Source organism: Arthrobacter sp. AB6 (genome assembly GCF_031844545.1).
Lineage (GTDB): Bacteria > Actinomycetota > Actinomycetes > Actinomycetales > Micrococcaceae > Arthrobacter.
Genome location: NZ_JAUZVL010000016.1, coordinates 1 through 56865 on the forward strand (window position 1 = coordinate 1; position 56865 = coordinate 56865).

The following is a 56865-nucleotide window of genomic DNA, read 5'->3' on the forward strand; positions in this document are numbered from 1 at the left end:
CGGCCCCCGCCGGGACCCTCTCGCACTTAACGCCCCCGCCGGGACCCTCTCGCACTTAACGTCCCCTCCCGCCGGGACCCTCTCGCACTTAACGTCCCCTCCCAGGGGGACCCTCCCGCACTTCCCCGGCCCGCCCGCCGTCGACCACCAGGACCAAACCGCGAGAGCACCCCCAAAAAACTCCCCATCAACTGCGACAGCGTCACAGAAAAACCCACATCAACTGCGAGAGCGTGTGAATATTGCCACGATGCCGGCGTCTGGGCTTCTCCCGTCCTGCCCGGTTGGGTGACTCCACTAGAATTGATGAAGATGTACGGACTTCGAAGCGCTTGATTTCGGGTTGCGTAGGAAACGAAACACGGATACGAGCGGCTGCAGTTGCGCCAGTGGTCGGCTCACAACAGGAGGAATCCACATGGCTGAGCATAACGGCGGCAACCGCGGCGGAAATGACCGCGGGGCATTCCGCGGCAATAACAGTTCAGGCGGCGACCCGCGTGGATTCCGTTCCCGCAGCAGCCGCGACAACAGTGATTCCGGCCGTGCCTCCGGCGGCGGTGAGCGTAAGCCGTTTGGGGACCGTGACAAGAAGCCTTTTGGTGACCGTCCGCGCCGTGATGGCGAGGGTGAGCGTCGTGGTTTCGGTGCTGGAGAGCGGAAGCCTTTCGGTGCTGGAGAGCGTAAGCCGTTTGGGGACCGTGACAAGAAGCCTTTTGGTGACCGTCCGCGCCGTGAGGGCGAGGGTGAGCGTAAGCCTTTCGGTGCCGGGGAGCGTAAGCCGTTTGGGGACCGTGACCGCAAGCCTTATGGCGACCGTGAGAACCGGCCCTTTGGCGACCGTCCCCGCCGTGAAGGCGAGGGTGAGCGCCGTGGTTTCGGTGCCGGGGAGCGGAAGCCGTTCGGTGCCGGGGAGCGTAAGCCTTCTGGCGATCGTGACCGGAAGCCGTTTGGGGACCGTGACCGCAAGCCTTATGGCGACCGTGAGAACCGGCCCTTTGGTGACCGTCCGCGCCGTGATGGCGAGGGTGAGCGTCGTAGCTTTGGCGGGGGAGAGAACCGGAAGCCTTTCGGTGAACGGACCGATCGTGGCGACCGGGCCGGCCGTGGTGACCGCCAGGACCGCGCGCCCCGTAGTTTCGATCGCGGCTCCAGCCGGGAAGATGCCGGGCCCCGCAACTTCGGGCGGGACCGCCAGGAAGACCGTCCCGTCCGCGTGCCCAACGCCCGGGACCTCCGGAGTGCCAACCGGCCGGACCGGGAACGTTCCCCTGAAATCGACGAGGACGTCACTGGCAAGGAACTGGACCGCGCGACCCAGCACCAGATCAAGACCCTCGAAGCAAAAAGTGCGGAGTGGGTGGCCCGCCACCTGGTCATGGCCGGCCGGCTGATCGATGAAGAGCCGGAGCTCGCGTTCCAGCACGCCCTGGCTGCCAGCCGGCGCGGTGGCAGGCTCGCTGCCGTCCGCGAAGCCGTCGGACTGACGGCGTACGCAGCCGGCCACTACGGTGAAGCCCTGCGCGAATTCCGCACCTACCGTCGCATCAGCGGCTCAAACGTCCACCTTCCGGTCATGGCCGACTGCGAACGAGGGTTGGGACGCCCTGACCGTGCGCTGGACGTGGCCCGTTCCGAGGAAGCCCAGGACCTGGACGCTCCCGGCAAAGCCGAACTCGCCATCGTTGCCGCCGGTGCCCGGACCGACCTTGGACAGCTGGACGCTGCCGTAGCCGAACTGGAAATCCCGCAACTGGACATCAACCGCGCCTTCTCCTACAGCCCCCGGCTTTTCCGCGCCTACGCCGACGCCCTCGCCGGCGTGGGCCGCGACGCTGAAGCCGAGAAATGGCGGAAGCAGGCCGTTGTGGCCGAGAACGCACTGGGCCAGGGCGTGGACGAGGAACCGGACATTATTGACCTTGGCTGGGACGAAGAGGAAGAGGCCAGGGAGGACGCCGAACGCCGCCGCCTGCTGGAGCGCGCATCCCAGGCATCGGAAACGGCCGCGAGTGCCGCATCCTCAACCGATGCCGCATCAGCCGCCGGTGCAGCTGTAGCCGGTTCCGCTGCGGAGTCCGCTGAACCGCAGGACGCCGCCATCGAAGACCAGGAGGGTGACTACTTCGCCTCCGACGACGCCGAGTCCGACGAAGACTCGGTGGAGCCGGACGAGCTGGAAACCTCCGGCGAGGCCGCAGACGGAGCCGAAGCCGGACACGACGGCGAACCCGGCGTGGAATACCAGGCCGGGGACCAGCAGGACCGGCGGGAAGACTGACGCATGAGTGACGTTCCCCTGATTTCCCTGTTTGACGCCCTCCTGGCAGATCTGGACGGCGTGGTCTATGCCGGACCGCATGCCATTCCCGGTGCGGTTGAGTCCCTGAAACAGCTCTCCGGCCTCGGCGTGGGGCTGGGCTACGTGACCAACAACGCATCCCGGTCCCCGGCGCAGGTGGCTGCCCACCTCCGGGAACTCGGCGCGCCTGCCGAGGACCACCAGGTGGTCAGTTCCTCCCAGGCCGCCGCAGACCTTCTCGCTTCCCTGCTGGCTCCGGGCTCCAGGGTCCTCATCACCGGAAGCCCGGCTCTGGCCGCGGAGATCGAACTCGTGGGGCTCGTGCCGGTGTACGGCCAGGACGAGGCCCCGGTGGCGGTGGTCCAGGGATTCAACCCCGAGATCGGGTGGAAGGACCTGGCCGAAGCCACCTACGTCGTCAACGCAGGCGCCCTGTGGGTGGCCACCAACACTGACATGTCCATACCGCAGGCCCGCGGCATCGCCCCGGGGAACGGCACGCTGGTGCACGCTGTCGCAGCCGCAACGGGCCAGACCCCGCGTGTGGCCGGCAAGCCCGAAGCGCCGCTCTTCCACTCCGCCGCCAAGCGGCTTGGCGCGGAACGGCCCCTGGTGGTGGGAGACCGGCTGGACACGGACATCCTGGGCGGAAACAACGCAGGCTTCGCCACTGTGGCGGTCCTGACCGGCGTCGACACCCGGCAAACCATCCTGGCCGCCCGCGCCGCCGAGCGTCCGGACTACATCATCAGCTCCCTGGCGGACCTGCACCGGGTCTACCCGGAGGTCACGCACGACGACGGCACCTACGCCTGCGGCGAGGCCACGGCCCGCGTGGCCAACGGGGCGGTGGGCATCATCGGCAGCCAGGACAACCTTGATTCCTGGCGGGCCGCGTGTGCAGCCTGGTGGGCAGCCACCCCGGACGCCGCCGCACCCCAGGCGCCTGAACTCGTCTGGCTGGATCACTAGACTGGTGGAATGACTGAGCTGACCGAACCCCGCCCCGCAGCAGCCCAGCCTTCCCCGGACTGGCCCGGAACCGACGGAGCAGGTGTCACGGACCCGGTAGTGGCGCACGCACTGGCACGGCTTGAAGCCTTGCCCCAGGTCCCGGTGGCGGAGCACGAGACCGTTTACAACGAACTTCACGATGAACTGCTTGCCGCACTGAACAGCGAACCCGCCGACAGCGGGCATGGAAGCAGTGATCCGACGGACGGCGTCGCCTGATGCCGCTGCGCCTCGACCAGGCGTTGGTGGCCCGCGGCCTTGCACGCTCCCGCACCCATGCGGCCGCCCTGATCGCCGAGGGCAAGGTCAGTTCCGCCGGACAGGTCCTCGCCAAGGCATCCCTCCAGGTCGATGAGGGCCGGGACCTCGCCGTTCAGCATGATGAACAAGACGCCTACGCCAGCCGCGCGGGCCACAAGCTGGCCGGCGCCCTTGACGCCTTCCCCGAGGTCTCGGCAGCGGGAAAAAGATGCCTTGACGCCGGAGCCTCCACCGGCGGCTTCACGGACGTGCTGCTGAGGCGGGGAGCCGCGCACGTGGTGGCGGTCGACGTCGGGCATGGCCAGCTGGTGCCCCAGCTCCGCGAGGATCCCCGCGTGGAGGTCCACGAGGGACTGAACGTCCGCTACATGTCCTCCGCGGACATTGGCGGCCCTGCAGCGCTTACCGTGGCTGACCTGTCCTTCATTTCCCTCACCCTGGTGGTGCAGCCGCTGGCCCTCTGCACTGAGCCCGGCGGGGACCTGGTGCTGATGGTGAAGCCGCAGTTTGAAATCGGAAAGGACCGGCTGGGACGGACCGGCGTGGTCACCTCCGAGCGGGAACGGCGCCTGGCGGTGGAGAAGGTTGCCAGGGCAGCGCTCGACGCCGGGCTCGACCTGACGGGCCTTGCGCAGAGTCCGCTGCCGGGCCAGGACGGAAACGTTGAATACTTCCTGTGGATAAAACGCAGGATGAGCCAAGACTTGCCTAAGATCGAAGAGCGGGAGGCAGCGGCCGCTGCCTTGCTCGGACGAATCTGGCCGAACCACTAGAGAGCGGAACCTGATGAGCAGGCGTGTACTGGTCCTCGCCCATACCGGCCGCGAGGACTCACTGAAGGCCGCCTGGGAGGCGTGTGCCCTGCTGCATGCCTCGGGCATCGTGCCGGTCATGCAGGAGTCCGAACTCGGGGACATGGAGCGGTTTTTCGGACACTTGGCCCAGCCCGTGGAGATCCTCCACGACCACGTCCGGCTCCCGGACGTCGAACTCGTCATGGTCCTCGGCGGTGACGGCACCATCCTGCGCGCGGCAGAGCTTGTCCGCGAGGTGGACGTTCCGCTGCTTGGGGTGAACCTCGGCCATGTGGGATTCCTCGCCGAAAGTGAGCGGGCGGACCTGGCCCAGACGGTGGAATGGATTGCCAGCCGTGAGTACACGGTGGAAGAGCGCATGACCATAGATGTCCAGGTGTGGGTGCGCGGCCAGAAGATCTGGCACACGTGGGCGCTGAACGAGGCCGCCATCGAGAAGGCGAACCGTGAGCGCATGCTGGAGGTGGTCACCGAGGTGGATGAGCGTCCGCTGACGTCCTTCGGCTGCGACGGCATCGTGCTGGCCACGCCCACGGGTTCCACAGCGTACGGTTTTTCTGCCGGCGGCCCGGTGGTCTGGCCCGAGGTGGAGGCCCTGGTCATCGTCCCCATCAGCGCCCATGCCCTCTTCGCCAAGCCCCTGGTGGTCTCGCCACACTCCCGGTTGGCGGTTGAAGTCCTGAACCGTACGGATGCCCTGGGCGTCCTGTGGTGTGACGGCAGGCGGTCAGTGGACCTGCCGCCGGGAGCCAGGGTAGAGGTCACGAAGTCCGCCACCCCGGTGCGGCTCGCGCGCACGCACCAGACGCCGTTTTCCGCCCGCTTGGTCCGGAAGTTCCAGTTGCCCATTCACGGCTGGCGGGGCCCGGCTCCCAAGGCTGAGTCCGTTCACACCGGCCCCATCCCCATCATTCGGACGCCCCGCCCCATGCCCCCGCTCCAGGTACCGCAGGCGGGCCAGCCCGATGTCGAAACCGATCCGCCGACCGCAAAGTGAAGCCATGCTTGAAGAACTGAGAATCCGCGATCTGGGCGTCATTGCTGACGCAACGCTGCCGCTGGGGCCAGGCCTGAGCGTGGTGACCGGTGAGACAGGTGCGGGCAAGACCATGGTGGTCACCGCCGTCGGGCTCCTGCTGGGTGCCCGCTCCGACGCCGGGGCGGTGAGGAGCGGTGCCAAGAGTGCCACCGCCGAGGCAGTGCTCAAGCTCGACGCCGGCCATCCCGCCATAGCCAGGGCTTTGGAGGCGGGTGCCGAGGCGGAGGAGTTCGACGGCGGCGCGGAGCTGATCCTGGCCCGCCGCCTCGGCTCGGACGGCCGCAGCCGTGCTTTCCTGGGCGGCAGGGCCGCCCCGGTGGGCGTCCTCGCCGAGATCGGCGAGACCCTCGTGGTGGTCCATGGCCAGTCGGACCAGATCCGGCTTAAGGGAGCCGCCGCCCAGCGGGGAGCCCTGGACAAGTTCGCCGGTGAGGCGCTGTCCGGCCCGCTGGCCGCCTACCAGGACCTGTACAACCGCTGGAAGTCCAGCCAAGCGGAGCTGGACACGCTCCGCAGCGCCGCCCGCGACAGGCTGCGCGAAGCCGAGTCCCTGGAGACCGCCCTGGCGGAGATTGACCAGGTGGATCCGCAGCCGGGGGAGGACGAGCTGCTCAAGGCCGAGGCCGTAAAGCTGGCCAACGTGGAGGAGCTCCGCATCGCAGCGAGCACCGCCCACCAGGCGCTCATCGCCGAGGACTTCGGCGAAGCCGGTGACGCCACCACACTGGTTGACGCCGCCAAGCGGACGCTGGAGCATGTGGCAGAGCACGACGCCGAGCTCGGCTCAGCGGCTGCGCGGCTGGCCGAGGTGGGCTTCCTGCTCAACGACATCGCCACCGAGCTGGCCAGCTACCAGGCCGGCCTGGACACGGAAGGGCCGGAACGGCTCGCGGAAATAGAGGACCGCCGGGCCGCCCTGGCCAAGCTGGTCCGCAAGTACGCCCCGACAATTGACGAGGTCCTCGTCTGGGCGGAGAACGCCCGCATCCGCTACGACGAACTGCAGGACGACTCCACCCGGATCGAAGCCCTGGACGCCGAGGTTGTGAAGGCTGAGGCGGACCTGAAGAAGCAGGCCGCCGCAATCAGCAAGACCAGGGCCAAGGCCGCCAAGGACCTTTCGGCCCGGGTCAGCGCGGAGCTGAAGGCGCTGGCGATGGCCGATGCCACCCTGGTCATCACCATCGACCCGGCCGGCCAGCTAACCCCGTATGGCGCCGACGAGATCAGCTTCCTCCTGCAGCCGCACTCCGGTGCGCCCGCCCGGCCGTTGGGCAAGGGCGCATCCGGCGGTGAACTCTCGCGCGTCATGCTCGCCATTGAGGTGGTGCTGGCCGCCGTGGACCCCGTCCCCACGTTCGTCTTCGACGAGGTGGACGCCGGTGTGGGCGGACGTGCCGCCGTCGAGATCGGCCGCAGGCTGGCCATGCTGGCCCGCCACGTCCAGGTGCTGGTGGTCACGCACCTTCCGCAGGTGGCCGCCTTCGCGGACCAGCACATCACGGTCACCAAAACCTCCGTCAGGGGAGCCGACGGCAAGACAGCCACGGGGTTCACCTCAAGTGATGTCCGCCTCCTTGATGGTTCCGAACGGGTCCGCGAACTGGCGCGCATGCTGGCAGGCCAGGAGGATTCGGAGTCGGCGCAGGCCCACGCACAGGAACTGCTGGACGACGCCAAACTCCTGCCGCAGCGGGCCTGAAACCCGGCCTTGCCGGGGTGCCGGCCAGCGGCCGCCCCTTGCTCCCGGGGCGGCCGGACCGGCAGACTTGGTCATTTGGGAAGTACTCCCAGCGATCCGTGGAAGGCTCAAATGATGATAGGCTCGAATTCCGTGGTGCAGCGATCAAATTCCCGTGTAAATTCCCGGTTCCCGGGCTCGTCCAAGACGACCAAACACATCTTCGTAACCGGTGGTGTGGCGTCCTCGCTCGGTAAGGGACTGACGGCGTCAAGCCTCGGCCACCTGCTGCGGGCGCGTGGCCTGTCTGTAACTATGCAGAAGCTCGATCCGTACCTGAACGTCGATCCGGGCACCATGAACCCCTTCCAGCACGGCGAAGTCTTCGTCACTGACGACGGTGCCGAAACTGACCTGGACATCGGACACTATGAGCGCTTCCTGGACGAAAACCTGGAAGGTTCGGCAAACGTGACCACGGGCCAGGTGTACTCCACGGTCATCGCCAAGGAACGCCGCGGCGAGTACCTCGGCGACACCGTCCAGGTCATCCCGCACATCACCGATGAGATCAAGCGCCGCATGCGCCTGCCGGCCGAGGGCAAGAACGCCCCGGACGTCATCATCACCGAAATCGGCGGCACCGTGGGCGATATCGAATCCCAGCCGTTCCTCGAGTCGGCCCGCCAGGTACGCCAGGACATCGGCCGCACCAACGTGTTCTTCCTCCACGTCTCGCTGGTCCCGTACATCGGGCCGTCCCAGGAACTGAAGACCAAGCCCACCCAGCACTCCGTCGCAGCCCTGCGGTCCATCGGTATCCAGCCTGAGGCGATCGTTATCCGCTCGGACCGCGAAGTTCCGGACGCGATGCGGGAAAAGATCGGCCGCATGTGCGATGTCGACATCGACGCCGTGGTCAACGCTGCCGATGCCCCGAGCATCTACGACATCCCCAAGACGCTCCACACGCAGGGCCTGGACTCGTACATCGTGCGCGCCCTGGACCTGCCCTTCAAGGACGTGGACTGGACCAGCTGGGACAAGCTGCTCGAAGCCGTGCACAACCCCAAGCACGAGGTTGAAATCGCGCTGGTGGGCAAGTACATCGACCTGCCCGACGCCTACCTGTCAGTAACCGAGGCCCTGCGAGCCGGCGGCTTCGCCAACGACACCAAGGTCAAGATCCGCTGGGTCCCCTCGGACGAATGCGAAACCCGCGAGGGCGCCGTCAAGGCGCTCGACGGCGTCGACGCCATCTGTGTTCCCGGCGGCTTCGGCATCCGCGGGCTTGAAGGCAAACTCGGCGCCCTGAAGTTCGCCCGCGAAACCAAACTGCCGGTCCTGGGACTCTGCCTGGGCCTGCAGTGCATGGTCATCGAATACGCCCGCAACGTGGTGGGGCTGGAGGGCGCTTCGTCCAGCGAGTTCGAGCCGGACTCCAAGTACCCGGTCATTGCCACCATGGAAGAGCAGCTGGAGTTCGTGGAAGGCCGCGGCGACCTCGGCGGCACCATGCGCCTGGGCCTCTACGAAGCAAAGCTCGACGCCGGATCCGTCATCGCGGAAACCTACGGCAAGACCACCGTCAGCGAACGCCACCGCCACCGCTACGAGGTCAACAACAAGTACCGCGACCAGATTGCAGCTGAAGGCCTGGTCTTCTCCGGCACGTCCCCGGACGGCAAGCTCGTGGAGTTCGTTGAACTGCCCGTGGACGTCCACCCGTACTACGTGGCCACCCAGGCGCATCCTGAGCTGAGCTCGCGTCCCACGCGGCCGCACCCGCTGTTCGCCGGCCTGGTCAAGGCAGCCCTGAAGCACCAGGAGGGCTCCGACACGGCCGCCACCGCGGATGCCGGCGCCCTGCACTCCGGTACGGTAGCCGCTAAGTAGTTCCAACTGAAAAAGGACGGCGCGATGCCCGGCACACCTGAAAACACCCCTGCTGCACAGCAGGTTTCGGATGCACCGAGCCCGCGCCGTCTTTTGTCTACCGAGAAGGTGTACGAGGGCCGGATCTGGGACGTGGTCAGCGACAGCTTCCAGCTGCAGGAGACCGGCGATGCCCTGACCCGCGACTACATTGACCACCCCGGGGCAGTGGCCGTCCTGCCCATGAACGCCGACGGCGAAATCCTCCTCCTCAGGCAATACCGCCACCCGGTGGGCATGGACCTCTGGGAAATCCCGGCCGGCCTGCTGGACATCGAAGGGGAGGACTTCGTCGTCGGAGCCGCCCGCGAACTGGCCGAGGAAGCGGACCTCGCCGCGGGAACGTGGAACGTCCTGGCCGACTTCTTCAACTCCCCGGGGTCCTCCAGCGAGGCCATCAGGATCTACCTTGCCCGGGACCTCACTGACATACCCCACCACGAACGCCACGAGCGGACCGATGAGGAAGCGGAGATCGAGTTCCACTGGATCGGCCTGGACGACGCCGTGGCGTCGGTGCTGGCCGGCAGGCTCCACAACCCGTCCGCGGTCGTCGGAATCCTGGCGGCGGCCGCGGCCCGCGCCGGCGGGTATGAAGGCCTCCGTCCAGCGGATGCCCCGTGGCCTGCCCACCCCAGCCAGCGCTGATGGTCCCCATTTCCTCCGCCTCGCTGGCCCCGGCAGGTCCGGCCCCGGCAACGCCGGTCCAGGATTCCGCACCACCGCCTGCACCGCCAACCGCCGTTGACCGCGGCATCACCGACTACCTCCAGCACATGGGTGTGGAGCGCGGGCTCGCGGCCAACACCCTGGCTGCCTACCGGCGGGACCTTGCCCGCTACTCCCGCTACCTTTCCGCCGCAGGCTGCCGGCGCCCGGAGGAGGTCACCCGGCGCCACGTGACCGGATTCGTCCAGGCCCTGTCTGACGGTTCCGACGGCGGCACGGCCCTGGGAGTGCGGTCCGCGGCCAGGACCGTGGTTGCCGTACGCGGCCTCCACAAGTTCTGGGCCCTGGAGGGGCATACCCCCTCCGACCCCGCCAGTGAGGTCCACCCGCCAATGCCCGGGAAACGGCTGCCGAAGGCCATCAGCGTGGACGAGGTGACCAGGATCCTCGAGGCGGCGGGAACGGACACGGCAACAGGGCTGCGCGACCGTGCCCTCCTTGAGTTCCTATATTCCACCGGGGCGCGGATCAGTGAGGCCGTGGGCCTGGCCGTTGACGACATTTCCTTGGCGGAGGCCGGATCGGGCCCGGCCATCGTTCGGCTCTTCGGCAAGGGGTCCAAGGAACGGCTGGTACCCCTCGGCTCGTACGGCGCCAGGGCGTTGGACGCCTACCTGGTGCGCGGACGTCCCCTGCTGGCGGCGAAGGGAAAAGGAACACCCGCACTGTTCCTGAATGCCCGCGGCGGCCGCATCAGCCGCCAGAGTGCCTGGACCATCCTCAAGGCAGCAGCCGAAAAGGCGAACATCACCAAGGACGTTTCCCCGCACACCCTCAGGCACTCCTTCGCCACCCACCTGCTCGAAGGCGGCGCCGACGTCCGCGTGGTCCAGGAACTCCTGGGTCATGCCTCGGTGACCACAACCCAGGTGTATACCCTTGTCACTGCCGATACCCTGCGGGAGATTTATGCTGCCGCGCATCCCCGGGCACTGGGCTGAGCGTGGCTGCCGCTGCAGTGGCCCTGTGTTTCCTGCTCCGCGAAGTGGACGGCGTCCCCCAAGTGCTGCTGGGACTAAAGAAAACCGGCTTTGGTCGCGGAAAGATTGTCGGCATCGGCGGGCACGTCGAAGCGGGGGAGACCGCCGCGGAAGCGGTGATCCGCGAGGTGCGGGAGGAAACCGACGTCGGGCTCCGGCTTGAGGACCTTAGGGATGCGGGCGTCGTACGGTTCGTGTTCCCTGCCAAGCCGGAGTGGGACATGGACACCCGCCTGTTCACCGCCGTTTGCTGGGAAGGCGAACCCATCGAAAGCATCGAGATCGCTCCCGCCTGGTTCGATACCGCCGCGCTGCCCGTTGACCGGATGTGGCAGGATGCGGACCACTGGCTGCCGGTGGTGCTGGAGGGCGGCAGGGTCAACATCGTGGTGACCATGGACAACGACAACGAGGCCGTCGCCTCCTCGGAAAGCCTGCTGCCTTAAGCCGCTAGACGCCGACGGCGGGCCGGGCACCGCAGCGCCCTCCCGCCGTCGTCGTTGTTTCCGCAGCAGCAGCGCCTACGGCAGGTGCCGCTCCTCGGGGCCGTTGTACTCGCTCAGCGGCCGGATCAGCGAGTTGGAGTCCAGCTGCTCCATGATGTGCGCCGTCCAGCCCGTGATGCGGCTGGCAACGAACAGGGGAGTGAACGTTGCGGTGTCGAAGCCCATCAGGTGGTAGGTGGGCCCTGCCGGGTAGTCGAGGTTGGGCTTGATGGCCTTGGCTTCGTCCATGGCGGTTTCAAGCCCCTGGTAAAGGCCCAGGATCTCGGGCCGCCCGTAGTGGGCGATCATCTTGTCCAGCGCAGCCTTCATGGTGGGCACCCTGGAGTCGCCGTGCTTGTACACGCGGTGGCCGAAGCCCATCACTTTCTTCTTCTGGGCCAGCGCATTCTCCATCCACGCCTTGGCCCGGGCTGCTGCCTCCTCAAGGGACTCCTCGGGCCGGATCCCGATCTCGTCGAAGGTGTGCATGACGGCCTCGTTGGCTCCGCCGTGCAGTGGTCCCTTCAGCGCACCGATGGCTCCGGTGACCGCCGAGTGCAGGTCCGAGAGGGTGGACGTGATGACCCGAGCCGTGAACGTCGAGGCGTTGAAGCTGTGCTCGGCGTACAGGATCATGGAAACGTTGAAGGCCTCCACCACCTCCGGTACCTGCTCCTCGCCAAACGCCATCCAGAGGAAGTTGGCCGAGTAGCCAAGGTCGTCGCGGGGCTCCACTGGGTCGATGCGCTGGCCCGCGGCGTGCCTGCGGCGCTGGTCGTACGCCACCACGGCCGGCATGGCGGCGAAGAGGTCCACCGCTTTGGCCATGTTGGCCTCCCGCGACGAGTCTTCCGCTAGCGGATGCCTCGCCCCCATCACCGACGCGGCTGTCCGGCAGACATCCATGGGATGCGAGCTGGTGGGCAGGGTATCGACTACCTGCTTGACCACTGGGTCCAGGGCGCGCCCGGCCCGCTCCCGCGCGGTGAATTCAGCTAGCTGGTCTTGGCTGGGCAGTTCCCCGTTCCAGAGGAGGTACGCAACTTCCTCGAAGCTGCACCGGGAGGCGAGCTCCTGGACCGGGTAGCCGCGGTACAGCAGTGAGTTGGTGTCCGGGTTGACCTTCGAGACGGATGTGTAATCCACTACGACGCCGGCGAGACCTTTTTTGATGTCCTGTTCAGCCATGCTGAAACTCCCTTGTTCCTGTCGCCTTTCGGATGCCGGCAGCGGCCGGCGGTGGTGGTTTTTAGTGCTTCCCGGGGACCTGGAAATTGAAGACCCCGGTGTCGAAGCGGTTGTAGGCCTCGTAGTCAACGAGGTCGTACAGCCGCGCACGGGTCAGCATGCTGCCCACCTGTGCCTCCTGTGTTCCCTCAGCCTTGATCGAGTCCAGCGTACGCTCAGCAGCGCCCATGGCACTACGGAGCAGGGTCACCGGATAGATCACCATGTTCACGCCCACCCCGGCGAGCTGGTCCACGGTGAAGAGTTCGCTCTTTCCGAACTCCGTCATGTTTGCCAGGATTGGCACGTCCACGGCGTCGCGGATGGCCTGGAACTCGTCCAGGGTGGCCATCGCTTCGGGGAAAATGGCGTCCGCACCGGCATCCACGAGAGCCCGGGCGCGGTCCTGGGCCGCTGCGAGCCCATCCGTGGCGCGGATGTCGGTACGGGCCATGATCAGGAAGTTCGGGTCCCGTCGCGCATCCGCGGCTGCCCGGATGCGTTTCGTGGCAGTCTCCAGGTCCACCACGTTCTTGCCGTCCAGGTGGCCGCAGCGCTTGGGGTTGAACTGGTCCTCGATGTGCAGCCCGGCCAGGCCGGCATTCTCGATTTCCTGGACGGTGCGGGCCACGTTCATGGGTTCACCGAAGCCGGTGTCCGCATCCACGATCGCGGGCAGGTCCGTCATGCGGGCGATCTGTCCGGCGCGGGTGGCGACTTCGGTGAGGGTGGTCAGGCCGATGTCCGGCAGGCCGAGATCGTTGGCCAGCACGGCGCCGGAGATGTAGACCCCGGCGAAGCCCTTTTCCTCGATCAGCCGTGCCGAAAGCGGGTTGAAGGCGCCCGGGAACTGCTGGATGGTCCCGGAGGCCAGGAGTTCCCGGAACCGGACCCGCTTCTGCTCCGGAGTGGTCTTGGAGTACAGCATCAGAAAAGGCCCTTGGGTGCGGCGCCCAGGTCGATAACCCCCGGCGCGGCAGTGATGTTCAGTTGGTCCAGTTCGCCGGCGGCGAGTTCCGGGAGGCGTTCGACGGCGGCCAGGAACCTTTCGATTTCCGGTTCCTCCACTAGCCCGGCGGCGAGGGTGCGGAACTTGTTGACGTACTGCTCCCGGCCGAAGGGCCGGGCACCGAGCGGGTGGGCATCGGCCACCGCGATCTCGTCCGTGATGACTGTGCCGTCCGCGAGGGTGATCTCCACGGAACCGCCGAAGGCCTTTTCGGCAATGTCCAGGGAATGGTAGCGCCGCGTCCACTCGGGATCTTCCTCGGTGCACACTTTCTGCCACAGGTCCACCGTGTCCGGGCGTGCGGCGCGTTCGGGGGCATAGGAGTCCACGTGGTGCCACGCGCCATCCTGCAGCGCCACTGTGAAGATGTACGGGATGGAGTGGTCCAGTGTTTCCCTCGAGGCGGTGGGGGAGTATTTCTGCGGATCGTTCGCGCCGGAGCCGATCACATAGTGCGTGTGGTGGCTCGTCTTGATCAGCACGGACTTCACGTTCGCGGGGTCGGTGGCCTCGGGGTGCTCACGGTTCAGCTTCCGCGCGAGGTCGATCCAGGCCTGGGCCTGGTACTCGGCGGAATGTTCCTTGGTGTACGTGTCCAGGATGGCGCGCTTGGCCTCCCCGGCTTCCGGCAGCGGGACCAGGTAGGAAGCGTCCGGGCCGTCAAGCATCCAGGCGATCACCCCGTCCTCGCCCTCGTAGATGGGTACCGGCGAGGTCTGACCGCGCATGGCACGGTCCGCGGCCTCCACTGCCATCTTGCCGGCGAACGCCGGTGCGTGCGCCTTCCAGGTGGAGATCTCGCCCTTCCGCGACTGCCGCGTGGCCGTGGTGGTGTGCAGGGCCTGGCCCACGGACTGGAAGATGGTTTCGACGTCGAGCCGCAGCAGGGTACCGATGCCCGCCGCAGCCGACGGGCCCAAGTGCGCCACGTGGTCGATCTTGTGCTTGTGCAGGCAGATGGCCTTGACCAGGTTCACCTGGATCTCGTACCCGGTGGCGATGCCCCTCACGAGGTCGTGTCCGCTGGCCCCGGTGTGCTGGGCAACGGCAAGGATCGGGGGAATGTTATCTCCGGGGTGTGAGTAGTCGGCAGCCAGGAAGGTGTCGTGGTAATCCAGTTCGCGCACCGCCACCCCGTTGGCCCACGCCGCCCACTCGGGAGAGACGCGCTCGCCGATACCGAAGACCTTCGCGCCCTTCCCGCCGGTGCTGGGGCCATGCGCCAGCGCCTGGGCCCGGGCCGCCACGATCGGAGCACGGTTCAAGGACGCGATGGCCACCGAGGCGTTGTCGATCACCCGGTTGATCACCATGTCTGTCACCTCGTCGGTGACTGCCACCGGATCGGTGGCTACCTTGGCGATCTTGTAGGCGAGCTGCTCCTCGCGGGGCAGGTTTTCCTCGCTCTTGTATACGCGGACGTGGTGTTCCTTAACCATGATGCTCCTTGTCGTGGGGCCTGTGCGTGTTTTTGACGTGTGAAAGGCTTCTGTGCAGGTGGAGGGTGGTGGCTGCCTCGGCCAGCCGGGGATTGCCAGCGGCTATGGCCTCGGCGATTGCTGCGTGCTCGGCGGCAGCGGAAGTGAGCCGTGGCGCATCGTCGGCGGCGAGCCTGCGGACCCGGACAAGGTGCACGCGCAGGCCGCGCATGGCCTGGGCCAGGTAGGAGTTGGAAGCAGCAGCATCGATGGCCGCGTCGAGGCGCCCCGAGAGGTCGTAATACGCGTGCCGGCCCGGATCGCTGCCATCGATGAGGGCGGGTGCCTCAAGGAATTCCTTCTGCAACTGCAGGAACACGGCAGAGTCGCCGCGTTCGGCGGCGAGCGCCGCGGCTTTGCACTCCAGGGTTTCGCGCAGCTCGAAGAGTTCGTCGATGTCGTCCAGTGAGACGTCGGTGACGACGACGCCGCGGCTGCCCGCCGTCGTCGTCAGCCCTTCCGCCGTGAGCCGGCTCAGCGCCTCCCGCAAGGGAGTGCGCGAGACACCCAGGCGTTCCGACTGCTCCACCTCCGCCAGTACCGTGCCCGGCAGGAGGCGCCATTCGGTGATGTCATCGCGCAGCGCTTCATAGGCCCTGTCGCTGGCGCGCATCCTTGCCTCCTTCGGTGGTTTGACCTCTTCAGTGTATACAAAGCGTGGGCAAAAACCAGCCCGAGGCGGCAACAACTGCAAAAACTCTCGCTGCGTGTATACATTGCTATTGTCTCCGTTCAACGGCCCGGCTAGCATGGCGTCATCACAATGTCGTGGACGGGATGTGCGCTTTTATGGTCACCAACAGCTATCGGGACACTTACGACCACAGCCTCAGGGAGCCAGGGGAGTTCTGGCTCAGCGCGGCCGCAAGGATATCCTGGTCAACGCAGCCCCGGCGCGCCCTGGACTCCATTAGGGCTCCGCTGTACGGCTGGTTTCCCGACGGCGTCCTGAATACCTCCTACAACGCCCTGGACCGCCATGTGGAGGCCGGCCGGGGGGACCAGGATGCCCTGATCTTCGATTCGGCCATGCTCGGCAGCCAGCGCCGGTTCAGCTATGCGGAACTCACCGGCCTTGTGGCGCGCTTTGCCGGGGTCCTTCGCAACAGCGGCGTGGGCAAGGGCGACCGCGTGGTGATCTACATGCCAATGATCCCCGAGGCCGCCATCGCCATGCTTGCCACGGCCCGGCTCGGGGCAGTGCATTCAGTGGTGTTTGGCGGATTCGCCCCAAAGGAGCTTGCATCCCGCATTCGGGATGCCGCCCCTGCCGTGGTGGTCACTGCCTCGGGCGGAATCGAGCCGTCACGCCGCATTGAATACCTCCCCGCCGTCGCGGATGCCCTCACCCTGGCCGGCGTGCCGGATCTCCCCGTTATCGTCACGGCACGGGAGGGTTTCACCGCCACGGCAGCGGAGCACGGCTGGCTGGACTGGGATTCCGAAATGGCCGCCGCCCAACCGGCCGGGCCGGTGGACGTCGCTGCTACGGATCCGCTGTACATCCTGTACACCTCCGGTACCACCGGGACGCCCAAGGGCGTGGTCCGGGACAACGGCGGACACGCGGTCGCCCTCAGTTGGACGCTCGAGAACATCTACGGCATCGGTCCGGGAGACGTTATGTGGACCGCCTCGGATGTCGGCTGGGTGGTGGGGCACTCCTATATCGTCTACGGCCCGCTGCTGGCCGGCGCCACAACAGTCCTCTATGAGGGGAAACCGGTCGGAACCCCGGATGCCGGCGCCTTTTGGCGGGTGGTCCGGGACCACGGCGTCAACGTCCTGTTCACGGCGCCCACGGCACTGCGGGCCATCCGGAAGGCGGACCCGGATGCAGCCCTGCTGGGCGCCTACGACATTTCCAGCCTGCGCACCCTCTTCACGGCAGGGGAACGGCTGGACACGGACACGTTCCACTGGGCCTCGCGGACGGTGCGTGTCCCCGTGGTGGACCACTGGTGGCAAACGGAGACGGGCTGGGCCATCTGTGCCAATCCCCGCGGGCTGGAAGAGCTGCCGATCAAACCGGGTTCGCCCAGTGTTCCCATGCCGGGGTTCAAACTTCGCATCGTGGACGGCTTCGGGGAGGAGGTGGGGCCCGGAAGCGAAGGCAACATCGTGCTGGGCCTGCCGCTGCCGCCCGGGACGCTGGCAACGCTTTGGGGCGACGACGAACGCTATGTCTCCTCCTACCTGCGGGCTTTCGACGGCTGTTATGCCACCGGTGACTCGGGCTACCGGGACGAAGACGGCTACGTGTTCGTCATGGGGCGCACCGACGACATCATTAACGTGGCGGGACACAGGCTCTCCACCGGTGCCATGGAACAGGTCATTGGCCAGCACCCGGCCGTGGCCGAGTGCGCGGTGATCGGCCTCGCGGATCCGCTGAAGGGCCAGCGCCCCAGCGGCTACGTTGTGCTGAAGTCCGGGGTGGAGGTCTCGCAGGACGTCTTGGAAAAGGACCTGGTGGCGCTGGTGCGCCGGGACATCGGGGCCGTCGCGGACTTCAAGCACGTCACCGTGGTGGAGGCCCTGCCCAAGACCCGGTCAGGAAAGATCCTCCGCAAGACCATGCGCCAGATAGCCGACGGCGAGGAGTACACGGTGCCGTCCACCATCGAGGACGCCGGGGTGATAGACCAGCTCATCGGGACCCTCCGCCCCACGCCGGGGTGAGGCCCGGGTCCAGTTCAGCGCGCGTTCCAGCGGTACTCGTTCTCCGGCCTGCCCGGGGTGCCGTACCGGGCAGTCCTGGAGACCGTACCTGCATCGGCCAGGTACTCCAGGTAGCGCCGCGCGGTGACGCGGGACATGCCGAGGGCGTCCATGACCTCCGTGGCCGAGACGGCATCGCGCTGCTGTTTGACGAAGTCCCGCACCGAGTCCAGCGTGGAAACCGAGAGGCCCTTGGGCAGGGGGAGTTCGGACGGCGCCCGCAAACTGGCGAACGCCTGGTCCACTTCGCTTTGGGACGCGCCGGTCTTCCCGGATCCTGCGTCATGGCCTGCGAGCTGCTGCCGGAACTGCCGGTAACTCTCCAGCTTGTCAGCGAAAGTGGCAAACGTGAACGGCTTGATCAGGTACTGGACCACGCCAATGGCCACCGCGCTCCGGACGATCGCCAGTTCCCGCACGGCCGTGATGGCGATGATGTCCGCCAGGATGCCGGCCGCCCGCATGCGCCGCGCAATGTCCAGCCCGTGGAGGTCCGGGAGGTTCATGTCCAGGAGGACCAGCTCCACCGGGTTGCCTGCGGCGGAGAATTCGCCGAGCAGGCGGAGGGCAGACTGGCCGTCAGGAGCGCTTCCGGCCAGTTCAAAGCCCGGCAACCGCCCGATGTAGGCCGCGTGTGCGGCTGATGCGATGGCCTCGTCCTCAACGATGAGGACCCGGATGTTGCTCACGGTGTGTGCTCCTTCTGCGGGGACACCGCTGCGGGAAGAAATACTTCGAACTTCGCTCCGCGCCGTCCGTTGATGGTCAGCGTACCGCCCAGACGGTGTACTGCCTGCCGGACCAGCGCCAGCCCGATGCCCCGTCCGCCGGGTCCGGAAGGCTTGGTGCTGAAGCCGTGCCGGAAGATGTTGTCCGCGGCCTGGGCGTCCAGCGCCGCACCGGAGTCGTGGACGGCAATGTCCAGCCCCTCCTCGTCCGACTCCACGGTCAGCTGCACCCGCCGCGGCGGAGGAGCGTCTGATGCCGCATCAATCGCGTTGTCCAGCAGGTTGCCCAGGATGGTGACCAGGTCCTGCACCGCGACTCCCGCCACAGTACCGGAACCCAGCGCGGCAACGTCGAGCTGGACGCCGCGTTCGTGGGCTTCAGCCACCTTGCCCATGACCAGGGCACCCAGTACGGGCTCATCCACCGAGCCGACCATGTCATCGGTCAGCTGCTGGCTCAGTTCCAGGTCCCGGGTGGCAAAGTCCAAGGCTTCCTGGGTCCGGCCCAGCTCCAGGAGCGAGACCATGGTATGGAGCCTGTTGGCGTGCTCATGGGTCTGTGCGCGGAGCGCTCCGGAAAGGGTGCGCATGGTTTCCAGTTCGTTGCCCAGCGCCTCAATCTCGGTCCGGTCCCGCAGCGTGGCCACCGTGCCGTAGACGGCTGACCTGCCGCGGTTCCCCGGAGCCCCGGGCGCCTTGGCCGGTCCCTGGTTAACCACCAGGACCCGCGAACCGGTAAGGACAATTTCGTCCTTGGCAGTCCGCCCCGACTCGAACAGTTCCCGGAGCTCCTCCTCGAGCGGCAGTTCCGCCAGTGACGGGGGCCGGGTGGGGTCCTCGCTGCCGGATCCCTCAAGGCCCAGCAACTCGGCCGCGTGGTCGTTGTACATCACCACGCGGCCCTTGGCATCGATGAGGATCAGCCCTTCCCGGACCGAGTGCAGGACGGACTCGTAGTATGCGAACAACTGCGAGAGCTGCTCCGGCCCCCAGCCGCGGGTGACCCGGCGAAGATACCGGCCCAGCAGCCAGGAGGCCAGCGAGCCTCCCAGCAGCAGGGCAAGGCCAATCGCCAGCAGGGCAGGCAGGCGTCCCGCGAACGCAACATCCACCGTCCGTACCGTGACACCCGCCGCCACCAGCGCCTTCACGCCGCCCGCCTCATCCTTGACCGGGACGATCGTCCGCACTGACGGGCCCAGCGTCCCCGCCGTCACTTCCGTGTATTGCTCACCCCGCAAGGCGGCGTCGATTGAGCCGATGTAAGGCCGGCCGATTTCCTCCTCCCGCGGGTGCGTCCAGCGCGTCCGGTCCGGAGCCATGATGGTCACGAAGTCGACGTCGGCTGCGGACATTACGTCGCTGGCATAGGGCTGCAGGACGGCGGAGGGGTCCGGGCCGGCGGCCGCCTCCAGCACCAGCGGACTGGCTGCGATCGAAGCGGCGATCCCCGCCATGCGCGTGCCGGCCTCGTCATAGGCGCGGTCACGGGCATCAACGTAGGTGGCTGAACCAACGATGGCGATGAACACCACCACAATCAGCAGGTTCGCCACGAAGAGCCGGCGGGCGATACTCCAGGGGTGGATCATCCGTACCTCCACGCGCCTTCCACGACCAATATGAACGCAACGGTGAGCTGGGTCACGGCGTACCCAATGATGGATATCACACCGGAGGACGTGTTGAGCCCAGATACTGTGCCGCAGCGTCTATCAGATTATCCATATAAGGAGACACATCATGGCTTCTCAACGAGGAGAGTCGCTTGACACCGTGAAGACGCGGCGCAAGGGCATCGACAAATCGCACTACCTCTACATCGCCGTCATCGCCGCCGTGATCCTCGGCGCCGTGGTGGGCCTGATGTTTCCGGAGGTCGGCAAGTCCCTCAAGCCGCTCGGCGACGGGTTCATCAAACTCATCAAGATGATGATCGCCCCGGTCATCTTCTGCACCATCGTCCTGGGCATCGGCTCGATCGCGAAGGCTGCCACGGTAGGCAAGGTAGGCGGCATGGCGCTGGGCTACTTCGTCCTGATGTCCACGTTCGCGCTCGCCATCGGCCTGGTGGTGGGCAACCTGATCCACCCGGGTGAGGGCCTGAAACTCGCTCCCTACGACCCCAACAAGAAGGCGGAAGTAGACAGCACCGTTGCCTTCCTCCTTGGCATCATTCCGGGAGATATTCCCGTCCTGCCCACCCTCTTTGCTGCCATCCTCGTAGGGTTCGCCCTCCAGAAGATGGGCCCGCAGGGGGCTCCCATCCTCAAGGCCATCAGCCACGGTCAGGTCCTCGTGTTCCGCATCCTGATCATGATCATGTGGCTCGCCCCCGTGGGTGCCTTCGGTGCCATCGCCGCCGTCGTGGGAGCTACCGGCTTCCAGGCCATCGTCAGCATGTTCACCCTGATGGCTGCCTTCTACATCACCTGCGCACTGTTCATCGTGATCATCCTGGGCGGCCTGCTCAAGGTTGTCACCGGCGTCAACATCTTCAAGCTGATGAAGTACCTGGGCCGCGAATACCTGCTCATCTTCTCCACGTCTTCCTCCGAAGCCGCCCTGCCCCGCCTGATCGCCAAGATGGAACACCTCGGTGTCTCCAAGCCCGTTGTTGGCGTCACGGTGCCCACCGGCTACTCCTTCAACCTTGACGGCACGGCCATCTACCTGACCATGGCCTCCCTGTTCGTTGCCAACGCCATGGGCACGCCGCTGGACCTGGGCGCCCAGATCTCCCTGCTGATCTTCATGATCATTGCCTCCAAGGGTGCAGCCGGTGTCACCGGTGCCGGCCTCGCCACGCTGGCTGCCGGCCTCCAGGCCCACAAGCCCGAGCTGCTGGGCGGCGTAGGCATGATCGTGGGCATCGACCGGTTCATGTCCGAGGCCCGCGCCCTGACCAACTTCACCGGGAATGCCGTAGCCACCGTCCTGATTGGCACGTGGGTCAAGGAGATCGACGGCGTACAGGTCAACCAGGTGCTCTCGGGTGAACTGCCCTTCGACGAGCAGACCATGATTGCCGGGCATGCCGCCCCGGTCGTCGAGGAAACCGGGGCGCGCGTTCCCGCCACCGTCTAGCACGAACCAGATACCAGTCCGGATCGGCGCAGCAGCCTCCGCAGCCATGGCAGCGGGGGCTGCCGCGTGTCCTGAACCAAACCAACCTTCGACCTCAGCTAGAGGGTCAAGGCTCAACATGGGCCGAAAGTCAAGTTCCCTCGAATGCCGTGTCGGTCGCTGTAACCTTGGGAAGAAGAAGGAACGGCGCTGGCAGTCAGCGGCAGGAAATCACCGTCATCGAAAGTGTGGATAGATACGTGAGCAGCGAACAGGGTTCAGCAACTCTGGAGGGCACGGAATTTGACCTGGACAATGCGGTGATGGGGCCCACCGGGCGCCCATACCGCGAGTTTCCGGAACCCGCGCCGCTGTCCTCCCACGGTCCGGCCCGGGTCATCGCCATGGTGAACCAGAAGGGCGGCGTCGGCAAGACCACCTCCACGATCAACCTCGCCGCGGCGCTGGCGGAATACGGCCGCCGCGTCCTCCTGGTCGACTTCGATCCGCAGGGTGCGCTTTCGGCGGGCCTCGGCGTGAATCCCCACGAGCTGGACCTTACTGTCTACAACGTGCTGATGGACCGCAAAGTGGACATCCGCGACGCCATCCACCAGACCGGCGTCGAGAACGTCGACCTGCTGCCGGCGAACATTGACCTCTCCGCCGCCGAAGTCCAGCTCGTCAATGAAGTTGCGCGAGAGCAGGTCCTGGACCGGGCCCTCAAGAAAGTCGAGGACGACTACGACGTCGTCCTCATAGACTGCCAGCCTTCCCTCGGGCTCCTGACCGTCAATGCGCTCACCGCGGCGCACGGCGTCATCATTCCGCTGATCTGCGAGTTCTTCGCCCTCCGCGCCGTGGCGCTGCTGGTGGAAACCATCGACAAGGTGCAGGACCGCCTTAACCCGCGCCTGCAGGTGGACGGCGTCCTCGCCACCATGTACGACGCACGGACGTTGCACAGCCGGGAGGTCATCACCCGGCTGGTGGAGGCCTTCGGCGACAAGGTCTTCGAGACCGTCATCAAGCGCTCCATCAAGTTCGCGGACGCCACCGTGGCCGCCGAGCCGATCACGAGTTACGCCGGCAACCACGTGGGCGCCGACGCCTACCGCCGGCTGGCCAAAGAGCTGATCTCGCGCGGCGGCGCACCCTAGCCACGCCGTGGCCGAAACCAAGCCCGGCTTTGAGGTGCGGCTGGCCAACTTCACGGGTCCGTTCGACCTCCTGCTGGGGCTGATTGCCAAGCACCAGTTGGACATCACCGAGGTGGCCATCGCCACGGTGACCGACGAATTCATCAAGTACATCCGGAAGCTGCAGGAACTGGGCGAGGACTGGGCCCTTGACGAAGCCAGTGAATTCCTGGTGATCGCCGCGACACTGCTGGACATCAAAGCTGCCAGGCTTCTTCCTGCCGGGGAGGTGGAAGACGACGAGGACATGGCCCTGCTCGAAGCCAGGGACCTGCTCTTCGCCCGGCTGCTCCAATACAAGGCCTTCAAGCACGTGGCCGGGCTGCTAGGCGAAACATTGCACCAGGAAGCCCGGCGTTTTCCCCGGCAGGTTGCGCTGGAGGAACACTTCGCGGCGCTGCTCCCTGAGCTCGTCTGGAAGCACACTCCTGAACAGTTCGCAGCCATGGCCCAAGCTGCGCTGCAACCCAAGGCGCCCAAAGCAACGGAGGTGGGGCTGGCCCACCTGCACGGCGGCAATGTCAGCGTCAAGGAGCAGGCGGAGATCGTGGGGTTGCGGCTCCAGCAGGAATCGCCGCTGACTTTCCGGGCCATCATTGCCGACGCGGAGTCCACCTTGGTGGTGGTGGCCAGGTTCCTGGCCCTGCTTGAACTGTTCCGGGACAAGGCAGTCTCCTTCGACCAGCTTTCGCCGCTGGCGGACCTTGCCGTCCACTGGACAGCCGGCGGCAGGCAGTGGTCGGCGGAGAACCTGAGCGAAGAATTCGAGGAGCAGCTGTGACCAAGGAAGCTACCGAACCAACGGACCCGGGGGAGGATGACCTGGAAAACCTTCCGGGCGGGGCCAAAGCTGCCATTGAGGCCGTGCTGATGGTCATCGACCAGCCGGCAACAGAAGAAGAACTGGCTGCCGGGCTTGGGCTGACCGTTGAAACGGTCACCACGCTGCTGGCCGAACTTCAGCGCGAGTATACCGGCTATACTGTTAAAGCCCCGGATATGGAACAAGCCAGCGCCGCTGGTTTCGGCTCCAGCCCCCGGGGTTTTGAATTGCGGAACATCGCCGGTGGCTGGCGGATCTATTCCCGCGCGGAATTCGCCGACATTGTTGGCAAATACGTGCTGGAAGGGCAAACGGCCAGGCTTACCCAGGCGGCCCTGGAAACGCTGGCGGTCATCGCGTACCGGCAGCCTGTCTCCAGGGCAAGGGTGTCCGCAATTCGGGGCGTCAATGTTGACTCTGTGGTCAGGACACTCGCCCAACGCGGGTTGATCGAGGATTCGGGAACGGATCCGGAGTCCGGGGCCATCCTCTACCGGACTACATCGTATTTCCTGGAGCGGATGGGAATCGGCTCGGTGGCCGAGCTGCCGCAGCTGTCTCCACATCTTCCAGGGTTGGACGGCATCGCGGAGTACTACGACGCCGAAGGGATCTAGGCGGGTTCGCCCTGCCTGGGCAAAGAGAATTTATCAGGGCAGACTATTTCTGCACGGCTGGTTAAGGTTGTCTGTGGACACCTTTCCGGCCACACAATTGAAGGACGGGTCATGACACAGGCGGGACGCCAGGGTTCACCACGTAACAGTTCGGGACGCGACGGTTCGGAACGAAACAGGACACAGCGCAACACCTCCCAGGGTGGCAGTTCAGCGGGCGGGTTCCGCGGCGGTGCCCCCAAGCGGGGCGGCGGGTTCGGCAGCGACCGCCCGCAACGCGCACCCAAGCCGCGCGAGGAGCGATTCATCGATCCGGATTTGGCTTCGGACGGCCCGCAGCAGGGCCGCGGTGCGGTTGATCCGAAGGCGGCCAGGCCGTCCTCCCGGAAGCCTGCAGCGCGCAAGCCCGGGGCAAAGAAAGCACCGGGCACTCCCGGCGCCCTGAAACCGAAGCCACGCACCGGCGCCCCGGGCGCCGCGGCCTCCCGGGCGTTCGGCAGCGAACGTTTCGGCCAGAACCTGGGGCCGGTCCGCAGGCCGTCCCGCAAGAAGGGCCCGCGGGGCGATGTTCCCCAGTCGGAGCTTCACGATGCCGATGGCGTGCGCCTGCAGAAGGTCATGGCCTCGGCCGGGGTCGCCTCCCGCCGCGTCTGCGAAGAGATGATCGCCGAGGGCCGCGTGGAAGTGGACGGCCAGGTGGTCACCGAACTCGGCGTCCGCGTCGACCCCAAGACCGCCGTCATCCACGTGGACGGGCTCCGGATCCAGCTGGATGAGGACTTGGTGTACATGGTGTTCAACAAGCCCAAGGGCGTTGTTTCCACCATGGAGGATCCTGAGGGGCGCCCCTGCATCAGCGATTTCCTCAAGAACAGCAAGAACAAGGGCGAACGCCTGTTCCACGTCGGCCGCCTCGACGTCGCCACCGAGGGCCTGCTCCTGCTGACGAACGACGGCGAACTCGCCAACCGCCTGACGCACCCTTCCTACGAGGTTCCCAAGACCTACCTCGTGCAGGTCCGCGGTCCCTTCCCGCAGGGCATTGGCGCGCAGCTCAAGGAGGGTGTGGAACTCGAGGACGGCTTTGCGTCCGTGGACTCCTTCCGGCTTGTCGACTCCACCCCGGGCCACGTCCTGATCGAGGTGGTGCTGCACTCCGGCAAGAACCGCATTGTCCGCCGCCTGTTCGACGCCGTCGGTTTCCCGGTCCTGCGGCTGGTCCGCGTGAAGGTGGGCCCCATCGGTTTGGGAGACCAGCGACAGGGCAGCATCCGCAACCTCGGCAAGCAGGAAGTCGGCCACCTGCTGGCATCCGTAGGGCTCTGAGGCATGTCCGCTTTCCACAGCCAGGGCCGCGGGCACCTGGACGGTCCGGTCGTGGTCCTTGGGACCGGACTGCTGGGCACCAGCATCGGGCTGGGGCTGCGCGGGCGCGGCGTGCCGGTGTTCTTGTCCGACCCCTCACCCACCAACCAGGCGGTGGCCGTGGATATCGGGGCGGGCCGGCCACTGGCTGAACTGGGCGGCAGGGTTCCGCAGCTCGTGGTGGTTGCCGCACCGCCGGACGTCACGGCCGACGTCGTGGCAGAAGCCCTGTCCGAATACCCTGACTCGGTTGTGGTGGACATCGCCAGCGTGAAGGCGGAGATCCTGGCCCAGCTGCGCCGCCGCGGGGTTGACCTGTCCCGCTACGTGGGAACCCACCCCATGGCCGGGCGGGAAAAGTCAGGTCCCGTAGCTGCGCGGGGGGAGCTGTTTACCTCGATGCCGTGGGTGGTGTGTCCTTCGGAGGAGACCTCCGGCGCCGCCCTCCAGACGGCCCGTTCCCTGGCCGCAGACCTGGGCGCGGTCGTCTCCCGGTTCACGGCCGAAGAACATGACGAAGCCGTGGCCCTGGTCTCGCACCTGCCCCAGGTGATGTCGTCTCTGGTGGCGAGCCGATTGCAGGGCACACCCCTGCACGCACTGTCCCTGGCCGGCAACGGCCTCCGCGACGTCACCCGTATTGCTGCCAGCGATCCCGCCCTCTGGGTCCAGATCCTTGGCGGCAACGCGGCGAAGGTGGTGGACATCCTGTACGGCGTCCGCGATGACCTTAACCGGCTGATCGGCACCCTGGAACAGCCCGCAGCCCCGGGAGCGCGGCTGGACCTCGCCCAGCTCATGAGCGAAGGCAATGCAGGCCAGGCACGCATTCCGGGCAAGCATGGCGGACCGCCGCAGGCATACTCCTGGCTGACCGTCCTGGTGGACGACAAACCGGGTCAAATTGCCCGGCTCCTCACCGAAATCGGGGAGATCGGCGTCAACCTGGAGGACCTCCGCCTTGACCACTCGTCCGGCCAAAACGTGGGTATGGTGGAAATATCCGTGTTGCCGAACAAGCACGACCACCTGATCGAAGCACTAAACGACCGCGGATGGCGGGTACTTCAGTAATGACACAGGAACTTCTCGACACCATGCCCGCGCTGCGCATCGGACGGCCGCTCGTGGTGGCCATTGATGGCCCCTCCGGTTCCGGCAAGTCCAGCGTCAGCAAGGAAGTGGCCCGCAGGCTCCGGCTCGCCTACCTGGACACCGGCGCGATGTACCGCGCCCTGACCTGGGATTGCGTTAACAGGGGTATTGACCTCGGTGACGCCGCAGCCGTGGAGCAGGCCGCCCGGGACCTGGTACTGGAACTGAGCACCAGCCCGCAGGACGACTACGTCCGCGTGGATGGCGTGGACGTCACGGACGCCATCCGCGAACCGGCAATCTCTTCCGCCGTCAGCGCTGTGGCCACCACCCTCGGCGCCCGGACTGAGCTCATCCGCCGCCAGCGGGAACTGATCGAAAAGCACCACCGCCGCATGGTGGTGGAAGGCAGGGACATCACCACCGTCGTCGCGCCCGGGGCAGAAGTCCGCATGCTGCTGACAGCCAGCGAGGAAGCACGGCTGCGCCGGCGGGGGATGCAGCTCGGCGGCACCCAGGACGCCGAGCAGCTGGCGGCCCAGGTGACCCACCGCGACGCGAAGGATTCCACGGTGGTGAACTTCACGAAGGCGGCCTCCGGGGTTGTCACGCTGGACTCATCGGACCTCGACTTCGAGCAGACCGTCGCAGCGGCCCTGGTGATCGTCACGAAGGCCCTCAACCGTGACTGACGGCAAGCGGGGTGTCCCGTCCGGGCTGACCATGACGTGGAGCAGGCCGGTGGGCTGGATCCTCGACCATCTGGTGTACCGGACCACAGTCACAGGCAAGGACAACGTGCCTACCGGAGGCCCGGTGATTTTCGCCGCGAACCACATCAGCTTCCTGGACGGGCCGGTCATGTTCGGTGCCTCGCCACGGCCCATGCACATCCTGGTCAAGCAGGAAATGTTCCAGGGATTCCTTGGCCGGGTGCTCCACGCCTCCGGCCAGTTGCCGGTGGACCGGCGGGGCGACCGCGCGGCACTGCAGCGCTGCAAGGAAGTGCTCGACGCCGGACGGTGCGTAGGGATCCTTCCCGAAGGTACCCGGGGGAGCGGGGCGGCTGCGGACATTAACGGCGGCGTCGCCTGGCTGGCGCTGAACTCCGGAGCCCCGGTGGTTCCGGTGGCCATCCTGGGTACGCGCAAAGGCGACGAACACCTTGATTCCGTGCCCCGGCCGGGCAGGCGTTTCCACGTCAGCTTCGGAAATGCCCTCACCCTTGGCCGCAGGGCCGGGGAAAGCGGGCGTGCTTCAATGGACAGGGCGGCGCTGGAAATCCGCGCTGCGCTGGCTGGGCACGTCCAGGATTCCATCCAACTCAGCGGGCAGCCCCTGCCCACGGCAGATGCCCATAAAGACTTAACAGCAGTAGCCGGGACGCCGGCAGATGACCACTAAGGACAGTGCAATGAGCGATACGACTCAAACTCCCGGCCACCCCGGCGCCGGCGAAGACGAATACACGCCCACGGGCACGGACCAGGTGGCCGAACGGCTGGCTGCCATTGACGACGACGAGGCAGAGCTCCGCGCCGCGTCCCTCCGGGCGGGCCTGGAGGACTATGACCTCGACGAGGAAGACGCCGCACTCCTCAGCGGCGAGTACGGCGACGAGGACTTCGACGGCCCGGTCAAGCTTGATCCCGTCCTGGCCATCATCGGACGCCCCAACGTGGGCAAGTCAACCCTGGTGAACCGTATCCTGGGCCGACGTGAAGCAGTGGTTGAAGACACCCCCGGTGTCACCCGCGACCGCGTCATGTACTCCGCCAGCTGGAACGGCCGCAACTTCACCCTGGTGGACACCGGCGGTTGGGAGCACGATGCCCGCGGCATCCACGCCCGCGTGGCGGAGCAGGCCGAGATGGCCGTTGAACTCGCGGACGCCGTGCTCTTCGTGGTGGACTCCGCAGTGGGGGCAACGGCCACCGATGAAGGCGTCATGAAGATGCTCCGCCGCAGCAAGAAGCCGGTCATCATGGTGGCCAACAAGGTGGACGACTTTGCGCAGGAGGCGGACTCGGCCACCCTGTGGGGCCTGGGCTTTGGCGAGCCCTACCCGGTGTCGGCGCTGCACGGCCGCGGAGTTGCGGACCTGCTGGACCACGTGATGGACGTGCTCCCGGAGTTCTCCACCATTGAGGGAACCGACCGTTCCGGCGGCCCGCGGCGCATTGCCCTGATCGGGCGCCCCAACGTGGGCAAGTCCTCGCTGCTGAACAAGCTGGCGGGTACCGAGCGCGTAGTGGTGGACAACACCGCCGGAACCACCCGCGACCCCGTGGACGAGTTCATCGAGCTCGGCGGCCGGACGTGGCGCTTCGTGGACACGGCAGGCATCCGCCGCCGCCAGCACATGGCGCAGGGGGCGGACTTCTACGCCTCCCTGCGGACCCAGGCCGCACTCGAAAAGGCGGAGGTCGCCGTCGTGCTCCTCGCCGTGGATGAGGTCCTCAGCGAGCAGGACGTCCGGATCCTGCAACTCGCCATTGAGTCCGGCCGTGCCCTGGTGCTGGCGTTCAACAAGTGGGACCTGCTCGACGACGAACGCCGGCGCTACCTGGAACGTGAGATCGAGCAGGACCTGGCCCACGTGAACTGGGCGCCCCGGGTGAACATCTCGGCCAAGACCGGGTGGCACAAGGACCGCCTGGTTCCTGCCCTGGACCTGGCACTGGAGAACTGGGACAAGCGCATCGCCACCGGCCGCCTGAACGCCTTCCTCGGCGAACTCGTTGCAGCGCATCCGCACCCCGTCCGCGGCGGCAAGCAGCCGCGCATCCTCTTCGGCACCCAGGCGTCCAGCAGGCCGCCGAAGTTCGTGCTGTTCACCACCGGATTCCTGGACCCCGGATACCGCCGCTTCATCACCCGCCGCCTCCGGGAAACCTTCGGCTTCGAGGGCACCCCTATCGAGGTCAGCATGCGCGTGCGGGAAAAGCGCGGCAAGAAGCGTTGATTCCGGTGATCTCCGCAACACGCGGAGCGCCGGAAGCCGGAAAGTGTCACTGGCACCCTCCGGAATCGTGTAAGCTCTTCTAGGTGGTTCGGCCGGACTGCTGGTGAAATCCTCGAAGCGATTCGTGGATTTGGCACAGCGGAGAACGGCGGAACCAGCGGGCTGTAGCGCAGCTTGGTAGCGCACTTGACTGGGGGTCAAGGGGTCGCAGGTTCAAATCCTGTCAGCCCGACCAAAACACCAGAGGCCGCCTTCGGAGAAATCCGGAGGCGGCCTCTGGTGTTTAACCGGCGCTGATCAGCCTCCCGCAAGAAGCCCGTGCCGAGACCTTATGTTTTCCTACTTGAGGAACTTCGAGGTCCTGCGGTCAGCCAGGATCTTGCCCTTGGTCTGGCAAGTGGGGCAGTACTGCAGGGCGGTATCGGCGAAGGAAACCTCCCGGACGGTGTCCCCGCACACGGGGCAGGGCTGCCCGGTCCGGGCATGGACGCGCATGTGGCTCCGTTTGACGTCCTTCAGGTCCTTCGGCGGCTTGCCCTGAGCCTCGGCCATCGCCGTGCCCAGGATGGTGTGGATGGCGTCGTACAGGACCTGGACGCTTCCGCGGTCCAGGGACTTGGCCGTGGCAAAGGGGGAAATCCTTGCCGCATGCAGGATCTCGTCGCTGTAGGCGTTTCCAATGCCGGCGATGACGCCCTGGTTCCGCAGGAGGCCCTTGACCTGCTGGGAACTGCCGGCAAGGATCTCCGCCAGCATGTCGGCGTCGAACGCCTCAGCGAAGGGGTCCGGTCCCAGCGAGGCGATGCCCGGCACTTCCTGCGGATCCCGGACCACGTAGACCGCCAGGCTCTTCTTGGTGCCGGCCTCGGTGAGGTCAAAGCCGCGGGGACCCCCGGGGCCGGTGAAGGCAAGGCGGGCGGCGATGTGCCCCTTGCCCATTTTCAGCTGGGCCTCGGTGGGGGAGTCCGTGAAGCGGACCCAGCCGGCCCTGGCCAGGTGAAAGACGAAGGAGATGCCGCCGGTGTCGATACTGATGAACTTGCCGAAACGCCGGACGCCCGTGACGGTCCTGCCCTCGAGGGCGCTGAACGGGGGATCGGCAGTCTTCAGGACGGCGAAGGAAACGATCTGCACTTTAGACACGACCGCTCCCTGCAGGTGCTCATCCAGGAACCCGGCAAGGCCGGCGACCTCGGGCAGCTCAGGCATCCGCTACCTGCCTTCCCTGACGTGGACGCCCGGCTGTGCATGCGCTCATGCGTCCCATCTTGGCAGAAACCCCGGCGAACGCCCGGGCAGTTGTGCCTATACTTTCAGCGGCGGCCCGTTCCGGGCCCCGTTGACATTGGTGTTCGACCCGATGAAAGGCCCCTGATGAGCAACATTCCCGAAGATCTGTCCTACACAGCCGAACACGAGTGGGTCACCGCCCCCAATGCCGACGGCGTGGTCCGGGTAGGCATCACCGACTTTGCCCAGGACGCGCTCGGGGATGTTGTCTATGCCCAGATGCCTGAAGTTGGCACCAAGATTACGGCGAACGATGTTGTGGGCGAGGTGGAGTCCACCAAGAGCGTCAGCGACATCTATGCACCCGTAACCGGTGAAGTCGTGGCCCGCAACGAGTCACTGGACACTGATTCCGCGCTTATCAACACAGATCCCTACGGTGACGGGTGGCTGATTGAGATCAAGCTCGCCGAAGCCGACGCCGTTGAATCATTGCTCAGTGCATCGGAGTACGAACAACAGGTAGGCTAAAGCTAACCGGTAATTCCGGTCCGGCCCCGCCGTGAAGGCAGAACGTCTTCGCACGTCAGCGGCCGGATCGGCGGGCCGGGACCGGGCTTGCGTTGCAGGTCCGGAGGGCAGATGTTGGTTGCAGGCCTGAGGGCTGCAACGGGAAGAGGAGGAGTCCATGGCTGGCCACACACAGAACCCTGCCGACGGGGAACACGGCTCGGGTGCGGCCAGGGCGTCGGAGACCACTTCAATCCATCTCACCCCGGTGAGGGATGAGCCCACGATTGCCCCCAAACTCTCGTCCGATGAGCGCAGCTCGGTTGAGGCGCTGCCGGCTGGGTCAGCATTGCTGGTTGCGCACAGCGGCCCCAACGCCGGCGCCCGCTTCCTGCTTGATTCCGATGTCACCACGGCAGGACGCCACCCGGATGCGGACATCTTCCTGGACGACGTCACCGTTTCCCGCCGCCATGTTGAGTTCCGGCGCACCGCACGGAGTTTCGAGGTGGTGGACAAAAACAGCCTGAACGGCACCTACGTCAACCACGACCGCGTGGACAGCGTGGAGCTCAAGTCCGGCAGCGAAGTCCAGATCGGCAAATTCCGCCTCACCTTCTACCTGAGCCCTGCCAACGCTGCAGGCCGCGGCTGAACCGGGGACCACTGCCTGTGGCAATGGCACAACCGGAACGCCGGGGACCCCAGGTCCTCAACATTGGGGAAGTCCTCGCACAGCTCAGCGGGGACTTCCCCGGCATGACTGCGTCCAAGATCAGGTTCCTTGAGGAAAAAGGGCTGATCAACCCGCGCCGTACGCCGGCGGGCTACCGCCAGTACTCGGACGGCGATGTGGAGCGGCTGCGGTTCGTCCTGGCCCTGCAGCGGGACCAGTACCTTCCCCTGAAGGTCATCAAGGACTACCTCGACGCCATCGACCGGGGGGAGCGCCCCGAGAACCTCCCGCCCGGCGTCGTGGTGTCCCCGCGCATCGTCTCGGATGAGCTGGCGGCCGAACTGCAGAACCGGGGGCGCAAGCTTACGGAAGAGCAGCTCCGCACGGAATCCGGTGCCAGCGTGCCGCTGCTGCAGTCCCTCCTGAGTTTCGGCCTGATCAGCCACAGCAATGGCCAGTTCGATGAGCACGCCCTCCAGGTGGCGCGGGCCTGCGTCCAACTGGAAAGCCACGGGCTTGAGCCCCGCCACCTCCGCCCCTTCCAGGCGGCTGCGGAACGGGAGTTTGGCCTGGTGGAGCGCGTCGTGGCGCCGTTGGCGTCCCGCAAGGACTCCGCGTCCCAGGCGCGGGCAGCTGAGGCCGCCCGTGAAATCAGCGACCTCTGCCTCACCCTGCACCGTGCCCTGGTGCAGGACCATATCTCACGCATGGACATCTGATGATTGAAGTCGAGATTGTGGGCGTTCGGATCGAACTGCCTTCCAACCAGCCCCTGGTCCTGCTTCGGGAGATGCACGGGGAACGGCATGTCCCCATATGGATCGGGACGCCTGAAGCCAGTGCCATCGCCCTTGCCCAGCAGGGCGTGGTCCCGCCGCGCCCCATGACCCACGACCTCTTGGTGGACGTCGTGGAGTCGCTGGGGCACTCGGTGGTCAGCGTGAACATCGTGGCGGTGGAGGACAACATCTTCTACGGCCAGTTGCAGTTCGAGAACGGGACAACAGTCAGTTCCCGGGCTTCGGACGCACTGGCCATAGCCCTGCGCGCAAAGTGCAGGATTTGGTGCGCCGACTCGGTAATGGACGAGGCCGGGGTTCGCATCACGGAACACGACGAGGGCGAGGACACCGAGCCCGGTCCCACCGTTGATGAAGAGCGCGAACTGCGCCGGTTCCGGGAGTTCCTGGACGACGTTGAACCTGAGGATTTCGACGGCTAAGGTCACGTTAAGGTTAAAGTTGAGGGTGAAACTTTCGACACGCCCCGATAAACCCTGCAGGGTCTTTGACCTTGCGAGCCCCCGGGCCTAACGTCGAAGTATCGAGTTCCCATTGCTTACGGCAGCCGCGCAAGTCACACTGGAAAGTGCGCCCCGCGAAAATTACATGCATGGTCTTCATGCACTGCTGCTGCAGCAGCTTCCCCGGGAGCGTATGACAAGGAGGATCCAGGTGAGTCCCAAAGGTGAAGCAGGTGGGCTGAAGCAGCCCACGGCTGGTGTTGCTGTGCCGGCGAGCGGTGCCCAGGGCCTCCTGTTTACCGAAGACCTTCCTGTGCTGGATGAGGACGCGGGCTACCGCGGACCCACTGCCTGCAAGGCGGCCGGCATCACGTACCGCCAGCTCGACTACTGGGCACGCACCGGCCTGGTGGAGCCCGCGGTCCGCGGCGCCGCCGGCTCCGGCTCCCAGCGACTCTACGGCTTCCGCGACATCCTGGTCCTCAAAGTCGTCAAGAGGCTCCTGGACACCGGGGTATCGCTGCAGCAAATCCGTACCGCCGTGGAACACCTGCGGGAACGCGGCGTCGAAGACCTCGCCCAGATCACGCTGATGAGCGATGGCGCGAGTGTCTACGAGTGCACCTCCGCGGATGAGGTCATCGACCTCGTCCAAGGCGGGCAAGGTGTGTTCGGGATTGCCGTCGGACGGGTCTGGCGAGAGGTGGAGGGCAGCCTGGCCTCGCTTCCCAGCGAGCATGCCGCAGAGCAGACCTTTCCGGATGACGAACTGAGCAAGCGCAGGGCAGCGCGGAAGATCAGCTGAAACTTTGAACAAGGGGCCGCTCTCCATCCGGAGGGCGGCCCCTTGCCTGTTAATTCGGTTTCCTGCGGGCTGCCCTACCTGGCGCGGCTGCGCAGGCCGCTGCCCGCGGCCATCAGGTTGGCCAGCAGCTCATCGAACAGCGCCGCAGCGGACTTCGCGGAATCACCGGGCCAGTGGTGCACGGGGTGCGCGGCGCCCTGGATCTGCTGCCAGTTGGCCTGTTCCGGAATCCGCGGGCTCAGGAGGAGTTCTCCGAACATGGACTCCATCTCTGCAAGCCGGTACGCGTGTTCAGAGGAGCCGGACCGCACCCGGTTGGCCACGATGCCTGCCGGGGAGAGGCTGGGGGCGAACTCCTGGCGGAAAAGCTGGATGGCCCGCATGGTCCGCTCTGTGCCGGCCACCGAGAACAGGCCGGGCTCGGCAACGAGTGCGACCTTGTCGCTGGCGGACCAAGCCATCCTGGTCAGGCCGTTCAGGGACGGCGGGCAGTCCACCAGGACAAGCTGGTAGTCGTCCCCGGTAGCCAGGACGGAGGAGAGCCTGCGCAGGTCCCGGCGGCCCAGGTCCGGCCGGTCGTAGATGCCGGTGTAGGCAGAGCCGACGGCGACGTCCAGTACGGCGGGACCGGAGCCGTTGGACTGTGCCTTGGCCGTCCAGCTGCTGCGCACCACGTTTTCGGACAGCTTTGCCCGGCGGGGACTCTTGAGCATCCTGCCGATATCCAGCTGGTCGCCGGGCTGGACTCCCAATGCAGTGGTGGCATCGGCGTGGGGATCAAGGTCCACCACCAGCGTGCTGATGCCCGCGGCCAGCGCCGCAGACGCCAATCCTGTGGTGACGGAAGTCTTGCCGACTCCACCCTTAAGGCTGCTGATGCTGACTACTTGCACTTGAGAGACCAAAACCTAACGCCGGATGCCGTGTTGGGGGTAATGTTTGCTCCGGCAGTGCCGAAGCCGGACGGTCCTGCCGCCCTACACATCATATGTTGATGCGCCGGCGAATCCTGCTTTCTGGGGCGTCGGCATGGCACCGACTGTGCTGCTGGGGCGGTTTCCGCCCGAGCCGGCAGAAGGCTTCGGGACATGACGGGGAAATTAGTGATGGTGGCCACAAAGATTTGTGTTTGTCGTTGTAGGTCCTAGACACTGTGACCACTCACCGATCCACCCGCAATGATGCAGGAGAAGTATGTTTTCCAAAGTTCTGGTGGCCAACCGCGGCGAAATCGCGATCAGGGCCTTCCGCGCCGGCTACGAGCTGGGCGCCAAGACTGTTGCCGTTTTCCCCCATGAGGACAGAAACTCGATCCACCGCCAGAAAGCGGACGAGGCCTACCTGATTGGCGAAGAGGGCCACCCCGTCCGGGCTTACCTGGACGTAGAAGAAGTAGTGCGGGTAGCAAAGGAGTCCGGTGCGGACGCCATCTACCCGGGCTACGGGTTCCTTTCCGAGAACCCGGACCTCGCCCGGGCGGCGAAGGCCGCGGGCATCACCTTTGTTGGTCCGCCTGCTGAGGTCCTCGAACTCGCGGGCAACAAGGTGGCGGCGCTGAAGGCAGCCCGCGACGCCGGCGTTCCCGTCCTGAAGTCCAGCGCGCCCTCCAAGGACCTGGACGAACTGATCGCTGCAGCCGACGAGATCGGGTTCCCCATCTTCGCCAAGGCTGTGGCCGGCGGCGGCGGCCGCGGCATGCGCCGGGTGGACACCCGCGAGGCCCTGCCCGAAGCCCTGCAGTCAGCCATGCGCGAGGCCGATGCCGCCTTTGGCGACCCCACCATGTTCCTGGAGCAGGCCGTGCTGCGCCCGCGGCACATCGAGGTCCAGATCCTGGCCGATGCCCAGGGCAATGTCATGCACCTCTTCGAACGCGACTGCTCCATCCAGCGGCGCCACCAGAAGGTCATCGAGATCGCACCGGCCCCCAACCTCGACGAGGGCATCCGGCAGGCGCTGTACCGGGATGCCGTCAAGTTCGCCAAGGCCCTGAACTACGTCAACGCCGGCACGGTGGAGTTCCTTGTGGACACGGTCGGGGAGCGCGCCGGCCAGCACGTCTTCATCGAGATGAACCCGCGCATCCAGGTGGAACACACGGTCACCGAGGAAGTCACCGACGTCGACCTGGTGCAGGCACAGATGCGGATCGCCGCCGGAGAAACACTCGCCGACCTCGGCCTCTCCCAGGACACCGTAAAGCTGCGCGGCGCGGCGCTGCAGAGCCGCATCACCACGGAAGACCCCGCCAACGGCTTCCGTCCGGACGTCGGAAAGATCACCGGCTACCGGTCCGCCGGCGGGGCGGGTGTAAGGCTCGACGGCGGCACCGTTTACTCGGGTGCCGAAATCAGCCCCCATTTCGATTCCATGCTCGTAAAGCTCACCTGCCGCGGCAGGGACTACCCGTCTGCCGTCGCCCGTGCACGCCGGGCCCTGGCGGAATTCCGCATCCGCGGCGTCTCCACCAATATCTCCTTCCTGCAGGCCGTGCTTGACGATCCCGACTTCATCGCCGGGGACGTTGCCACCTCCTTCATTGACGAGCGGCCACAGCTGCTCAAGGCCCGCGTCTCTGCGGACCGCGGCACCAAGCTCCTCACCTGGCTGGCCGAGGTCACGGTCAACAAGCCAAACGGCGAACTCAAGGTCCACTCCAACCCGGCAGGCAAACTGCCGTCCGTCAAGGACAGGCAGCCCGTTCCGGGCTCCCGGCAGAGGCTCCTTGAACTGGGCCCCGAAGGTTTTGCCAAGGCGCTTCGCGAACAGAATGCGGTGGCCGTCACGGACACCACGTTCAGGGACGCCCACCAGTCGCTGCTGGCAACCCGCGTCCGCACCCGCGACCTGGTGGCGGCCGGGCCGGCCGTCACCGCACTGCTGCCGGAACTGCTGTCCGTTGAAGCCTGGGGCGGGGCCACCTATGACGTGGCGCTCCGGTTCCTCGGCGAAGACCCCTGGGACCGCCTCGCCGCGCTGCGCAAGGCGCTCCCCAACGTGTGTTTGCAGATGCTGCTGCGGGGCCGCAACACCGTGGGCTACACGCCCTACCCTGAAGAGGTCACCGAAGCCTTCGTCAACGAGGCTGCCGCCACCGGCATCGACATCTTCCGGATCTTCGACGCCTTGAACGACGTCAGCCAGATGGCTCCGGCCATCCGGGCGGTCCGGGCCACCGGCACCGCGGTGGCCGAGGTGGCACTCTGCTACACCGGGGACATGCTGGACCCGGAAGAGACGCTCTACACGCTTGACTACTACCTGGGGCTGGCCCAGAAGATCGTTGACGCAGGCGCCCACATCCTGGCAATCAAGGACATGGCCGGCCTGCTCCGTCCCGCAGCGGCCGCGAAACTCGTCTCAGCCCTCCGGGAACGCTTCGACCTGCCGGTGCACCTGCACACCCACGACACAGCAGGAGGCCAGTTGGCCACGCTGCTGGCTGCCGTGGATGCCGGTGTTGACGCCGTGGACGTCGCATCGGCGTCGCTGGCAGGAACCACCAGCCAGCCTTCGGCTTCGGCCCTGGTGGCAGCCCTGGCGCACACTCCGAGGGACACGGGGCTTAGCCTGGCGGCGGTCAGTTCGCTGGAACCGTACTGGGAAGCGGTCCGCCGCGTGTACGCACCGTTCGAATCCGGCCTTCCCGGCCCCACCGGACGCGTTTACCAGCACGAGATCCCCGGCGGCCAGCTCTCCAACCTGCGCCAGCAGGCCATGGCCCTGGGGCTGGGGGAGCGCTTTGAGGCCATCGAGGACATGTACACCGCGGCCGACCGCATCCTTGGCCACCTGGTCAAGGTGACGCCGTCCTCCAAGGTGGTGGGTGACCTCGCCCTGCACCTCGTGGGCCTGAACGCGGACCCGGCGGACTTCAACGAGAACCCGCAGAACTACGACATCCCGGATTCCGTGATCGGCTTCCTGTCCGGCGAGCTCGGCGATCCTCCAGGAGGCTGGCCTGAGCCCTTCCGCACCAAGGCCCTGCAGGGCCGCAGCGTCAAGGTCAGGGACGTGGAGCTCAGCGCCGAGGACAGCGCTGCCCTCAAGTCCGACTCCAAGACCCGCCAGCACACTCTGAACCGGCTGCTCTTCGACGGACCCACCAAGGACTACCTGAAGAGCGTGGAGACCTACGGCAACATCTCCGTGCTGGACACCCGTGACTACCTTTACGGCCTGCAGCGCGGCGCTGAGCACGAGATCCAGCTGGAGAAGGGCGTGCGCCTGATTGCTTCGCTGGAAGCAGTCTCCGAGCCCGACGAAAAGGGCATGCGGACCGTGATGTGCACCCTGAACGGCCAGTCCCGTCCGGTCATGGTCCGGGACAAGTCCGTGGTCAGCAACGTCAAAGCTGCCGAGAAGGCAGACCCTGGCCAGCCCGGCCAGGTGGCCGCGCCGTTCGCGGGTGCAGTCACTGTAACGGTCAAGCAGGGCGACGAGGTCAAGGCCGGTGACACGGTAGCCACCATCGAGGCGATGAAGATGGAAGCATCCATTACGACGCCGGTGGCCGGCAAGGTTTCCCGGCTCGCCATCTCTACCATCGAGCAGGTGGAGGGCGGGGACCTGCTGCTGGTCGTCGAGCAGTAGCCGGGACCCGGTTAAACAGACGAAAGGATCTTCCCCGTGGGGAGGATCCTTTCGTCTGTTAGGGCCGGAGTCGGCGCCGGCTTTGGCGCCTCATCCTTGTGTGTCAGGAACGCGGTGCCGCGTACATCTCCTCGATGACGGTTTCGAAGTCCTTCATGACCTGGGCCCGCTTGACCTTCATGGAAGGCGTCAGGTGCCCGGACGCTTCGGTGAAGTCGGCCGGCACGATGCGGAAGGACTTGATGGCCTCGGCCTGGGAAACGGACGCATTCGCGGCGGTGATCAGGTCCTGGACTGCCGCCCTGACCACCGGGTTCTTGGCGGCATCGGCCAGGGAGGTGTCTGCCGGGAGGTTGTGGCGCTGCAGCCAGCCGGGCAGGGCTTCCTGGTCCAGCGTGACCAGGGCGCCGATGAACGGCCGGTTGTCGCCCACCACCAGCACCTGCGAGACCAGCGCATCGGCCCGGATCTGGTCCTCAAGCAGGGCAGGGATGACGTTCTTGCCGCCGGCGGTGACGATGATCTCCTTCTTGCGGCCGGTAATCCACACGAAGCCGTCGTCATCGAGCCGGCCGATGTCCCCGGTACGGAACCACCCGTCGTCGAACGTTTCCCCGGTGAGGTCGGGCCGCTTGTAGTAGCCGCGCATGACGCACACGCCCTTGGCCAGTATCTCGCCGTCTTCTGCGATCTTCACCGCATTTCCCGGCAGGGGTTTTCCCACGGATCCGATCTTGATCAGCGACGGGGTGTTCACGGAGATGGGTGCCGTGGTTTCCGTCAGGCCGTAGCCTTCAAGCACCTGCAGCCCTATGCCCTGGAAAAAGTGGCCCAGCCGCTCACCCAGCGGGCCGCCGCCGGACACTGCATGGGCAACATGGCCGCCCATCGCGGCCCGCAGCTTGCCGTAGACCAGTTTGTCGAACAGTGCATGGCGGAGCTTGAGGCCCAGGCCGACGCGGCCCTCCTGCCGTGCCTTGGAGAAGGCGATGGCGGTATCCGCTGCCTTATGGAAGATGGCTCCCTTGCCGGCGTCCTCCGCCTTGGTCATGGCGGAGTTGTAGACCTTTTCGAAGACCCGCGGCACCGCGAGGATGAAGGTGGGCCCGTAGCTCTGCAGGTCCGCCAGGAGGTTCTTGATGTCCGGCGTGTGCGCCACGGTGGTGCCGGCAGCCATGGCCAGGACGGAGATGAAGCGGGCGAAGACGTGTGCCAGGGGGAGGAACATGATGGTCTTCGCGTTTTCGTGGACGATCTCGCCGATGATCGCCAGTGCGTTGTCCGAAAGCTCAACGAAGTTGCCGTGCGTCAGTTCGCAGCCCTTGGGCCGGCCTGTTGTGCCCGACGTGTAGATGATGGTGGCGGTATCACCCAGGGTGGCTGTTTTCCTCCTGGCTTCAAGATCATCATCGCTGACCTCCCGGCCGGCTTGGCGGAGGGCGTCAAGTCCTGCGCCTTCCAGCTGCCACACGTGCTGGAGGGATGCCAGGCCTTCCGCCGTCACTGCCTGGCGGATGATGTCCTCATGGTGGGCGGCCTCGCCGAAAGCGGCCACCGCGCCGGAGTCGCCGAGGTTCCAGGCCACCTGGGAGGGCGAGGATGTTTCGTAGATGGGGACGGAAACGGCGCCGGCGAACCAGATTGCGAAATCCACCAGGGACCATTCGTACCGGGTGCGGGACATGATGCCCACGCGGTCGCCGGCACCCACGCCGCTGGCCATCAGTCCCTTTGCCAGGGCCCGGACGTCGGCCACGAAGTCAGTGGCGGAAATGTCCCGCCAGGCCCCGGAGTCGTCGCGCCGCGAAAAGAGTGCGGGGTTGCTGGCCTTGGCTGCCTGCCGCAGCACCAGATCGGTGATGTTGGTCTCCGGTGGGACTACAACAAGAGGCGGAACACTGAATTCGCGCACTATAGCTCCTTTGATATCCGACGTCCCGCACGGGGGTATGCCTAAAGACTAGTACGCCGGTGCGGGACGGTGCAGTATATAAAGTTACTGGCGGGTAACTTTACAGTCAATGACGCGGGAAGACATGTGCCCGGCATCAGCGGGCTGCCGCAGGCTTTCGGCGGAATATGCCCACCTAGAATGGGGGACTATGTACGTACCGCCCACCGGCGAACAGGCCGGGCCCCTGAGAAGACCCGCCCCTTGGAGGCTCCGGCCCGCCACTTCCAGGGCAAGGACGCGGCACGACGGCGGAGGCTTCCGTGAGCACCTGCGCCTCGGCCGCAAAGGCCTCGCCATCGGCATCGACATCGGCGGTACGAAGGTGGCCGCCGGCGTCGTTGATGCGGACGGCCGCATCCTCAGCGAGGCACGGCGTGCCACTCCCGGCAGCGATCCCCGGGCAGTGGAAAAGGTCATCGTGGAGCTGGTCGAGGAATTGGGCAAGGGGCACCGGATCTGGTCCGTGGGCATCGGCGCCGCAGGGTGGATGGACCTCGACGGCGGGACGGTGCTTTTCAGCCCCCACCTCGCCTGGCGCAATGAACCGCTCCGGGCCAACCTGCAGCAGCTCCTCCGCCGGCCGGTGCTTTTGGCCAACGACGCCGACGCCGCCGCGTGGGCGGAATGGCGCTTCGGTGCGGGCCAGGGGGAAGACCGGATGGTGTGCATCACGCTGGGTACCGGCATCGGGGGTGCCATGGTGATGGACGGCAGGGTGGAGCGCGGCCGTTTCGGTGTGGCAGGGGAATTCGGGCACCAGATCATCATGCCGGGCGGGCACCGCTGCGAGTGCGGAAACCGTGGCTGCTGGGAGCAGTATGCGTCAGGGAATGCGTTGGGCCGGGAAGCAAGGATCCTGGCGCGGGCCAACTCTCCGGTGGCGCAGGACCTGATAGCGGCTGTGGACGGGCGGACCGAGGCGATCACCGGTGCCATAGTGACGGAACTGGCCTTGGCGGGCGACCCGGCATCACGTGAATTGCTCGAGGAAGTAGGGGAGTGGCTCGGGCTGGGACTCGCCAACCTTGCTGCCGCCCTGGATCCGGGACTTTTCGTCATCGGCGGCGGCCTCTGCTCGGCAGGGGACCTGCTGGTGGAACCTGCCCGCAAAGCTTTCGCCCGCAACCTGACGGGCCGCGGTTTCCGGCCTGCCGCCGGGATCCAGCTGGCGGCCCTGGGGCCGAGTGCCGGGCTCATCGGCGCTGCCGATCTGTCCCGGGTCAGCAGCAGGACGCGCCGCTAGACGCGGGCTCCGTCGTCGTCTTCGTCCTTTTCCTGCGGAAGCTGCATGATCAGGTACACGGTTCCCAGCACGAACACGGCCACGATTCCCACGACTGCCAGGAGCGGCGCGGAGCGCCAGAACATCGCTGAGAACAGCAACGCCACCGGTCCGCCAACGGCGGCGAGCCAGGCAAGCATGGTCAGCGGATCCGTACCGGCGAGGCTGGGTGGTTCCTCCGGGACGAACGCACCGTCTTCCCCGTCCACGTCATAGTCGCGTGGCCCGGCTGGAGCGCCGGCGCCGGCATCTGTGCCTGCTGTGTCCCCTGCAGCCTGCCGTTCGGCCGCCGACATCTCGGCAGGTGCCGCGCCCGCCAGGCCCAAGGGGTCGAAGTCCCGGAACGCGGCAGGCCGTCCACCCGACGGCGAGTCATCCCGTGGCGCAGTGGCAGCGCCCGGATCGGTGGCGCTGCCGGTGCTTCCAGCGGGGGAATCGGCTTCCAGCCGGGCCACGAGGTCCAGCCAGACGGCGTCGTCCTGGTTGGCGCCCTGGTCAGGGGAGCCCGGGTCAGGCCTGTTCATGGGACGTGACCTCCAGCGTCGATGGCGCACTTGCCGGTGAACGCCCGGGACCCCCGCCGGAAGCAAGCGAGCGGATAAACTCCACGGATCCCTGGAAGATCCGGTCGGCATCGTTGTCCAGGGTTGCCACATGGTAGCTGTTCTCCAGGTAGACCAGGTCCAGGGGAGCATGGGTCAGCCCGCGGCGGAGCGCCACGAGGCTTGAGTCGGACACCACGTGGTCAACCGTGGAGCGGAAGGCCTTGACCGGAGCCGTGATCCGGGGGAGGAGCCTGATGGTGTCCTTGAACATCTTGTTGACTTCGTGTGCCGCAGCAACCGGGGTCCGCGGGTAGGCGCCCTCGTCCATGCCTTCCTTGAGAATGTCGTTGGCGATGGCCGGCGTACTTTTCATCACCAGCTTCAGGATCCCGGCGATCGGGGCGCGCGGGTCATCGATGACCAGCCCCGGGTTGACCACGATCACGCCGGCCACGGGCCGGGTGGCTGCAATCCGGAGCGCCAGCGCCCCGCCCATGCTCAGCCCGGCCGAAAAGACATAGTCGCAGTCCGCATCCAGTTCAAGATAGGCCTCGTCCAACGCTCCGTGCCATTCCTGCCACCGCGTCCTGGCGAGTTCCTGCCAGCTGGTGCCGTGGCCGGGCAGCAGCGGCATACGGACGGCGAAGCCGGCATCGGCCAGGCTCCGTGCCCAGGCGCGCAGTCCGTGCGGACTGCCGGTAAAGCCATGCGAGAGGACCACACCGACGCGGGGCCCGTCGCCGATGGAACTGCTGCTGAACGGGCTGTGGTCCAAGCTGGAGGTCATGGCGTCTCCAATGAGGTCTTCTGGCGGGCGAGGGCGTGGAAGAAGGCACCGGATTTCGCATGGATCTCCGGCGCGTCCACGTCCAGCGTAGCCACATGTCCGCTGCTGTGGAGGTCCACCACTTCAGCAAGGTTTTCGCCCAGGCCCTTTCGGAGCAGTGCCAGCGACGTTGGCGGAACCACCGCGTCCGTGCGCGACTTGAAAACCTGGACCGGGGCAGTCACCTTGGGCAGGCACCGCGCGGCCGCACCAAAAAGCTTCTTCAACTCGTGCACTGCCGCCAGGGGAGTACGCGAATAGTCGCCGTCATTGGTGACTGCCGCCGTCGGCTGTTCCTCCTGGATAGGAAGGGTTGTCCGCTGGAAGTACTTCAGCACGCCAATCACGCGGACCCGCCGGTCGTAGAAACTCAGGCCCGGGTTGACCACGGACACCCCGGCCACGTTGTGCCGGGAAGCGGTCAGCAGCGCTATGGCGCCGCCCATCGAGAGTCCGGCGACAAAGGTTGTGTCGGTCCGGCCTTCCAGCTCCAGGTAGGCAGCCTCAAAGCTGCGGTACCAGTCGCTCCAGCGGGTCCTTGCCAGCTCGCGCCAGTCGGTTCCGTGGCCCGGCAGCAAGGGAACGGTAACCGCATAACCCTGGGAGGCAAGGTGCTCGGCCCACGGCAGCAGGCTAAGCGGGCTGCCGGTAAAGCCATGGCAGATGGCCACACCGGTGCGTGCATTGGGTCCGTGGCCGGGATAGCTGAAAGCGGCAGGAGGGGAAGGGGTGCTGCTTTCGCTCATGCCTCCATCGTGTCACTGTTCCGGACAAATCTCACTAGAGTAGGGTTGCATTGAACTGCTGGCCAGGCCCGACGCGGGGTCCGGGGGCCGCCTTCCGGAGAGGTTTCTCACGTGTTCTATTGGGTCATGAAGCGGATTTTCCTTGGTCCTGTGTTGAAGCTTCTTTTCCGCCCCTGGGTTAAAGGGCTGGACAATATTCCGGCGGAGGGCGCGGCCATTATCGCTTCCAACCATTTGTCGTTTTCCGATTCGATTTTCATGCCGCTGATGGTGCGCCGGCCCGTGGTCTTCCTGGCCAAATCGGAGTACTTCACCGGGACCGGCGTCAAAGGCAGGCTGACCGCGCTGTTCTTCCGCCTGACCAACCAGTTGCCCATGGACCGGTCCGGCGGGGCTGCATCGGCTGCCTCGCTGAGTGCCGGGATGGAGGTCCTCAACCACGGCGGCCTGCTGGGCATCTACCCGGAAGGCACCCGGAGCCCGGACTCGAAGCTCTACAGGGGCAAGGTGGGCGTGGCCAGGCTGGCGCTGCAGGCCGGAGTTCCGGTGATTCCTGTGGCCATGATCGGCACGGACAAGGTGCAGCCCATCGGCAAGCGGCTGCCGAACATCCGCAGGATCGGCATGATCTTCGGTGAGCCCCTGGACTTCAGCCGCTACCGGGACCAGGCGGAGGACCGGGATATCCAGCGGAAAGTCACGGACCAGATCATGTTCGAACTGATGCGGCTCTCCGGGCAGGAGTACGTGGATGAGTACGCCGCCGTAGTGAAGCTTCGGCTGGCGGCAAAGCCCTCCGAACCCGCGGCCGCCGCAAAACCCGTGGTCCCACCGGCGCCTGATGCTGCCGGCGCCGGGAGTCCCTCTGCCGACGCCGGTGCGGGAGAAGGCGCCGCAGGCCTCCTGAACGCGGAGGACGACGGCGGGGCTGCCGCCAAGGGGTGAAGCGGTTGTGACGCCCCCTGCACGGTGCGTGACGGTACGGTGTCCCGGGGCCCTGCCCGACCGTTAGTCTTAGATGGTGACTCAGCTATCTGCAAAACCTGCCTTTTCGCTGTCCAGCACCGCCCAGAGCGGAGCAGCCAACTATCCCGGACTCGACGACTGGCGGGACCTCCCCATTTCCCAGCAGCCCAGCTGGCAGGACCGGGACGTATTTGAAGCATCCGTGAAGGAGCTCTCCGTACTTCCTCCCCTGGTGTTCGCCGGCGAAGTGGACGTCCTCCGCGAACGCCTGGCCGCCGCCGCCCAGGGCAAGGCCTTCCTCCTGCAGGGCGGTGACTGCGCGGAGACGTTCGAGGCCGCGACGGCGGACAAGATCAGCGCGCGCGTCAAGACCATCCTCCAGATGGCTGTGGTGCTCACGTATGGTGCGGCCATGCCCGTCATCAAGATGGGCCGCATGGCGGGCCAGTTCGCCAAGCCCCGCTCCTCCAACGATGAAACCCGCGACGGCGTGACCTTGCCCGCCTACCGCGGCGACATCGTCAACGGGTACGACTTCACGCCGGAGTCCCGGGGCCACGACGCCTCGCGCATGCTCCGCGCCTACCACACGTCCGCTTCCACGCTGAACCTCATCCGCGCCTTTACCCAGGGCGGGTTCGCCGACCTGCGTTCGGTGCACCAGTGGAACAAGGGCTTCACCGAGAACCCGGCGCACGCACGCTATGAGTCCCTGGCCCGCGACATCGACCGCGCCATCAAGTTCATGGCCTCCTGTGGCGCCGACTTTGAGGCGCTCAAGCGCGTGGAATTCTTCGCCAGCCACGAAGCCCTGCTGCTGGACTACGAGCGCGCGTTGACGCGGATCGATTCCCGTACCGGATTCCCCTACGACACCTCCGCGCACTTCCTCTGGATCGGGGAGCGGACCCGCGAACTGGACCACGCGCACGTCGACTTCCTGTCGCGGGTGCGGAACCCCATCGGCGTCAAGCTGGGCCCGTCCACCACCGGCGACGACGCCCTCCGCCTGATTGACAAGCTTGACCCGGAGCGCGAACCCGGCCGGCTGACCTTCATCACCCGCATGGGGGCGGGCAACATCCGGGAGAAGCTGCCCGCCGTCGTCGAGAAGGTCACGGCGTCAGGCGCGCAGGTGCTCTGGGTTACCGATCCCATGCACGGGAACACCGTCACGTCCCCCAACGGGTACAAGACCCGCAATTTCGACGACGTCATTGACGAGGTGCGCGGCTTCTTCGAAGTGCACCACGCCCTGGGCACCGTTCCCGGCGGCCTGCATGTTGAGATGACCGGCGACGACGTTGCCGAGTGCCTTGGCGGCGCCGACCCCGTGGACCAGGACGCGTTCCTGGACCGCTACGAGTCGGTCTGCGATCCGCGGCTGAACCACATGCAGTCGCTGGAAATGGCGTTCCTGGTGGCCGGCGCCCTCGCCAAGCACTGAGACCCGCCTGATACCTGGCGGCGGTGCAGGCGGGGTACCGCCTACACCACCGTCAGGGTAATGACCGATCCCTCCGGAACCTCTTTGTTAACGGGATCCTGGTCCCGGACCGTGCCGAAGAAGCCGCCCAGGATATTGTTTAGGCGTACCTGGAAGCCCAGGCCCTCCAATGCCTTTCGGGCATCTGTGGCCTGCTTGCCAACGAAGCTGGGCACCTTCACCATCCGGGGTCCCTTGGAAACGGTCAGCGTGACGGTGCCACCTCGGGTAAGCGTTCCGGTAGCCGGAGCCTGGCTGACAACCGCACCCTTCGGGACGTCCCTGCTGAACACTTCCTCGCGCGCAACCTCAGCCGTGAGGCCGGCCTCCTCGATGGCATCAACGGCATCCTTCTCGTCCTGGCCCACCACCGACGGGACGGGAATTGGTTCGGGACCCTTCGAAACCACCAGGCTAACGGGCGTGCCATGCCGGACGGCCGTACCGGGAGCGGGGTCCTGGGACAGGACTGTGCCGGCAGGGACCTTCTCATGGAACTGTTCTGTCACCCGGCCAAGAGCCATCTCCGCTGTGTTGAGGCCCGTCTTGGCCTGCTCCAGGGTGCCTCCTGTCAGTTCCGGCAGCGGGAACAGCTGGGGGCCCTTGGAAACAAAAAGCGAGACGGGCTGGAACTTGCGGATTTCGGCGCCCGCCGCAGGCTCGCTGCCCACTACGAGGCCTGAGGGCACGTCGTCGTCGAAAATGTCCTTGGTGGTGGACCGGAAGCCGGCCTCGTCCAGAAGCTGCTGTGCCTGTGCCACTGTCTTGTTGGCCACGGAAGGTATGGTGGCGGCGGCGCCCGGGCCCATCCCGAAGAACCAGCCCGCTCCGGTTGCCAGGAGGGCAGCAATAACCAGGACAATAATCCATAGGATTCCCCGGCGGCGAGGGCTGCCTTCACGCAGCGTACGGGCCGGGGTGGCGGCCGCACGGGCCCGTGCCCTGTCATCCTCCTTGTCCGCCCGGCGCTGGGCGCGCTTGCCCAGCGCCGGAGGCGGCGGGGACCACGGCTCGACATCGTCGCCGGGCGGTGTGAGGGTGTGCCGGGCAGCGCCCGGATGGGCAGGACCGGTGTAACGGGGCTGGCCTTGTGACGGCGGGTAGGCGGGCGCGGCCGGCTTGCCGAACGGCATCACCGTTGTTGGATTGTTGGACCGGCCAATCACCTCCGTTGGGTTCTGCTGGCCCCCGGGATCCTGGAATTGCCCGGTGCGCTGGTACTGCCCGGGAGCGCCGGGCGCTGCGGGAGCCTGGGAGCGTGCCATGGCGCCTCCGGCCGCTGCCGCCGGGGGATGCAAGTCCAGCTCCGCATCGGTGAGGTTGGTCCGGATATGCCGAAGCTCCTGGAGCAGTGCATTCCCGTCCACAGGCCGGTTTTCAGGATCGTTGGAGGTGCACCACTGCACCAGCTCGTCCACCTCAGCGGCCAGTCCAGGAACCAGGGCCGAAGGCGGTTCCACTGTTCCATTTACATGCTGGTACGCCACCTGGATAGGGACCTCGCCGTTGAAGGGCTGCTGGCCCGTAAGCATTTCGAACAGCATGATGCCCACGGAGTAGATGTCGCTGCGCGCATCTGCCGGCTTTCCAAGGACCAGCTCAGGCGAGAGGTACGCAACCGTGCCGATCAGGGCTCCGGTGCTCGTGGACGTGGTGACCGCGCGTGCCAGCCCGAAATCTCCAATTTTGATCCGTCCATCGTCGGAGATCAGGACGTTTTCCGGTTTGACGTCACGATGGATAAAGCCGGCGGCATGCGCAGCGCCCAGTCCTTCAACCACTGGGTCAATCAGCGCGAGGGCCAGCCGGGGCGGCAGCGCCCCCTTCTCGGCGATGACGTCACGAAGGGTGTGGCCCTTGATGTACTCCATGACCAGGTAAGCGGTGCGGCCGTCGTTCCCTTGGTCGAGGACTCCCACCACATGGGGGTGGGACAATCTGGCTGCTGCCTTTGCCTCACGCCCCAGCCTGCCCAGGAAATTCTCGTCGGCCGAGAGGTGCGGGTGCAGCACCTTGAGTGCCACGTCCCGTTCCAGCCGCTGGTCCGTGGCCAGGTAGACAGTAGACATTCCGCCCCGCGCAAGCTTGGACCTGACGGCATACCGGTTGTCCACCAGCGTCCCAACAAGAGGGTCTGACACGTGTTCCTGCACCCTTCGATCCTAGTCCCCGCAATGAAGCGGGCCCGAACCGTTGCCGGTCCGGACCCGTGTCAAAGTGCCTGCGTACGCGCTGCGGGTGCTACCGGGCGGTGCAGGTCAGCCGAAGTTCTTCTGGTGGGCCTTGATGGCGGCGACGTAGGCCTTGGTGTCGTCATACATTCCGTATTTGCTCACGGAGTACTGGCCCTGGTAATAGCCCGCAATGGCCGTGTCCCTGTCCTTGCTGGTGGCGAGGAGCTGGCGGATGATCGCGACTCCGGCCGTCGCATTGTCGTAGGGGTCCAGGAGGTTCAGCTTGCGCCCCACCAGGTCCGATGCCCACTGCCCGGAGCTGGGGATTACCTGCATGGTTCCGATGGCGTTCGCCGGAGACACTGCGCGCTGGTCAAACCCGGATTCCTGGTGAGCAAATGCAAGGGCGAGCGAGGGTTCCACGCCCATCCTGCGCGCGGTGTCGGCCACGATGTTCCGCATCTCGCTGCGGGAGGGCACCGGGGAGGCGTTCAGCAGGGCTTTGTTTTCGTTGGCCGAGCTGACCACCGCTGCGGGGTAGCTGAAGCCGAGGAATGAACTCGGGACCAGGGGCGTCACGGAGGCAGCCGGCTGCGGGGCCGCCGGCTGGGCGGAGCCCCCGGGGATTGCCAGCTTGTTGCCCGGGTAGATGACACTGGTCATGCTCAGGCGGTTGGCAGAGAGCAGTTCGGAAAGTTTTACGCCGTGGCGCGTGGCAATGGCCGAGAGAGTGTCTCCGGCTTTCACCGTGTAGGAGCCGGACGCGGGGGCCGGGGCCGGAGCGGCGGGTACCGGGGCAGCCGGCGCGGACGTTGAAGCCAGGCCTGCCGAAGCAGGAGCGGCAGCGGGAGCCGCGGCAGCTTCGCCGCCCCCAACCTTGATCTTCTGTCCCGGGTAGATGATGGAGCGCATGTTGAGGTTGTTCCAGGCAAACACGTCAGCCAGGCCCACGTTATGCCGGGCGGCAATGGCCCCCAGTGTGTCGCCTGCCTTTACGGTGTAGGTGGCACCGGACGCGGCGGCGGGTGCGGCCGGTGCAGGAGCGGGGGCTGCAGGCGCCGCGGCTGAACCTGAGAGCTTGATCTTCTGGCCTGGGTAGATGATGGTGTTCGGCTGAAGGTTGTTCAGTTTCAGGATTTCAGCGGTGTTGAGGCCGAACTTTCCTGCGATCGCACTGATGGTATCGCCGCGCGCAATGCTGTACTCGGCGGGCGCCTGCGGCTGGGTGGGCCTGAAGGCAGCCGGGATGGCAGTGGACACGGCGGACGCGGGGATGACCGCCGCAGTGGCTTTCGCAGCCTGAGCTTTCATGGCCGCGGCAAGCGTTCCCGGGATGACGCGGACTGGCTGCGCGGCGGCAGCGGGCTGGGCCAAGGCCAAGGATGACAGTACGACCGCTGGCAACGCCGCAGTTGTGGCGGCAAGCATTGGCAGGCTCGGCTTGGGGGGCTGCTTGCGCGAGCGGGACATCGTCATGGAAAGAATCCTCTTCTCAACTGCGGGCGCGGGCGGGGTGCCGCTGTCATTTCTCGATACTACTGTTACTGCTGTTAATTTTGTTACGTATGTGATCAATGAGAATCTCTCACGGATTTGGAAATAGCACAAGAATTCCGGGAATGTCCGCAAGGAAGAATTCCGGGTGTGTCTGCAGGTCAGGAGCGCCCTATGGAGGCATCGACTAGGCGGCAGGGTGCACAGCGTGGCAACCTTGATCCGTGAGTAATGTAGAAGAGCTTGTGGGCGAATGGTTGCCCCTACCCGACGTCGCCCGTTTATTGGATGTTTCCATCACCAGGGTTCACAGCCTGCTTGATGAACATGCCCTTGCGGCATTGCGTGTCGGGGAACGGAGAATCCGGTCCGTGCCCGCTGGGTTTATTCAGGACGGGCAGGTTGTAGACAGCCTCAAGGGGACGATTGTTGTCCTGGCTGACGCCGGGTATTCAGATGAGGATCTGATTGTTTGGCTTTTCACCCCGGATGAATCGCTGCGGGGACGCCCCATCGACGCCCTGCGCGAGGGACGCAAAACGGAAATCAGGCGACGGGCCCAGACCCTCGCCTGGTAAACCGCCGGCCGGGGATGTTCGGCAACACAAACAGCCCGCCATCCCCGGCTAACAAAACCTGTTTGGGTCAGGAGGCGCGGCTGACTGTCGCTTCAGCCAGCCTCCGCAAGGCGGTTTTCGGCAGTTCGTCCAGGGGAAGCGACTCAAGGGCATCGAACGCGGCCGCCCCGAATTCATTGATGAGGACTTCGGTGGCCGCCAGCGCACCGGAGTCCTCAATAATGCGCCGAAGTTCAAGGATGTCCTCTTCGGAGAGGTCCGGGCTGCCAAGCCTGGCGTCGATGAACGCCGACTCGGCTGCCGATGCCTGGTCCAGGGCCAGGGCAACCAGCACGGTGCGCTTTCCTTCCCGCAAATCGTCCCCGGCAGGCTTGCCGGTTGTCAGCGGATCGCCGAAGACACCCAGCACGTCGTCGCGGAGCTGGAACGCTTCGCCCAAGGGCAATGCAAAAGCGGAGTAGCCGCGGAGCAACTCATCCGAGGCTCCCGCCAATGCTCCACCCAGGGCGAGGGGATGCTCGGTGGAGTATTTTGCAGACTTGAACCGGATGATTGACTGGGCGCGGGTCACGGCCCCCGCCCGGTCCCTTACCGGACCGGCGACTTCCTCCAGGATGTCCAGGTATTGGCCGGCCATCACCTCAGCCCGCATGAGGTTGAAAATCAGCCTGGCTTTGGTCCCGGCGGCCGCCCGCTCTCCAATGTCGGTGAACGCCTCCTCGCTGAAGGAGAGGCACAGGTCACCTGTGAGGATGGCCGCCGCGTGTCCGAACCGTTCGCTGTCCAGTGCCCACCCCCGCGACCCGTGCAGTTCGCTGAACCGGCGGTGGACGCTTGGGCCGCCCCGCCTGGTATCCGACCGGTCGATGATGTCGTCGTGGATCAGGGCCGCCGCCTGGAACAATTCCAGTGCGGCGCCTGCGGTCACCACCTGTTGCGCGGCGGGCTGTCCGCCTGCGCCCCGCCAGCCCCAGTAGCACATCAGCGCCCGCAGGCGCTTGCCGCCCGTGACCAGGTTGGAGATGGAACCCATGAGGGGTTCGATGTCCGGAGAGATGCCGGACATAATGGCCTGCCGCGAGGTGAGGAACAGCGTCAGCTCGCCGGCAACCGCCGCAACGAAGTCGGCCTGTTCATTCCTCAGCTGTTCCGCTGCCGTCACTTGGCGGACTCAGCTGCCACGTTGGCGCCGATGGTGAAAGTGGCAACGCCCGAAGCTTCAACTACCGAGAGGTTGACGGTTTCGTTGTCCCCGCGGACAAAATCCTTGGACGCCACCGCTCCCACGGCTTCGCCCGGAACTGCCTTGAAGCCTTGTCCTTCAAGGGCCTTGGTGTAAAAATCCACCACCGCGGCAGTGGGGGCGGCGATGCTTCCCACCAGGGCGGCAGTGGCGGGGGCTGTTTCCTTGTCGAAACTGCTCGATACCACCTTGGCTCCCGGCATAAGGGGAAGAAGCTGCTGCGGGAAGCCCTCCACCACCGCCCCAACGGTTGCCGAGGTATTGGGCGACGCGGAGGGGCTGGGGGAAGCTGTGATAGTTGATCCGGCAGCTGCCGGCGTGGATACGGAGGGGTCCGGGGCTGCTGACGGAGTCGGGCTGCAGGCTGAGAGCAGCAAGGCTGCGCCGGCAGCGAATACTGCCAACCCTGCTGGCTTAAGGTTTCCAAAGACCGTCACAGGGACATTCCTCCTGGTGTTGATGCCGGATTCAGCCTCCAGTTTAGTCAGTACAAAACGGATAGGATTGCAGCCGTGGGGCCCGAAAGTACGAACCAGCAGCCCGGAGCGCGCCTTCCGGGACGCAGGCGCAAGTGCATCATGCACGTGGACATGGATGCCTTCTTTGTCTCGGTGGAGCTCCGGACCCGACCTGAACTCATGGGCCGGCCCGTCATCGTCGGGTTCCCCGCGGACCGCTCCGTGGTCCTCTCAGCCTCTTACGAAGCCAGGGCATTCGGGGTGAAGTCAGCCATGCCGATGGCCGTGGCCGCCCGGATGTGTCCCAATGCGGTCATCATCGAGCCGCGCCACAAGCTGTACTACGAAGTGTCCGCCCGGCTGATGGGCATCTTCGAGTCCATTACCGAGCTCGTTGAACCCCTCAGCGTCGACGAGGCGTTCCTCGACGTCACCGGCGCCATCAGGCGCCTGGGTGCGCCGAGGGGAATTGGGGAAATGATCCGCCGGCAGGTTGCCTCCGAGCTGGGCATCACGGCGTCGGTGGGGATAGCGGAATCCAAATTCGTGGCGAAAATTGCCTCTACCCGCTGTAAACCGGACGGACTGCTCATGATCGCACCCGACGAGACAGTGCCGTATCTTCATAGCCTGCCGGTCGGGGCCCTGTGGGGAGTAGGTGCCAAGACGGCGGAGGTGCTCGCAAGGATGGGCATCAGGACCGTTGCGGACGTGGCCGCAACGCCGGTCTCTTCGTTGAAGAAGATGCTGGGCGCCACGGGGGAGCATGTCCACCAGCTTTCCTGGGGCATAGACCCCCGACCCGTCGTCCCGGTACGGCTGGAGAAGAGCGTCGGGGCGGAAGAAACGTTTGCCGTTGACACGGCCGACGACGCCTTGCTCCACCGGGAACTGCTGCGCCTCTCCCACCGGACGGCCGCGCGCCTGAGGAGTTCAGGCATGGTGGCCCGGACCATCGCCCTCAAGCTCCGGTTCGCGGACTTCTCCACCATCACGCGCAGCAAGACGGTGCAGACTCCCGTGGACAGCGCCCAGCTGATCTACGCAGTGGCCTTGCAGCTGCTCGAGTCGGTGGGGGACAGGGCAATGACCGTTCGGCTCGTGGGGGTGCGCGCCGAACAGCTCGAAGACGCCGCCCGGACCTCGCTTCAGCTCAGCATCGACCGGCGGGACGACAACTGGCGGGCAGCTGAGCAGGCGCTCGATGAAGTGGCGCGCAAATTCGGCAGCAAGTCTGTCCTTCCCGCCCGCCTGATGGAGCCCGGAAACACCCCGGAATAGCGGCTGGCTGAAGCCTTGGCAGGGCCGCCGCCAAACTCTTTTCCGTCTTTCAGAACAGCCCTCAACAAACTATCCTTAGATATACATAGTTTTCGAGTGACTGGACTTACTGCCGGACCCTCTTGGACATGCTCCCGCTCCTGCGACGGCATGCCGGGTTCCCGATTTCCGCTTTTGCCAGCGGAGCGGGAACCTCTTAGGCATAACAGCCGTTAAGGGTGCAGAAGTAGTGGCTGGGATCAGCCCGGACGTTGGCCTACAAAAGGAGGTCGTGATGCCGCTGTCGGAGCACGAACAGAAGCTGCTTGAGCAGCTGGAGAAGCAGCTTCACGAGGACGACCCGAAGTTCGCGAATTCCATGGGTTCAGACCCCGGGCGTTCATGGTCCACGAGGCACGTGGTGATTGGCGTCCTCTGCGCCCTGGCTGGCGTTTTCCTGCTACTCGTGGGTGTCACTCTCCAAAACATCTTCGTTGGAGTCCTGGGCTTTGTGGTGATGGGCGGCGGTGTCTATTTCGCCACCATGCGGAGCAGTTCGGCCGCATCAAAGCCGGGATCCAAGGCCGGCGGCCGAAAGCCGGGGAAGTCCAGGAGTTCCTTTATGAGCAGCCTCGAGGAACGGTGGGATGAAAGGCGCAGGGGGGAACCCTAAACGCCCTCCCGCCGAATTACTCCCGGCACCTCCACTTTGCTCCCCATTGAGGGGGCATCCGAAAAGACCCGCACTTTGCGGGTCTTTTCGCATTTAAATGGGGCCGAATTGAAAAACGCCGTGGTTGCGCCGCATGCCGCGCCACCGCCGGCAGTTCACCAGCGGTTCATGCCGGGGCCAGGCATCCCGGGTGGAAAAGTCCTCCACTTTCCACCACCGGCTGGAATCCCTGCAATTCCGGTGTTCCTTTCCCATAAATAACCTGCGGTAGGGCCGCGTTCGCGTTGACTGTGGTGGAAAGTGGAGTAATGTGGAGGACATAAGAGGGTGGTTGCAACATAGGGGATGTGCAGTTCCTGACAGCGGACAGGCGGTGGGCCAGTGTTTCTGGGCACTCACTCGCCGCGTCTGGATGAAAAGGGACGGATCATCCTCCCCGCAAAGTTCCGGGAGGAACTTGCCAGCGGGCTGGTGCTCACGAGGGGCCAGGAACGTTGCATCTACGTCTTCAGCGAGAAGGAATTTGCGCGGGTCCACGAGCAAATGCGGGAGGCGCCAATCTCCTCGAAGCAGGCACGTGACTATATCCGCGTCTTTCTCTCTGGAGCCTCTGACGAGGTACCTGACAAGCAGGGGCGCGTTACCATTCCACCCGCGCTCCGGGAATACGCAGGCCTCGGCCGGGAACTCGCCGTGATAGGCGCCGGATCCCGGGCCGAGATCTGGGATGCCCAGGCTTGGAATGAGTACCTCGCGGACAAGGAAACAGCCTTCTCCGAAACTGATGACCCCATTCCGGGCATTCTCTGACCGGAACAGGACTGCAGGCAGCTTCTTGGATGAGATCTCCAGCCGCCCATCGGCCGGTCATCCTGGCTCACTTCCCCGGAGCCAGGCTGGCGGACGATAGGCGCGGATGGGGATCTGGTCCCAGAAGCACCACAAGGTGACACCGACGGCGAGAAAGGACGAGGCATGAACGAACACCCCAAGCCAACGTCCGAACGCCATGTGCCGGTCCTGCGGGACCGGTGCATCAATTTGTTGGCACCTGGATTCGAGGCGGCCAGGCTCCGCGGCGAAACACCGGTGGCCGTGGACGCGACCCTGGGCATGGGCGGCCACTCCGAGGCCATGCTGCAGCGCTTTCCGGACCTGCACCTCATCGGCATAGACCGGGACGAGGAAGCGCTCGCCCTCGCCGGCGAGAGGCTGGCCCCCTTCGCCGCGCGCACGGACCTGGTGCACGCCGTATACGACGAGATAGCGGAGGTCCTGGCGGACCTGGGCGTTCCCGAGGTGCACGGAATTTTGATGGATCTTGGGGTCTCATCCCTCCAATTGGATGAACGCGAACGCGGTTTCGCCTACTCCTTCGACGCCCCGCTGGACATGCGGATGGACACCAGCCGTGGCCAGACCGCGGCAGACGTGGTGAACAACTACAGCGAAGAGGAACTCGTCAGGATCATCCGGAAGTGGGGCGAGGAGAAGTTCGCCGGCCGGATCGCCAACAGGATTGTCACCTCCCGTGCCACCAGGCCCTTCACCACCACCGGTGAACTCGTGGAGCAGATCCGGGCAGTAGTTCCGGCAGCGGCGGCCAAGTCCGGCGGGCACCCCGCCAAGCGCACTTTCCAGGCGCTGCGGATCGAAGTCAACGAAGAACTCGATGTCCTTGAACGCGCCGTGCCTGCCGCCGTCGAGGCCCTGGCACTGGGCGGACGGATCGTGGTCATGTCCTACCACTCCCTCGAGGACAAGATCGTCAAGAGCGTCCTGCAGGCACGTTCCAAATCCTCGGCTCCGCTCGGGTTCCCGGTGGAGCTGGAAGAGCACAAGGCCGAACTTAAGACACTGACCAAAGGCACCGAAGTGCCCACCGCCGTCGAGATCGCCGAAAACCCGCGCGCTGCATCAGCAAGGCTGCGCGCGGCGGAACGAATCAGAGCCAGGAGAGCTGCATGAGCACCGCCGCCGCCAAGAACTTTCCCGCCGCGTCCGGCACTTGGGCGGCCGGCAGGATCCTTCCGGCACAGACCTCCGGGGATGGCCGGAAGGGCCGGACTCCGCTGTCAGTGGTGCGTACCGTACCCCGCAAGCGCCGCGCCCCCTTCGTGGTGCTGTGCTTCGCCTTGCTTGCCGTGGCGCTGGTGGCCGTGCTGGTGTTGAACATCTCCGTGTCCACCGCGCAATACCAGCTGGTAGAGCTGCGGGCCCGGCAGAGCACGCTGACCAAGCAGAACCAGGACCTCACCCAGCAGGTGCAGAACTTCGAAGCTCCCCAGAACCTGGCGGCTAAAGCTTCTGAGCTCGGCATGGTGGCCTCCACGGTCAAGGGCCAGATCGACCTGTCCACCCTGTCCGTTACAGGCAAGGCAACACCGGCAGTTAAGGGCAGCTCCGGAGGGGCCGTTATTCCTGCACCAGCCGTGGCCGGGCAGCTGATCGTGGTACCGCCGGCAACCAAGGGCGAACCGCTGGCGAACCGTAAACCGGCAGCCCCGGCAGCCCAAGGTTCTTCAGCAGCAGATGCTGCGGGATCCAACGCAGCGACCCCCGCTGCGGCCACGCCGGCTGGTCCACCTG

General features: G+C 65.9%; 52 protein-coding genes and 1 tRNA gene (1 of these 53 only partly in view). 36 read left to right on the forward strand and 17 right to left on the reverse strand.

Annotated features, from left to right (window positions below):
- Positions 1-484: 484 nt before the first annotated feature.
- Complete coding sequence (locus Q9R30_RS12990) at positions 485-1324, reverse strand: hypothetical protein (RefSeq protein WP_311217811.1); 840 nt, start codon at positions 1322-1324, stop codon at positions 485-487.
- 36 nt (positions 1325-1360) lie between these two features.
- Here Q9R30_RS12990 and Q9R30_RS12995 point away from each other — a divergent pair, with 36 nt between their 5' ends.
- The 10 genes from Q9R30_RS12995 (at position 1361) to Q9R30_RS13040 (ending at position 11202) form a co-directional block, all read left to right on the forward strand.
- Positions 1361-2281 (forward strand): hypothetical protein, encoded by a 921-nt coding sequence (locus tag Q9R30_RS12995; protein ID WP_311217812.1) that lies wholly within the window; start codon positions 1361-1363, stop codon positions 2279-2281.
- Positions 2282-2284: 3 nt separating this feature from the next.
- Positions 2285-3274, forward strand: a complete 990-nt coding sequence (locus Q9R30_RS13000; RefSeq protein ID WP_311217813.1) for an HAD-IIA family hydrolase — start codon at positions 2285-2287, stop codon at positions 3272-3274.
- A gap of 9 nt (positions 3275-3283) precedes the next feature.
- Entirely contained in the window at positions 3284-3535 is a 252-nt protein-coding gene (locus Q9R30_RS13005) for a hypothetical protein (protein ID WP_311217814.1), read from the forward strand.
- A complete protein-coding gene (locus tag Q9R30_RS13010) occupies positions 3535-4350 on the forward strand; it encodes a TlyA family RNA methyltransferase (protein WP_311217815.1) in 816 nt (271 codons plus the stop codon). The genes Q9R30_RS13005 and Q9R30_RS13010 overlap by 1 nt, the downstream gene beginning before the upstream one ends.
- A 13-nt stretch (positions 4351-4363) precedes the next feature.
- Positions 4364-5389: an NAD kinase gene (locus Q9R30_RS13015; RefSeq protein WP_104997459.1), complete on the forward strand. Its 1026-nt coding sequence runs from the start codon at positions 4364-4366 to the stop codon at positions 5387-5389.
- Positions 5390-5393: 4 nt separating this feature from the next.
- Positions 5394-7133, forward strand: coding sequence for a DNA repair protein RecN (gene recN, locus Q9R30_RS13020; RefSeq protein ID WP_311217816.1), 1740 nt, complete (start codon positions 5394-5396; stop codon positions 7131-7133).
- A gap of 114 nt (positions 7134-7247) precedes the next feature.
- On the forward strand, positions 7248-9008 hold the full coding sequence (locus Q9R30_RS13025) for a CTP synthase (RefSeq protein WP_311217817.1): 1761 nt from the start codon (positions 7248-7250) through the stop codon (positions 9006-9008).
- A gap of 24 nt (positions 9009-9032) precedes the next feature.
- The gene (locus Q9R30_RS13030) at positions 9033-9695 is read left to right on the forward strand and encodes an NUDIX hydrolase (RefSeq protein WP_311217818.1); all 663 of its coding nucleotides are present in this window, start codon (positions 9033-9035) and stop codon (positions 9693-9695) included.
- Positions 9695-10717, forward strand: a complete 1023-nt coding sequence (xerD, locus tag Q9R30_RS13035) for a site-specific tyrosine recombinase XerD (protein ID WP_311217819.1) — start codon at positions 9695-9697, stop codon at positions 10715-10717. The genes Q9R30_RS13030 and xerD overlap by 1 nt, the downstream gene beginning before the upstream one ends.
- Before the next feature lie 2 nt (positions 10718-10719).
- A complete protein-coding gene (locus Q9R30_RS13040; RefSeq protein WP_311217820.1) occupies positions 10720-11202 on the forward strand; it encodes an 8-oxo-dGTP diphosphatase in 483 nt (160 codons plus the stop codon).
- A 75-nt stretch (positions 11203-11277) separates the two neighbouring features.
- Here the strand turns inward: Q9R30_RS13040 and Q9R30_RS13045 are convergent, their stop codons facing one another.
- The 4 genes from Q9R30_RS13045 to Q9R30_RS13060 form a co-directional block, all read right to left on the reverse strand.
- Positions 11278-12429 (reverse strand): bifunctional 2-methylcitrate synthase/citrate synthase, encoded by a 1152-nt coding sequence (locus tag Q9R30_RS13045; protein ID WP_104997464.1) that lies wholly within the window; start codon positions 12427-12429, stop codon positions 11278-11280.
- A gap of 61 nt (positions 12430-12490) precedes the next feature.
- Entirely contained in the window at positions 12491-13396 is a 906-nt protein-coding gene (prpB, locus tag Q9R30_RS13050) for a methylisocitrate lyase (RefSeq protein WP_104997465.1), read from the reverse strand.
- A complete protein-coding gene (locus Q9R30_RS13055) occupies positions 13396-14916 on the reverse strand; it encodes an MmgE/PrpD family protein (RefSeq protein ID WP_104997466.1) in 1521 nt (506 codons plus the stop codon). The genes prpB and Q9R30_RS13055 overlap by 1 nt, the downstream gene beginning before the upstream one ends.
- The gene (locus Q9R30_RS13060; protein WP_311217821.1) at positions 14909-15568 is read right to left on the reverse strand and encodes a GntR family transcriptional regulator; all 660 of its coding nucleotides are present in this window, start codon (positions 15566-15568) and stop codon (positions 14909-14911) included. The genes Q9R30_RS13055 and Q9R30_RS13060 overlap by 8 nt, the downstream gene beginning before the upstream one ends.
- A gap of 176 nt (positions 15569-15744) precedes the next feature.
- Here Q9R30_RS13060 and Q9R30_RS13065 point away from each other — a divergent pair, with 176 nt between their 5' ends.
- A complete protein-coding gene (locus tag Q9R30_RS13065) occupies positions 15745-17637 on the forward strand; it encodes an AMP-binding protein (RefSeq protein WP_311217822.1) in 1893 nt (630 codons plus the stop codon).
- A gap of 14 nt (positions 17638-17651) precedes the next feature.
- Here the strand turns inward: Q9R30_RS13065 and Q9R30_RS13070 are convergent, their stop codons facing one another.
- Entirely contained in the window at positions 17652-18365 is a 714-nt protein-coding gene (locus Q9R30_RS13070) for a response regulator (protein WP_311217823.1), read from the reverse strand.
- Complete coding sequence (locus Q9R30_RS13075) at positions 18362-19996, reverse strand: ATP-binding protein (protein ID WP_311217849.1); 1635 nt, start codon at positions 19994-19996, stop codon at positions 18362-18364. The genes Q9R30_RS13070 and Q9R30_RS13075 overlap by 4 nt, the downstream gene beginning before the upstream one ends.
- A gap of 151 nt (positions 19997-20147) precedes the next feature.
- On the opposite strand from Q9R30_RS13075, the gene Q9R30_RS13080 reads away from it, so the two are divergent.
- The 10 genes from Q9R30_RS13080 (at position 20148) to Q9R30_RS13125 (ending at position 29769) form a co-directional block, all read left to right on the forward strand.
- On the forward strand, positions 20148-21491 hold the full coding sequence (locus tag Q9R30_RS13080; protein WP_104997471.1) for a cation:dicarboxylate symporter family transporter: 1344 nt from the start codon (positions 20148-20150) through the stop codon (positions 21489-21491).
- 239 nt (positions 21492-21730) lie between these two features.
- Positions 21731-22630, forward strand: a complete 900-nt coding sequence (locus Q9R30_RS13085; protein ID WP_013600617.1) for a ParA family protein — start codon at positions 21731-21733, stop codon at positions 22628-22630.
- Positions 22631-22637: 7 nt separating this feature from the next.
- Complete coding sequence (locus Q9R30_RS13090) at positions 22638-23450, forward strand: ScpA family protein (RefSeq protein ID WP_104997472.1); 813 nt, start codon at positions 22638-22640, stop codon at positions 23448-23450.
- Entirely contained in the window at positions 23447-24109 is a 663-nt protein-coding gene (locus Q9R30_RS13095) for an SMC-Scp complex subunit ScpB (protein ID WP_104997473.1), read from the forward strand. Before Q9R30_RS13090 ends, Q9R30_RS13095 begins: the two co-directional genes overlap by 4 nt.
- 111 nt (positions 24110-24220) lie before the next feature.
- Positions 24221-25435 carry a pseudouridine synthase gene (locus Q9R30_RS13100; RefSeq protein ID WP_104997474.1) on the forward strand — a complete coding sequence of 405 codons (1215 nt, stop codon included), beginning with the start codon at positions 24221-24223 and terminating at the stop codon, positions 25433-25435.
- Between the two features lie 3 nt (positions 25436-25438).
- Positions 25439-26548 (forward strand): prephenate dehydrogenase, encoded by a 1110-nt coding sequence (locus Q9R30_RS13105; RefSeq protein WP_311217824.1) that lies wholly within the window; start codon positions 25439-25441, stop codon positions 26546-26548.
- Positions 26548-27261 carry a (d)CMP kinase gene (gene cmk, locus Q9R30_RS13110; protein ID WP_104997476.1) on the forward strand — a complete coding sequence of 238 codons (714 nt, stop codon included), beginning with the start codon at positions 26548-26550 and terminating at the stop codon, positions 27259-27261. The genes Q9R30_RS13105 and cmk overlap by 1 nt, the downstream gene beginning before the upstream one ends.
- Positions 27262-27292: 31 nt before the next feature.
- Positions 27293-27973, forward strand: a complete 681-nt coding sequence (locus Q9R30_RS13115; protein ID WP_199775400.1) for a 1-acyl-sn-glycerol-3-phosphate acyltransferase — start codon at positions 27293-27295, stop codon at positions 27971-27973.
- Positions 27974-27983: 10 nt separating this feature from the next.
- Complete coding sequence (gene der, locus Q9R30_RS13120; RefSeq protein ID WP_104997477.1) at positions 27984-29534, forward strand: ribosome biogenesis GTPase Der; 1551 nt, start codon at positions 27984-27986, stop codon at positions 29532-29534.
- A gap of 158 nt (positions 29535-29692) precedes the next feature.
- Positions 29693-29769 (forward strand) — tRNA-Pro (locus Q9R30_RS13125).
- Positions 29770-29873: 104 nt separating this feature from the next.
- Here the strand turns inward: Q9R30_RS13125 and Q9R30_RS13130 are convergent.
- Positions 29874-30743 carry an Fpg/Nei family DNA glycosylase gene (locus tag Q9R30_RS13130; protein ID WP_104997478.1) on the reverse strand — a complete coding sequence of 290 codons (870 nt, stop codon included), beginning with the start codon at positions 30741-30743 and terminating at the stop codon, positions 29874-29876.
- Positions 30744-30908: 165 nt separating this feature from the next.
- On the opposite strand from Q9R30_RS13130, the gene gcvH reads away from it, so the two are divergent.
- The 5 genes from gcvH (at position 30909) to Q9R30_RS13155 (ending at position 33998) form a co-directional block, all read left to right on the forward strand.
- Positions 30909-31295 (forward strand): glycine cleavage system protein GcvH, encoded by a 387-nt coding sequence (gene gcvH, locus Q9R30_RS13135; protein ID WP_104997479.1) that lies wholly within the window; start codon positions 30909-30911, stop codon positions 31293-31295.
- A 157-nt stretch (positions 31296-31452) separates the two neighbouring features.
- Positions 31453-31929: an FHA domain-containing protein gene (locus tag Q9R30_RS13140; RefSeq protein ID WP_104997480.1), complete on the forward strand. Its 477-nt coding sequence runs from the start codon at positions 31453-31455 to the stop codon at positions 31927-31929.
- A 23-nt stretch (positions 31930-31952) separates the two neighbouring features.
- Positions 31953-32669: a MerR family transcriptional regulator gene (locus Q9R30_RS13145; protein WP_104997481.1), complete on the forward strand. Its 717-nt coding sequence runs from the start codon at positions 31953-31955 to the stop codon at positions 32667-32669.
- Positions 32669-33172 (forward strand): bifunctional nuclease family protein, encoded by a 504-nt coding sequence (locus Q9R30_RS13150; protein ID WP_013600629.1) that lies wholly within the window; start codon positions 32669-32671, stop codon positions 33170-33172. The genes Q9R30_RS13145 and Q9R30_RS13150 overlap by 1 nt, the downstream gene beginning before the upstream one ends.
- A gap of 232 nt (positions 33173-33404) precedes the next feature.
- Positions 33405-33998 (forward strand): MerR family transcriptional regulator, encoded by a 594-nt coding sequence (locus tag Q9R30_RS13155; protein WP_311217825.1) that lies wholly within the window; start codon positions 33405-33407, stop codon positions 33996-33998.
- Between the two features lie 74 nt (positions 33999-34072).
- Here Q9R30_RS13155 and Q9R30_RS13160 read toward each other — a convergent pair whose 3' ends face one another.
- Entirely contained in the window at positions 34073-34891 is an 819-nt protein-coding gene (locus tag Q9R30_RS13160) for a ParA family protein (protein WP_311217826.1), read from the reverse strand.
- Between the two features lie 301 nt (positions 34892-35192).
- Here Q9R30_RS13160 and Q9R30_RS13165 point away from each other — a divergent pair, with 301 nt between their 5' ends.
- Positions 35193-38591 carry a pyruvate carboxylase gene (locus tag Q9R30_RS13165; protein WP_311217827.1) on the forward strand — a complete coding sequence of 1133 codons (3399 nt, stop codon included), beginning with the start codon at positions 35193-35195 and terminating at the stop codon, positions 38589-38591.
- Between the two features lie 103 nt (positions 38592-38694).
- Here the strand turns inward: Q9R30_RS13165 and Q9R30_RS13170 are convergent, their stop codons facing one another.
- Entirely contained in the window at positions 38695-40503 is a 1809-nt protein-coding gene (locus Q9R30_RS13170; protein ID WP_311217828.1) for an AMP-dependent synthetase/ligase, read from the reverse strand.
- A gap of 190 nt (positions 40504-40693) precedes the next feature.
- Here Q9R30_RS13170 and Q9R30_RS13175 point away from each other — a divergent pair, with 190 nt between their 5' ends.
- Positions 40694-41788, forward strand: a complete 1095-nt coding sequence (locus Q9R30_RS13175; RefSeq protein WP_104997486.1) for an ROK family glucokinase — start codon at positions 40694-40696, stop codon at positions 41786-41788.
- Here Q9R30_RS13175 and Q9R30_RS13180 read toward each other — a convergent pair.
- The 3 genes from Q9R30_RS13180 to Q9R30_RS13190 are packed head-to-tail and all read right to left on the reverse strand — an operon-like array spanning position 41785 to position 43944.
- On the reverse strand, positions 41785-42351 hold the full coding sequence (locus Q9R30_RS13180) for a hypothetical protein (protein ID WP_311217829.1): 567 nt from the start codon (positions 42349-42351) through the stop codon (positions 41785-41787). The two genes, Q9R30_RS13175 and Q9R30_RS13180, sit on opposite strands and share 4 nt — an antisense overlap.
- The gene (locus tag Q9R30_RS13185) at positions 42338-43159 is read right to left on the reverse strand and encodes a carboxylesterase (protein WP_104997488.1); all 822 of its coding nucleotides are present in this window, start codon (positions 43157-43159) and stop codon (positions 42338-42340) included. The genes Q9R30_RS13180 and Q9R30_RS13185 overlap by 14 nt, the downstream gene beginning before the upstream one ends.
- Positions 43156-43944 carry a carboxylesterase gene (locus tag Q9R30_RS13190; protein WP_104997489.1) on the reverse strand — a complete coding sequence of 263 codons (789 nt, stop codon included), beginning with the start codon at positions 43942-43944 and terminating at the stop codon, positions 43156-43158. The genes Q9R30_RS13185 and Q9R30_RS13190 overlap by 4 nt, the downstream gene beginning before the upstream one ends.
- A gap of 111 nt (positions 43945-44055) precedes the next feature.
- Here Q9R30_RS13190 and Q9R30_RS13195 point away from each other — a divergent pair, with 111 nt between their 5' ends.
- Complete coding sequence (locus Q9R30_RS13195) at positions 44056-44889, forward strand: lysophospholipid acyltransferase family protein (RefSeq protein WP_311217830.1); 834 nt, start codon at positions 44056-44058, stop codon at positions 44887-44889.
- Positions 44890-44962: 73 nt separating this feature from the next.
- Positions 44963-46357, forward strand: a complete 1395-nt coding sequence (locus tag Q9R30_RS13200; protein WP_311217831.1) for a class II 3-deoxy-7-phosphoheptulonate synthase — start codon at positions 44963-44965, stop codon at positions 46355-46357.
- Between the two features lie 41 nt (positions 46358-46398).
- On the opposite strand, the gene Q9R30_RS13205 is transcribed toward Q9R30_RS13200, so the two are convergent.
- Positions 46399-48549 (reverse strand): protein kinase domain-containing protein, encoded by a 2151-nt coding sequence (locus Q9R30_RS13205; RefSeq protein WP_311217832.1) that lies wholly within the window; start codon positions 48547-48549, stop codon positions 46399-46401.
- A gap of 105 nt (positions 48550-48654) precedes the next feature.
- Positions 48655-50046: a LysM peptidoglycan-binding domain-containing protein gene (locus tag Q9R30_RS13210; protein WP_311217833.1), complete on the reverse strand. Its 1392-nt coding sequence runs from the start codon at positions 50044-50046 to the stop codon at positions 48655-48657.
- Positions 50047-50288: 242 nt separating this feature from the next.
- Here Q9R30_RS13210 and Q9R30_RS13215 point away from each other — a divergent pair, with 242 nt between their 5' ends.
- Complete coding sequence (locus Q9R30_RS13215) at positions 50289-50642, forward strand: Rv2175c family DNA-binding protein (protein ID WP_199775353.1); 354 nt, start codon at positions 50289-50291, stop codon at positions 50640-50642.
- Between the two features lie 67 nt (positions 50643-50709).
- Here Q9R30_RS13215 and Q9R30_RS13220 read toward each other — a convergent pair whose 3' ends face one another.
- The gene (locus Q9R30_RS13220) at positions 50710-51804 is read right to left on the reverse strand and encodes a polyprenyl synthetase family protein (RefSeq protein ID WP_311217834.1); all 1095 of its coding nucleotides are present in this window, start codon (positions 51802-51804) and stop codon (positions 50710-50712) included.
- Positions 51801-52322 carry a hypothetical protein gene (locus Q9R30_RS13225; RefSeq protein WP_104997496.1) on the reverse strand — a complete coding sequence of 174 codons (522 nt, stop codon included), beginning with the start codon at positions 52320-52322 and terminating at the stop codon, positions 51801-51803. Before Q9R30_RS13225 ends, Q9R30_RS13220 begins: the two co-directional genes overlap by 4 nt.
- A 141-nt stretch (positions 52323-52463) precedes the next feature.
- On the opposite strand from Q9R30_RS13225, the gene dinB reads away from it, so the two are divergent.
- From dinB to Q9R30_RS13250, 5 genes are all read left to right on the forward strand, one after another.
- Positions 52464-53624, forward strand: coding sequence for a DNA polymerase IV (dinB, locus tag Q9R30_RS13230; RefSeq protein ID WP_396136727.1), 1161 nt, complete (start codon positions 52464-52466; stop codon positions 53622-53624).
- A 274-nt stretch (positions 53625-53898) separates the two neighbouring features.
- Positions 53899-54276, forward strand: coding sequence for a DUF3040 domain-containing protein (locus tag Q9R30_RS13235; protein ID WP_104997498.1), 378 nt, complete (start codon positions 53899-53901; stop codon positions 54274-54276).
- A gap of 381 nt (positions 54277-54657) precedes the next feature.
- Complete coding sequence (gene mraZ, locus Q9R30_RS13240) at positions 54658-55086, forward strand: division/cell wall cluster transcriptional repressor MraZ (protein WP_311217836.1); 429 nt, start codon at positions 54658-54660, stop codon at positions 55084-55086.
- Between the two features lie 165 nt (positions 55087-55251).
- Positions 55252-56244, forward strand: coding sequence for a 16S rRNA (cytosine(1402)-N(4))-methyltransferase RsmH (rsmH, locus tag Q9R30_RS13245; RefSeq protein WP_104997499.1), 993 nt, complete (start codon positions 55252-55254; stop codon positions 56242-56244).
- Positions 56241-56865: the 5' portion of a hypothetical protein gene (locus Q9R30_RS13250; protein WP_104997500.1), read on the forward strand. It continues 89 nt past the right edge of the window; only the first 625 of its 714 coding nucleotides appear in the window; the start codon lies at positions 56241-56243; its stop codon lies beyond the right edge, outside the window. The genes rsmH and Q9R30_RS13250 overlap by 4 nt, the downstream gene beginning before the upstream one ends.

Coding starts and splice junctions, on each gene's coding strand:
- Q9R30_RS13210 (WP_311217833.1), bottom strand. CDS start 50,046: ATGACGATGTCCCGCTCGCGCAAGCAGCCCCCCAAGCCGAGCCTGCCA.
- Q9R30_RS13140 (WP_104997480.1), top strand. CDS start 31,453: ATGGCTGGCCACACACAGAACCCTGCCGACGGGGAACACGGCTCGGGT.
- Q9R30_RS13115 (WP_199775400.1), top strand. CDS start 27,293: ATGACGTGGAGCAGGCCGGTGGGCTGGATCCTCGACCATCTGGTGTAC.
- Q9R30_RS13200 (WP_311217831.1), top strand. CDS start 44,963: ATGGTGACTCAGCTATCTGCAAAACCTGCCTTTTCGCTGTCCAGCACC.
- Q9R30_RS13030 (WP_311217818.1), top strand. CDS start 9,033: ATGCCCGGCACACCTGAAAACACCCCTGCTGCACAGCAGGTTTCGGAT.
- recN (WP_311217816.1), top strand. CDS start 5,394: ATGCTTGAAGAACTGAGAATCCGCGATCTGGGCGTCATTGCTGACGCA.
- prpB (WP_104997465.1), bottom strand. CDS start 13,396: ATGCTGTACTCCAAGACCACTCCGGAGCAGAAGCGGGTCCGGTTCCGG.
- Q9R30_RS13190 (WP_104997489.1), bottom strand. CDS start 43,944: ATGAGCGAAAGCAGCACCCCTTCCCCTCCTGCCGCTTTCAGCTATCCC.
- Q9R30_RS13080 (WP_104997471.1), top strand. CDS start 20,148: ATGGCTTCTCAACGAGGAGAGTCGCTTGACACCGTGAAGACGCGGCGC.
- Q9R30_RS13175 (WP_104997486.1), top strand. CDS start 40,694: ATGTACGTACCGCCCACCGGCGAACAGGCCGGGCCCCTGAGAAGACCC.
- Q9R30_RS13005 (WP_311217814.1), top strand. CDS start 3,284: ATGACTGAGCTGACCGAACCCCGCCCCGCAGCAGCCCAGCCTTCCCCG.
- Q9R30_RS13165 (WP_311217827.1), top strand. CDS start 35,193: ATGTTTTCCAAAGTTCTGGTGGCCAACCGCGGCGAAATCGCGATCAGG.
- Q9R30_RS13145 (WP_104997481.1), top strand. CDS start 31,953: ATGGCACAACCGGAACGCCGGGGACCCCAGGTCCTCAACATTGGGGAA.
- Q9R30_RS13130 (WP_104997478.1), bottom strand. CDS start 30,743: ATGCCTGAGCTGCCCGAGGTCGCCGGCCTTGCCGGGTTCCTGGATGAG.
- cmk (WP_104997476.1), top strand. CDS start 26,548: ATGACACAGGAACTTCTCGACACCATGCCCGCGCTGCGCATCGGACGG.
- Q9R30_RS13015 (WP_104997459.1), top strand. CDS start 4,364: ATGAGCAGGCGTGTACTGGTCCTCGCCCATACCGGCCGCGAGGACTCA.
- rsmH (WP_104997499.1), top strand. CDS start 55,252: ATGAACGAACACCCCAAGCCAACGTCCGAACGCCATGTGCCGGTCCTG.
- Q9R30_RS13075 (WP_311217849.1), bottom strand. CDS start 19,996: ATGATCCACCCCTGGAGTATCGCCCGCCGGCTCTTCGTGGCGAACCTG.
- Q9R30_RS13150 (WP_013600629.1), top strand. CDS start 32,669: ATGATTGAAGTCGAGATTGTGGGCGTTCGGATCGAACTGCCTTCCAAC.
- gcvH (WP_104997479.1), top strand. CDS start 30,909: ATGAGCAACATTCCCGAAGATCTGTCCTACACAGCCGAACACGAGTGG.
- Q9R30_RS13000 (WP_311217813.1), top strand. CDS start 2,285: ATGAGTGACGTTCCCCTGATTTCCCTGTTTGACGCCCTCCTGGCAGAT.
- Q9R30_RS13045 (WP_104997464.1), bottom strand. CDS start 12,429: ATGGCTGAACAGGACATCAAAAAAGGTCTCGCCGGCGTCGTAGTGGAT.
- xerD (WP_311217819.1), top strand. CDS start 9,695: ATGGTCCCCATTTCCTCCGCCTCGCTGGCCCCGGCAGGTCCGGCCCCG.
- der (WP_104997477.1), top strand. CDS start 27,984: ATGAGCGATACGACTCAAACTCCCGGCCACCCCGGCGCCGGCGAAGAC.
- Q9R30_RS13065 (WP_311217822.1), top strand. CDS start 15,745: ATGGTCACCAACAGCTATCGGGACACTTACGACCACAGCCTCAGGGAG.
- dinB (WP_396136727.1), top strand. CDS start 52,464: ATGCACGTGGACATGGATGCCTTCTTTGTCTCGGTGGAGCTCCGGACC.
- Q9R30_RS13180 (WP_311217829.1), bottom strand. CDS start 42,351: ATGAACAGGCCTGACCCGGGCTCCCCTGACCAGGGCGCCAACCAGGAC.
- Q9R30_RS13025 (WP_311217817.1), top strand. CDS start 7,248: ATGATAGGCTCGAATTCCGTGGTGCAGCGATCAAATTCCCGTGTAAAT.
- Q9R30_RS13100 (WP_104997474.1), top strand. CDS start 24,221: ATGACACAGGCGGGACGCCAGGGTTCACCACGTAACAGTTCGGGACGC.
- Q9R30_RS13010 (WP_311217815.1), top strand. CDS start 3,535: ATGCCGCTGCGCCTCGACCAGGCGTTGGTGGCCCGCGGCCTTGCACGC.
- Q9R30_RS13105 (WP_311217824.1), top strand. CDS start 25,439: ATGTCCGCTTTCCACAGCCAGGGCCGCGGGCACCTGGACGGTCCGGTC.
- Q9R30_RS13185 (WP_104997488.1), bottom strand. CDS start 43,159: ATGACCTCCAGCTTGGACCACAGCCCGTTCAGCAGCAGTTCCATCGGC.
- Q9R30_RS13055 (WP_104997466.1), bottom strand. CDS start 14,916: ATGGTTAAGGAACACCACGTCCGCGTATACAAGAGCGAGGAAAACCTG.
- Q9R30_RS13060 (WP_311217821.1), bottom strand. CDS start 15,568: ATGCGCGCCAGCGACAGGGCCTATGAAGCGCTGCGCGATGACATCACC.
- Q9R30_RS13235 (WP_104997498.1), top strand. CDS start 53,899: ATGCCGCTGTCGGAGCACGAACAGAAGCTGCTTGAGCAGCTGGAGAAG.